The sequence below is a fragment of the Zhongshania sp. genome (genome assembly GCF_041623545.1).
Taxonomy (GTDB): Bacteria; Pseudomonadota; Gammaproteobacteria; order Pseudomonadales; family Spongiibacteraceae; genus Spongiibacter.
On sequence record NZ_JBFJWS010000002.1, the window covers coordinates 1 to 57,671 of the forward strand.

At 49.7% G+C, this 57,671-nt stretch carries 49 protein-coding genes (1 of these 49 running past the window's edge); 5 read left to right on the top strand and 44 right to left on the bottom strand.

Features of this window, described 5'->3' with window-relative positions; all coding sequences use genetic code 11:
* Positions 1 to 703, top strand: a 703-nt coding sequence (locus ABYT30_RS00720) for an amidohydrolase family protein (RefSeq protein WP_373083484.1), incomplete at its 5' end; no start/stop codon positions are given.
* A 525-nt stretch (positions 704 to 1,228) separates the two neighbouring features.
* Here ABYT30_RS00720 and ABYT30_RS00725 read toward each other — a convergent pair.
* The 25 genes from ABYT30_RS00725 to ABYT30_RS00845 all read right to left on the bottom strand — a co-directional run bounded on the left by ABYT30_RS00725 (position 1,229) and on the right by ABYT30_RS00845 (position 30,455).
* The gene (locus ABYT30_RS00725; RefSeq protein ID WP_373083485.1) at positions 1,229 to 2,224 is read right to left on the bottom strand and encodes a cyclase family protein; all 996 of its coding nucleotides are present in this window, start codon (positions 2,222 to 2,224) and stop codon (positions 1,229 to 1,231) included.
* A gap of 41 nt (positions 2,225 to 2,265) precedes the next feature.
* Positions 2,266 to 3,489: an alpha-hydroxy acid oxidase gene (locus tag ABYT30_RS00730; RefSeq protein ID WP_373083486.1), complete on the bottom strand. Its 1,224-nt coding sequence runs from the start codon at positions 3,487 to 3,489 to the stop codon at positions 2,266 to 2,268.
* Positions 3,490 to 3,500: 11 nt separating this feature from the next.
* Positions 3,501 to 4,694, bottom strand: coding sequence for a cytochrome P450 (locus ABYT30_RS00735; protein WP_373083487.1), 1,194 nt, complete (start codon positions 4,692 to 4,694; stop codon positions 3,501 to 3,503).
* A 944-nt stretch (positions 4,695 to 5,638) separates the two neighbouring features.
* Positions 5,639 to 6,556 carry an alpha/beta hydrolase gene (locus ABYT30_RS00740; RefSeq protein WP_373094865.1) on the bottom strand — a complete coding sequence of 306 codons (918 nt, stop codon included), beginning with the start codon at positions 6,554 to 6,556 and terminating at the stop codon, positions 5,639 to 5,641.
* A 63-nt stretch (positions 6,557 to 6,619) separates the two neighbouring features.
* Positions 6,620 to 7,468 (bottom strand): ThuA domain-containing protein, encoded by an 849-nt coding sequence (locus ABYT30_RS00745; protein WP_373094868.1) that lies wholly within the window; start codon positions 7,466 to 7,468, stop codon positions 6,620 to 6,622.
* Positions 7,465 to 7,620, bottom strand: a complete 156-nt coding sequence (locus ABYT30_RS00750) for a ThuA domain-containing protein (protein ID WP_373094871.1) — start codon at positions 7,618 to 7,620, stop codon at positions 7,465 to 7,467. The genes ABYT30_RS00745 and ABYT30_RS00750 overlap by 4 nt, the downstream gene beginning before the upstream one ends.
* Before the next feature lie 142 nt (positions 7,621 to 7,762).
* On the bottom strand, positions 7,763 to 8,521 hold the full coding sequence (locus ABYT30_RS00755; RefSeq protein WP_373094874.1) for an SDR family NAD(P)-dependent oxidoreductase: 759 nt from the start codon (positions 8,519 to 8,521) through the stop codon (positions 7,763 to 7,765).
* Positions 8,522 to 8,596: 75 nt separating this feature from the next.
* Complete coding sequence (locus tag ABYT30_RS00760) at positions 8,597 to 9,616, bottom strand: PHB depolymerase family esterase (RefSeq protein ID WP_373080848.1); 1,020 nt, start codon at positions 9,614 to 9,616, stop codon at positions 8,597 to 8,599.
* Between the two features lie 81 nt (positions 9,617 to 9,697).
* The gene (locus ABYT30_RS00765) at positions 9,698 to 11,512 is read right to left on the bottom strand and encodes a flavin-containing monooxygenase (RefSeq protein ID WP_373080846.1); all 1,815 of its coding nucleotides are present in this window, start codon (positions 11,510 to 11,512) and stop codon (positions 9,698 to 9,700) included.
* 275 nt (positions 11,513 to 11,787) lie between these two features.
* On the bottom strand, positions 11,788 to 14,154 hold the full coding sequence (locus ABYT30_RS00770) for a TonB-dependent receptor (protein ID WP_373080844.1): 2,367 nt from the start codon (positions 14,152 to 14,154) through the stop codon (positions 11,788 to 11,790).
* 152 nt (positions 14,155 to 14,306) lie between these two features.
* A complete protein-coding gene (locus ABYT30_RS00775; RefSeq protein WP_373094877.1) occupies positions 14,307 to 15,227 on the bottom strand; it encodes an oxidoreductase in 921 nt (306 codons plus the stop codon).
* A 52-nt stretch (positions 15,228 to 15,279) separates the two neighbouring features.
* Positions 15,280 to 16,380: an alpha/beta hydrolase gene (locus ABYT30_RS00780; RefSeq protein WP_373080841.1), complete on the bottom strand. Its 1,101-nt coding sequence runs from the start codon at positions 16,378 to 16,380 to the stop codon at positions 15,280 to 15,282.
* Between the two features lie 104 nt (positions 16,381 to 16,484).
* The gene (locus tag ABYT30_RS00785; protein ID WP_373080839.1) at positions 16,485 to 18,842 is read right to left on the bottom strand and encodes a TonB-dependent receptor; all 2,358 of its coding nucleotides are present in this window, start codon (positions 18,840 to 18,842) and stop codon (positions 16,485 to 16,487) included.
* Between the two features lie 127 nt (positions 18,843 to 18,969).
* Positions 18,970 to 19,746: an HpcH/HpaI aldolase/citrate lyase family protein gene (locus tag ABYT30_RS00790; protein ID WP_373080837.1), complete on the bottom strand. Its 777-nt coding sequence runs from the start codon at positions 19,744 to 19,746 to the stop codon at positions 18,970 to 18,972.
* Positions 19,747 to 19,908: 162 nt separating this feature from the next.
* On the bottom strand, positions 19,909 to 20,811 hold the full coding sequence (locus ABYT30_RS00795; protein ID WP_373080835.1) for an SMP-30/gluconolactonase/LRE family protein: 903 nt from the start codon (positions 20,809 to 20,811) through the stop codon (positions 19,909 to 19,911).
* A gap of 96 nt (positions 20,812 to 20,907) precedes the next feature.
* On the bottom strand, positions 20,908 to 21,801 hold the full coding sequence (locus ABYT30_RS00800; RefSeq protein WP_373080833.1) for an LLM class F420-dependent oxidoreductase: 894 nt from the start codon (positions 21,799 to 21,801) through the stop codon (positions 20,908 to 20,910).
* 54 nt (positions 21,802 to 21,855) lie between these two features.
* Complete coding sequence (locus tag ABYT30_RS00805; RefSeq protein ID WP_373080832.1) at positions 21,856 to 22,635, bottom strand: phytanoyl-CoA dioxygenase family protein; 780 nt, start codon at positions 22,633 to 22,635, stop codon at positions 21,856 to 21,858.
* 56 nt (positions 22,636 to 22,691) lie between these two features.
* A complete protein-coding gene (locus ABYT30_RS00810) occupies positions 22,692 to 23,207 on the bottom strand; it encodes a cupin domain-containing protein (protein ID WP_373080830.1) in 516 nt (171 codons plus the stop codon).
* Between the two features lie 92 nt (positions 23,208 to 23,299).
* Positions 23,300 to 23,542: a biotin/lipoyl-containing protein gene (locus ABYT30_RS00815; protein ID WP_373080829.1), complete on the bottom strand. Its 243-nt coding sequence runs from the start codon at positions 23,540 to 23,542 to the stop codon at positions 23,300 to 23,302.
* Positions 23,542 to 24,546, bottom strand: a complete 1,005-nt coding sequence (locus ABYT30_RS00820; protein WP_373080827.1) for an alpha-ketoacid dehydrogenase subunit beta — start codon at positions 24,544 to 24,546, stop codon at positions 23,542 to 23,544. Before ABYT30_RS00820 ends, ABYT30_RS00815 begins: the two co-directional genes overlap by 1 nt.
* Positions 24,547 to 24,558: 12 nt before the next feature.
* On the bottom strand, positions 24,559 to 25,554 hold the full coding sequence (locus ABYT30_RS00825; RefSeq protein ID WP_373080826.1) for a thiamine pyrophosphate-dependent dehydrogenase E1 component subunit alpha: 996 nt from the start codon (positions 25,552 to 25,554) through the stop codon (positions 24,559 to 24,561).
* Positions 25,555 to 25,646: 92 nt separating this feature from the next.
* Positions 25,647 to 25,931, bottom strand: coding sequence for an antibiotic biosynthesis monooxygenase (locus ABYT30_RS00830; RefSeq protein WP_373080824.1), 285 nt, complete (start codon positions 25,929 to 25,931; stop codon positions 25,647 to 25,649).
* Between the two features lie 369 nt (positions 25,932 to 26,300).
* Entirely contained in the window at positions 26,301 to 26,975 is a 675-nt protein-coding gene (locus tag ABYT30_RS00835; protein ID WP_373080823.1) for a TetR/AcrR family transcriptional regulator, read from the bottom strand.
* Between the two features lie 181 nt (positions 26,976 to 27,156).
* Positions 27,157 to 29,514, bottom strand: a complete 2,358-nt coding sequence (locus tag ABYT30_RS00840; RefSeq protein WP_373080821.1) for a TonB-dependent receptor — start codon at positions 29,512 to 29,514, stop codon at positions 27,157 to 27,159.
* A gap of 263 nt (positions 29,515 to 29,777) precedes the next feature.
* Positions 29,778 to 30,455 carry a TetR/AcrR family transcriptional regulator gene (locus ABYT30_RS00845; RefSeq protein WP_373080820.1) on the bottom strand — a complete coding sequence of 226 codons (678 nt, stop codon included), beginning with the start codon at positions 30,453 to 30,455 and terminating at the stop codon, positions 29,778 to 29,780.
* Between the two features lie 428 nt (positions 30,456 to 30,883).
* On the opposite strand from ABYT30_RS00845, the gene ABYT30_RS00850 reads away from it, so the two are divergent.
* Positions 30,884 to 32,368, top strand: a complete 1,485-nt coding sequence (locus ABYT30_RS00850; RefSeq protein ID WP_373094880.1) for an LVIVD repeat-containing protein — start codon at positions 30,884 to 30,886, stop codon at positions 32,366 to 32,368.
* 137 nt (positions 32,369 to 32,505) lie between these two features.
* Here the strand turns inward: ABYT30_RS00850 and ABYT30_RS00855 are convergent, their stop codons facing one another.
* The 8 genes from ABYT30_RS00855 to ABYT30_RS00890 all read right to left on the bottom strand — a co-directional run bounded on the left by ABYT30_RS00855 (position 32,506) and on the right by ABYT30_RS00890 (position 39,737).
* Positions 32,506 to 33,165 carry a DUF305 domain-containing protein gene (locus tag ABYT30_RS00855; protein WP_373094883.1) on the bottom strand — a complete coding sequence of 220 codons (660 nt, stop codon included), beginning with the start codon at positions 33,163 to 33,165 and terminating at the stop codon, positions 32,506 to 32,508.
* Positions 33,166 to 33,184: 19 nt separating this feature from the next.
* Positions 33,185 to 33,841 (bottom strand): cytochrome b/b6 domain-containing protein, encoded by a 657-nt coding sequence (locus ABYT30_RS00860; RefSeq protein WP_373078204.1) that lies wholly within the window; start codon positions 33,839 to 33,841, stop codon positions 33,185 to 33,187.
* A complete protein-coding gene (locus tag ABYT30_RS00865) occupies positions 33,838 to 34,305 on the bottom strand; it encodes a cytochrome c (RefSeq protein WP_373078202.1) in 468 nt (155 codons plus the stop codon). Before ABYT30_RS00865 ends, ABYT30_RS00860 begins: the two co-directional genes overlap by 4 nt.
* A gap of 69 nt (positions 34,306 to 34,374) precedes the next feature.
* Positions 34,375 to 34,677: a high-potential iron-sulfur protein gene (locus ABYT30_RS00870; protein WP_373094884.1), complete on the bottom strand. Its 303-nt coding sequence runs from the start codon at positions 34,675 to 34,677 to the stop codon at positions 34,375 to 34,377.
* Positions 34,678 to 34,713: 36 nt separating this feature from the next.
* Positions 34,714 to 35,928, bottom strand: coding sequence for a hypothetical protein (locus ABYT30_RS00875; protein WP_373078198.1), 1,215 nt, complete (start codon positions 35,926 to 35,928; stop codon positions 34,714 to 34,716).
* Entirely contained in the window at positions 35,925 to 36,707 is a 783-nt protein-coding gene (locus tag ABYT30_RS00880) for a hypothetical protein (RefSeq protein WP_373078196.1), read from the bottom strand. The genes ABYT30_RS00875 and ABYT30_RS00880 overlap by 4 nt, the downstream gene beginning before the upstream one ends.
* 10 nt (positions 36,708 to 36,717) lie before the next feature.
* On the bottom strand, positions 36,718 to 38,061 hold the full coding sequence (locus ABYT30_RS00885; RefSeq protein WP_373078193.1) for a DUF1552 domain-containing protein: 1,344 nt from the start codon (positions 38,059 to 38,061) through the stop codon (positions 36,718 to 36,720).
* Positions 38,058 to 39,737 (bottom strand): DUF1592 domain-containing protein, encoded by a 1,680-nt coding sequence (locus tag ABYT30_RS00890; protein WP_373078192.1) that lies wholly within the window; start codon positions 39,735 to 39,737, stop codon positions 38,058 to 38,060. The genes ABYT30_RS00885 and ABYT30_RS00890 overlap by 4 nt, the downstream gene beginning before the upstream one ends.
* Before the next feature lie 183 nt (positions 39,738 to 39,920).
* Between ABYT30_RS00890 and ABYT30_RS00895 the strand changes: the two genes are divergently transcribed.
* A complete protein-coding gene (locus ABYT30_RS00895; RefSeq protein ID WP_373078191.1) occupies positions 39,921 to 40,805 on the top strand; it encodes a LysR family transcriptional regulator in 885 nt (294 codons plus the stop codon).
* A gap of 153 nt (positions 40,806 to 40,958) precedes the next feature.
* Here ABYT30_RS00895 and ABYT30_RS00900 read toward each other — a convergent pair whose 3' ends face one another.
* The 8 genes from ABYT30_RS00900 to ABYT30_RS00935 all read right to left on the bottom strand — a co-directional run bounded on the left by ABYT30_RS00900 (position 40,959) and on the right by ABYT30_RS00935 (position 52,231).
* Entirely contained in the window at positions 40,959 to 42,482 is a 1,524-nt protein-coding gene (locus ABYT30_RS00900; protein WP_373078188.1) for a malonyl-CoA synthase, read from the bottom strand.
* Between the two features lie 74 nt (positions 42,483 to 42,556).
* The gene (madM, locus tag ABYT30_RS00905; RefSeq protein ID WP_373078187.1) at positions 42,557 to 43,324 is read right to left on the bottom strand and encodes a malonate transporter subunit MadM; all 768 of its coding nucleotides are present in this window, start codon (positions 43,322 to 43,324) and stop codon (positions 42,557 to 42,559) included.
* Complete coding sequence (gene madL, locus ABYT30_RS00910; protein ID WP_373078185.1) at positions 43,324 to 43,707, bottom strand: malonate transporter subunit MadL; 384 nt, start codon at positions 43,705 to 43,707, stop codon at positions 43,324 to 43,326. Before madL ends, madM begins: the two co-directional genes overlap by 1 nt.
* 369 nt (positions 43,708 to 44,076) lie before the next feature.
* Positions 44,077 to 45,231: a hypothetical protein gene (locus tag ABYT30_RS00915; protein WP_373078183.1), complete on the bottom strand. Its 1,155-nt coding sequence runs from the start codon at positions 45,229 to 45,231 to the stop codon at positions 44,077 to 44,079.
* A 52-nt stretch (positions 45,232 to 45,283) separates the two neighbouring features.
* A complete protein-coding gene (locus ABYT30_RS00920) occupies positions 45,284 to 46,270 on the bottom strand; it encodes a phosphotransferase family protein (protein ID WP_373078181.1) in 987 nt (328 codons plus the stop codon).
* A gap of 257 nt (positions 46,271 to 46,527) precedes the next feature.
* Positions 46,528 to 46,953 carry a hypothetical protein gene (locus tag ABYT30_RS00925; protein ID WP_373078178.1) on the bottom strand — a complete coding sequence of 142 codons (426 nt, stop codon included), beginning with the start codon at positions 46,951 to 46,953 and terminating at the stop codon, positions 46,528 to 46,530.
* A gap of 373 nt (positions 46,954 to 47,326) precedes the next feature.
* Positions 47,327 to 49,714: a TonB-dependent receptor gene (locus tag ABYT30_RS00930; protein ID WP_373078176.1), complete on the bottom strand. Its 2,388-nt coding sequence runs from the start codon at positions 49,712 to 49,714 to the stop codon at positions 47,327 to 47,329.
* 129 nt (positions 49,715 to 49,843) lie between these two features.
* Positions 49,844 to 52,231 carry a TonB-dependent receptor gene (locus ABYT30_RS00935; protein WP_373094887.1) on the bottom strand — a complete coding sequence of 796 codons (2,388 nt, stop codon included), beginning with the start codon at positions 52,229 to 52,231 and terminating at the stop codon, positions 49,844 to 49,846.
* A 495-nt stretch (positions 52,232 to 52,726) separates the two neighbouring features.
* Between ABYT30_RS00935 and ABYT30_RS00940 the strand changes: the two genes are divergently transcribed.
* Both ABYT30_RS00940 and ABYT30_RS00945 read left to right on the top strand, forming a co-directional pair.
* Positions 52,727 to 53,341 carry a TetR/AcrR family transcriptional regulator gene (locus ABYT30_RS00940; RefSeq protein WP_373078172.1) on the top strand — a complete coding sequence of 205 codons (615 nt, stop codon included), beginning with the start codon at positions 52,727 to 52,729 and terminating at the stop codon, positions 53,339 to 53,341.
* A gap of 26 nt (positions 53,342 to 53,367) precedes the next feature.
* Positions 53,368 to 54,309, top strand: coding sequence for an alpha/beta hydrolase (locus tag ABYT30_RS00945; RefSeq protein ID WP_373078171.1), 942 nt, complete (start codon positions 53,368 to 53,370; stop codon positions 54,307 to 54,309).
* Between the two features lie 113 nt (positions 54,310 to 54,422).
* On the opposite strand, the gene ABYT30_RS00950 is transcribed toward ABYT30_RS00945, so the two are convergent.
* The 3 genes in view from ABYT30_RS00950 to ABYT30_RS00960 are tightly spaced (at most 35 nt apart) and all read right to left on the bottom strand, a layout consistent with a single transcriptional unit that may run on beyond the window.
* Positions 54,423 to 55,286: a ThuA domain-containing protein gene (locus tag ABYT30_RS00950; RefSeq protein ID WP_373078168.1), complete on the bottom strand. Its 864-nt coding sequence runs from the start codon at positions 55,284 to 55,286 to the stop codon at positions 54,423 to 54,425.
* A 12-nt stretch (positions 55,287 to 55,298) separates the two neighbouring features.
* The gene (locus ABYT30_RS00955) at positions 55,299 to 57,011 is read right to left on the bottom strand and encodes an FAD-dependent oxidoreductase (protein WP_373078166.1); all 1,713 of its coding nucleotides are present in this window, start codon (positions 57,009 to 57,011) and stop codon (positions 55,299 to 55,301) included.
* Between the two features lie 35 nt (positions 57,012 to 57,046).
* Positions 57,047 to 57,671: the 3' portion of a gluconate 2-dehydrogenase subunit 3 family protein gene (locus ABYT30_RS00960; RefSeq protein WP_373078164.1), read on the bottom strand. The gene runs 2 nt beyond the window's last position; 625 of the gene's 627 nt are visible here — the last part of the coding sequence; the start codon is cut by the window's right edge — 1 of its three bases falls inside, at position 57,671; the stop codon is at positions 57,047 to 57,049.

The window sequence follows — 57,671 nt, forward strand, 5'->3', positions numbered from 1 at the left end:
AGCAGAATTCCGCGCGGCTGTTTTGGCCGACGGCCCCGACATGTCTATGTCATTAACCGGACTGATGAACAAATTCGAGCAAATGTTCGTCATGACGGATCCACCAAACTACGAACCTGAGCCCAGCGACAGCATTGCAGCAAGAGCGAAAGCCATGGGTATTTCACCCCAGGAATTAATCTACGACACCATGCTGGAGCAAAACGGCACGCAATTACTGTACTTGCCAATCGGCGGTTATTCCGAAGGCAATCTCAATGCGTTACACGAAATGCTCACCCATTCGCGCACCACTGCGTCACTGTCAGACGCCGGCGCCCACTGCCCGAGCATCTGCGACGCCAGCTTTACCACCTTCATGTTCACCCACTGGGTGAAAGGCCGCACCAAAGGCGCTCGCATGCAATTGGAAGAAGTGGTGCGCAAGCAGACCAGCGAACCTGCCGAGCTTTATAACTTGCAGGATCGTGGCGTCATTGCCGTAGGGAAAAAAGCCGATATCAATGTCATTGATTTCGATGCGCTTTACCTGCACACCCCTTACCTCGTGAAGGATCTTCCCGCCGGCGGTAAGCGGATGCTGCAAAAGGCAGACGGTTTCCGCTACACCATTGTGAGCGGTGAAGTGATCGTAAAAAATGGCGAGATGACTGAGGCAATGCCAGGTAGGCTGATTCGAGGACCGCAACTAGCCGCGGCATAAATAGGTATAGAACGCAGTAGCTACACACCAATATGTGGCTACTGCACTCGAAGAGAGTATGTAATCAGAACATTCAAAGCTCGCCATTTCCGTTCGAGCCACCGGTACCTCGTCGATAACAACGGATACACTGGCCTCTAATGCCGGGCCGTTAACAAACGAGCCAACACCGCGAATATTCAATTACGTATGTGAGGACTGACCCGTCTCAATGTATTTTAGCAACGGCACTAGTTTAGTGAGATCTTCGATATTACCAATTTGGTAGTTCTCAAGCTGATCGCCGGAGAATGCAGAAATCACCATGGGCACATCTTGTAGATTTTGTTCACGCTTATTTGCCGTTACGATAACATTTTATTTCGGCGCTCAGGCCTGCGCTTGCTTGTTGCAGCGGCACAAGCCCAGCCAACAAGCTTATCGGAAGTAAAACTTCTTATTTTTATACATATCAAGCCTCAATTTTAAACATGCCAGTTACGGTTTACTTCACCAGAAAATAACCTTGTGATTGATGCGCAATCTTCATACCGTCGCGATCGGCGCCGCCGGAGAGCCAACTGCACCAGGCAAATTCAATGGTGGCGCAGTCAATAAAAAAGCCGAGCGCTGGTGCTGGGCTAGCCACAAAGCAAGTTCGCCAAACCACCACAACTCCCCCAAGTGAATCCCCAGTTTTACCAAGCAATGCTCGTGTAGTGGCATTAATGCTTTATCACTACAACGTTGAACACCATCAATTTTTTCGACCATGGGATTGTCTGCACAAATTGCGGCGACGCCGCTGTCATCAATCCACTGTAATAATTTTGGGTCTGTGCCATCCAAGCCAGGACAGGCTGACATTCGCGCCGGATCCACACCTTCGCCGTCGCGTAATAACAGGTCTGCGTAGCCGGTGTAGATACACAGAAAATCGCCAGTCTCAACGACCACGCCTTGCTCATCCATCGCCTGCTGCAAGGCCTCGTAATTTACCAGCCCATGGGAGCCGCACCCCGCCCGGCGAATATCGACCAGCACTCCGCGCCCCTGCACGCAGCTAGCCGCGAGGTTTTCAATACCCAAGGCCATTGCCTGCGGTGCCACACCATCGGCCGGCTGCACAAAGTCAACATCAGCGCGAAAACCGTTGTAAAAGATATGCTCCGCTTCGCCGTCTTGATCAGCGTCAAAGCGAATACCGTAGTGACTGAGGCCATCCCATTGGGTGGAGTACTGCAAATCCATGGTGACGCGATCATCGTTGACTACGTCAATTGCACCGTCCACTGTCCAATCGTACATGGTGCGACCATCGCGAGCGGTGGTCGGCGACAGCACTGGGGCATGGCGGCCGGGAAAGATACCGCCCTTAGGGTAATCAAGGGGCAGACTCAGCAAAAATACCTGACCTTCGACGGCCTCAGCCAATGCGCGGCGGCGACGCCGAGGGTTTATCAAGTTCATCCGGCCTATTTGATCGTTCTCACCAAATTCTCCCCATTTCGCGCCCTGAGGTTGGCACAGCCATTTAGGCATAAACACGGCTCCTGTTTTACTCGCGGTTTAGCTTGGATACTTCATTCTGTGTGGCTGAGATCAATTAACCAGGACTTATCCAGGTCCTGCACATCAGTACAGCCCATTAAAATAAGTGTACGACGTATTTCGCTGGCAAAAACATCCAGCACCCCAGCGACTCCTTCTTCACCCCCACCGGCCAATCCATAGAGGTAGGGCCTGCCGATAAATACACCTTTAGCGCCAAGACACAGCGCAGTTATAACGTCGCTGCCGCGGCGCACACCACCATCTAAATACACTTCAGCGCGATCACCAATGCGCGCTGCGATGGCTGGCAGGGCGTCAATACTTGCCAAGCAACGATCAAGCTGGCGGCCGCCGTGATTTGACACCAGCACGCCGTCGGCACCGATGTCATCCACGGCGCGCGCAGCATCCTCTGGGTCAAGTATACCTTTGACGTAAAACTTTCCCGGCCACTGCTCACGCATCCACGCCAGATCGTCCCAAGTCAGATCCGACTGCATATATCTGGCTTGGGCATCAGCCGACGCTATAGCATCATCGGCGCCGCCCATGAGTACTTTTCGAATACGCTCTGGGGTGTTGACGGGACTATTGGCATCGCGCTCCAAATAATGCACCGCCGCTATCCGTCGATACCTCAACAAGCCGTATAACCAACGTGGGTGGCACAGCATATTTAATAGCCGTGCAGGCGTCAGCGTACGCGGCTGCCCCATACCATTAGCGCGTTCACTTTCGCGATTGCCCAATGTCGGCACATCGACGGTGACAAATAAGGCGGTATAGCCGGCGGCGCGAGCGCGCGCCATTAAGGCCGCTACTTTCGCGCGATCACCAAAGGGGTATAACTGGAACCAGTGATTGTTTCGAGTCGCCTCAGCCACCTCTTCCAAACTGTAGCTCGCCGCCGTACTTAGCACTGCCCGAATACCGGCATTTTCCGCGGCGCGACTAGCGGCAACATCGGCCTGCCAATGACAAAAACCCGCTGCCCCGGTTGGCGCCAAGGCCAGCGGCAAGGCAAGGTGCTCGCCAGCGATGTTTGCGGCCAGCTTTGGCTGACTGACGCCTCGCAAGCTGCGCTGGCGCAGTCGCCAGCGCGTAAAGCCACGCAGATTCTCGTCGATAGTTATATGGTCATCAGCGCCACCCTCAAGATAGTGCCATGCCATATCTGGCAAACGCTTGCGGGCTAGTGTTCGCCACGCCGCCACACTTAATGGCGGCGTTTTCTCTCGCAATCTAAATTGCATTTTTCGTCCTGCTATACGCGGGCAATAGTAACGGGCGCCGGTCCCCGCAAGGGTAGCGAACTGTAGTGATATGCTGCGCTAATTTCATAATCGGGGATAACATCAAACAGGGCATTTACCACCATTTCGGCTTCCAACCTCGCGAGGTTTGCACCCAAGCAATTATGCATCCCTACTCCGAAGCCAAGATTGGGGGAGGCAATGCGATGCAAATCAAATTCATCTGGGTTTTGGTAGCGGGCTGCATCGCGATTTCCAGACGCCAATACGCAGCTCACGTCATCACCATCACCAAGCTCCACCCCCGCCACCACAATCGCGCCACCGCGCACCTTTCTCGGCAGGGTGCCAACAACCCCCTGCCAGCGCATCACCTCTTCATTTGCGCCGCGGATCAAGGAGCGGTCAGCCGTTATTTCACGGCGCGCGTCGGTATACTGTCCATACGTTAAAAAGATATGGTCCAACCATTTGGCGGTAGTCTCATTGCCCGCAAATAGCAGTTGACGTAAATTCTGAACGATCTGCTGGTCGGGAAATTTTTTAGTTGCAGCCTCCCGCGCGATCAAACTAATTAAATCAGATCCCGGGCTTTGGCGACGTTGCTTGAGAAGCTCAAGCATATAGTCCGCTAGCGCGGTTTTAGCCTGCTCACGATTTTCAATAATCTGCTGTTTACTCGCTTCATCAACATAGGAAGTACTGCCCCCAGCCAAAGCGTCGCTCCATTGCACAATATCGGCTAGCCGCTCTCTGGGCACCCCCATCATTAAAGCAATAACCATGGTTGGCAAAGGGCGACACAGGGCCAAGGAAATATTTACCGCCTCGCCAGAATGAAATTTCTCGGCGACTGGCTTAATCAGTTCAGCAATAATTTCCGCTACATCACCTCGGAGACTGGCCATCGCCTGCGGCCGGAAAGATTCTGCCCACACCCCGCGAAAATCATTGTGACGCGCGCGATCGTCCATAGCGATAAAAGCATCAGCGCCAAATAAGTCTTCAACCACGGTACCTTCCACTGTGAAGCGGTCAGAATTAAGGGCTACCTTTCTAATGTCACGGTCAGTGGTGATCAGCCAGCGCTGATAGCCCTTATGCCACACCACCGGCCCTTGCTCCCGCAGGGCTTTCAGTGCCGGCCACGGGTTATCCGCAAACTCCTCGCCGATAATATTAATATTCGTTACTGGTGCATTCATTTCTCTATTCAAGACGTTTCCCCGTAATTAGAAACACATCGAATTGCTAGCGGTGGCAATTTAATCACAACAAAATTGAATAGCAGTTTGGCACTCACTACCCATTAGCGAAAACTGAAAGCACATCCCCTCTTCTCTACGCCAATTAGACTTTCACTGTCATTGCCTAACAGACTTAAAGATTGACGAGTTTTTTATTGATTTAAAAAATAACAATATCTGCACTGTAACTCAGCCATAATAAAATAACAATTAGTCAGCTATTGTGAGGAAGAACGTCAAAAACAGGCCGACACTTAACTATTTTTCACAGCGAATTTACTATTACCCATAATACGAGCAAGGCGATCAACGCACCCCAGAAATAAACGAACCCAGCATAACCCACAAAAATTCTTATACGCATTATTTGAATTTGAGAATAGGCCGCTACTCAAAACAGGGCGATTACGCCAAATATTTGCTACGGTCCCCATGCGCCCTCCCCACCATTTATTGCTCGGCTATTAAGGTTTGCTCATAGCAACTTTGTATACATGTAAACATCACTACGACTTTGACGATATTTCATCCAGTTTTATACTAGGTATCGATGGTGACGGCTTCTGCGCCGACGACCGACACCCCCTTTTCGCGCTGATTATCGAGTGCTGAATCAATAAAAGTCGCGTGTGGACCAGGCCCTAGGTCTTACAGCCGCGTCTTTATCCCTAGGGACTCGATATAGAGGTAATTCATGAGCAAGACTAAATTCAGTTTGTCGAAGTGGAGCCGCTAGCCGGCAAAGAGTGCCTAGCGCACTTTAAAAAAGCGTAAAGACCGGCGGGTTTGCGCGGGCCATTCAGCATTATGAAATATATGACCACAACCATTAAATAAGCAGTGGGATACTCAGAGTAGGCTCAGCGAAACCACATAAAAAGCGCTATCTTGCTGAGCAAACGCTAAAGCTTGTTTAACCATGCTAAGAACAAGTCGGGCCATGCCTTAGCATAGTGCTCTTTTCTCGCTAAGCCCGTGCCGTGGCTCCCCTCAGGGAAAATATGTAGTTCATGATCAATTCCCTGCGCCTGTAAAGCATTGGCATAGAGCCGCGCATTTTGCCATTTAACAATATTGTCCGTTTTAGGCGCCCATATAAACGCCGGCGGGGTATTCGACCCAACCTGCAGTTCAGGGCTGGTTTCAGCTAATAATGCACTGTTTGGTTCAGCGCCCAGTAAAGCTAAACGTGAGATGTCATGTGTATAGGTGTCTTGCATACTAATAACGGGGTACGCCAGCGCGGTAAAATCTGGACGGGTACTCGGCGTAAAGTTTGTTGAGCTAATTGCGGCTAAGTGCCCTCCGGCCGAGAAACCCATGACGCCAACTTGGCTGGGATCAATATTAAATTTCTCGGCGTTTTTTCGTAGATAACTTATGGCTTGCTGAAAATCGAGCATCGGCGCGGGGTATTGCAGCAAACGGTAGTTTAAAACAAAGCCAGCAATACCGTTGTCATTAAGCCATTTTGCGACGTCAACGCCCTCATGGCCTTCGGCCCTGCCGATGTAAGCTCCGCCCGGCAGAATAATAACCGCCTTAGACGGCGCACCGACCTCAACCGGGTATGCGAGTAAATACGGCCCTTTCTCGATCAGCTCGTTGCCACCCATTGCCTTTAAGGCTTTCAAATACCTGGGCATGTCCGCCTCATTACCAGGCGCAGCGGGCAAATAATGCATACGGGCGGTATAATCTTCCCCGCGATCCGGCTCCGATTTTTTCAATAAAACCGTCGCCGCAATGGCAATCAAAAGAATTAAAGCGACTGCGGTGGCCAATATAATCTTTAATAACTTTATTATTCGATTAAACATTTATTCCACTACTCATATATTCAGGCGCTAAAAACATGACGACACCATCGAAAAAAGTATCGATCACTCAAACTTGCCCACCCACTTGATGGCTTGCTTAAGAAGGATTTTAAACTCTGGAGTTTCGAAGCTCTCGGCGCTATGCCCCATCGCGGTATAGACCACACGCCCTTCTTTTACATTATGCGCCCACACCATACTGTGCTCCTCAGGCATAGTGTATTTACCGGGCTCATAGCTGGCTTCATCGACAACGACCAATACATCAGATCCGTTGTGACGGGGGGATTTTTCGAAAGCGTAAAACTCTTCATAATGCGCCCACACTTTAGGCAGACCAGCAGACACCGGATGCTCAGTGTTAATGGTATGCATCTCACCTACTTGCATGTGCGGGGACATGGTATGACCGGTCCATTTAGCTTTAATCACCGTGGTGTTATACCAATCCCAAGATTTATAAAAACCGTCGCCAGCAGCGTGAATACCGATAAAGCCCCCACCGTTTTCGATATAGCTGCGCAGCGCTGTTTCTTGACCTTTGGTCAGAACTTCACCGCTGGCATTCATCCATATGACCACATCAAACTTAGCAAGCTGCTCCTTATTATGCACCGCGCCGTTTTCAGTCTGAAAATAACCCCAGCCTTCCGTGTCTGCAAAACTGCGAAGTAATTTTTGCGCTGCGGGAATTGCTTCTTTGTGCCTAAAACCATTGGTCTTTGAAAACACTAATATCGCTGGTTGCGGTAGTGAAACTGGCATTTCTGGCGCTACTTCATCGAGACTACCATCGGTAAAGAGGCCAGGCTGGTCATAAAATAAAAATGCGACCGGCAATATCACAATTAGGGCGAGGATTACCGCGGCAATGCGGAGTATTTTTTTCCAGCTAAACTTCGGCTTATTCATTTCACCAACTCCCCTGCCCACAGCACTGCGGCTTCACTTAGGTTTTGAAATTCTGCAATATCATAGGTCGCTGCTTGATGACCAATTGCTGCATAAAATACGCGACCTTCACCCAGCTTATGCCGCCACGCCATGGGGTGTTCGCCCGCCATAGAGGTGCTGCCGGGCAAATAGAAATCTGCATTTACTTTATCTGTAACGCGGCATTAGCTGTGCGTTTGATGCTTCTAGGCATAAAGCGCAGCCCTACTCATCAACAGCATTCAATGCCATTGGGCTACTAGATATTCCTATTCAACCAGCAAGCCTATGCGCAGCATCCAGTCTAATAACCTCTCCATTCAACATCGGATTGCTGATGATACTTAGCACCAACTGAGCAAACTCTTTTGGCATACCGAGTCGATTGGGAAACGGCACCTGCTGGCCTAGCTGGTCTTGCCCCTGCTCAGACAACATGCCGATCATTGGGGTACGAAACATTCCGGGAGCAATGGCCATTACCCGTATTTGGTGTGGCGCCAAATCCCGCGCTGCGGGCAAGGTCAGTCCCACTACACCCGCCTTTGACGCCGCGTAAGCGGATTGCCCCACCTGGCCGTCATAGGCCGCAATAGATGCGGTATTGATAATGACACCGCGCTCTTCACCGATTAGGCTAGCTTTAGAAAGTCTGGCGGCAAAGCAGGCCTGAACCAATGCCGTGCCGATAAGATTAATTCCTATGATCTTGCGCAGTAGCTCTGCGGAATGCGACTCGCCCTTGTCATCCACTATTTTCGCAACTGGGGCGATACCTGCACAGTTCACCAAAATACGCGCCACACCGTGCACGGATTCTGCCGCTGTTATCGCGCTGTCGATACTGGCCTCGCAGCACACATCGACCTCGTGAAACACGCCACGGATTGCCGCGGCGACTTGTAAACCCGCCTCAACATTAGCATCCAAAATGGCAACCTTGCAGCCCTGCTCTGCAAGGTGTTCCGCCGTCGCGCGGCCTAGACCCGACGCCCCGCCGGTGACAATCGCTGAAACGCCGTTAACGTCCATGGTAGTCCTCATTTTTTATCACCGACTAGGAGTTAGTAACTCCCTTTTGTGATTAGCATAGCCCGTTATTTTTTATTAAGGATCTACACGCTCAATAGCCACGGACTTACGCTCCGCCTCTACTGCCTGAAAGAAATCCCACACTTCCGCCACACCGTCCAAATCACCGGCATTCCCGCCCATAAACAATTCAATGATTTTGTTATGCAACTTTGAAGGCATCACGTGGCCCGAACCCTGCATTGTATATAGACGCACCAGTACACCCTCTTCTGATGACCAAGCTTGCACTGAAATACTGGTATTTGGATTACCGTCAAGTTCGGGAACAGTCTGGATGAAGGGAGCGCTATTTACACCGGCTAATTTTACCCAATATTCCACCGACTCCTGCGCTGACAGCACCCTGCCGCGGCTAACATTCCCAGCTAAATCCACCACACCACCGTTAAAGGGGTTAATCGGATCTTCGGTGCCATTAAAAATAGCCACGGAAACCGGCTGATTGCTGCGCTGGCAGTCGAAACTTTCGGCTACCGGTATATTGGCCGCCATCGGCGCTATCGCGGCAAATTCATTAGGCAATTCAAAAGCCAGTCGATACGCCATATGACCACCATTAGATAAACCCGTCGCATATACCCGCTGCCGAGAAATGGCGTAACGCTCGGCAAAATAAGCAATCATTGCTTTAAAGAAAGCAGGGTCATCAATGTTTTTTGTGTTGGCAGTGTAATTTGCACCACCGCGGCAATCATTCCAGTGATTTTCATAGCCGCTTGGGTAGACAACGATAAAGCCTTCCTTATCGGCCAGGGTCTCATAGCCGTAGGCGGTCCCCACGCGCATATGTTCAGCCTTACTCATAGAGCCATGCAGAACAAAAATCAGCGCCGCATTCGGTTTTACATTTTCAGGAATATAGTAAATAAAGTCTCTATCTAGCCCATCTACCGGTAGTTGTGCGGACTTAAGTTCACCGTTAGTATCGGGCTGCGCGGGCGTATCTAAATAAATAAAGTAAAAGTACAGACCCGCAACAATGAGTAGCAAAGTCATAAGCAGATATAGAAACCATTTTAATATTTTTTTCATGTTTTCCTGTCGATTAACAAATGTAATTTTCTTGCGAAAAGTAGCCGCCCAGAGTGAAAAGACCAAACTACCGCGTTCATTTTATTCCTTGCTGGTGATTTCCATTCCCGGGAACTCGCCAGAATCTCGCCAATCGGCAAGTATTTGATGAAAGACATATGAGGGCCGCCCATAGCTACTATTTTGACTACGGCCGGGGGCTATCTTACCTTCATTGTTGATATAACTCGGCGTACATTGCTGCTGAAATTTGATATTGCTACCAGAAAGTTCGATCACTTCCTGTACCCAAGCCTCTTCAGCTTCTGCTGTCACTTCGATAGATCGCAAATCTCTTTTTAAGGCTTCGCTGACCATATATGCAGCGTGCTCGCCATTCTGTGCCAGCGCGTGAGTAAAGTTAGCGCCGCCCTGCTGCTGTAAGCCATTCCCTACCAGATAAAAATTGGGGAAATTACTAACAGTCATACCGTGCAGTGAACGGAAGCCATTTTTCCATTTTTCGCGCAGTGTGACGCCCTTGCTACCATAAACATCGTAGCCCACGAGGTCGAACCAAGAAGATGCATTATCGAAACCGGTGGCAAAAACAACACAGTCGAGCTGATACTCTTTATCGCCAACCACAACGCCAGATTCGGTGAAGCGGGCAACGCCCTGACCGCCAGTATCGACCAGCGTCACATTGTCCCGATTGAAAGTCGGCAAAAAGTCATTATGAAAGCATGGACGCTTGCAGAAGCTCCGGTACCAAGGCTTTAAGGCTTCAGCGGTGACCGGATCCTCAACAGACTCCTCAACACGTAAGCGAATATTCTCCATGCGAATATGGTCGGCGACTTCCTGTTTTAACGCCATTTCCTCTTCCGGCAAATCACTACTGACCTTTTCCTTGACGATCAATCCTTGCTGGTTTTTAAAGATTTCGGTCCAGCTATCATTCACCAGATCCTTTTCTACCGGCGCGCCCTGCACGACCGCAGTAAAGTTTTCCACCCGCTCTTTATGCCAACCCGGCGCGAGGCTTTTAAACCACTGCGGATCAGTAGGCTTGTCATCTCTGATCGCAACTGACGACGGAGTTCGCTGAAAAACATAGAGCTGCTTTGCGTCCTGGCCCAGATGGGGAACGATCTGAACAGCACTGGCACCGGTACCAATAATGCCGACCCGCTTATCCTTAAGTCCCGTCAGGCCACCATCCGGTCCGCCACCGGTATAACGATAGTCCCAGCGGCTGCTGTGAAAGGTATGGCCTTTATAATCCAATATTCCCGGCAAGCCCGGCAATTTCGGCCGCATAAAATGGCCACTGGTCGATATAACATGCCGAGCGTGAATCACGTCGCCACGGTTGGTTTTCACCAGCCAGTGCGCATTGCTTTCATCCCAGCGCAACTCGGAAACTGCGGTTTGAAATAGCGCGCCCTCATATAGATCAAACTTACGAGCGATGCTTTTGGCGTATTCAAAGATTTCTGCGCCGCTGGCAAATCTGCGCGGCGGCATATAGCCCATCTCTTCAAGCAATGGTAAATAGGTATAGGCCTCGATATCGCAAGCCACACCAGGATAGCGGTTATAGTACCAAACCCCGCCAAAGTCACCGGCACGTTCGATATAGCGGAGGCTTTTAATGCCAGCTTTACGCAAATTGGCACCGGTCAGCAAGCCGCCAAAGCCGCCACCAACAACCAGTACATCAATAGCATCGTTTATTGGCGCACGCTCAAAGCCGGGCTCAACCCAAGGATCATCCAGATAGAAGGAAAATTCGCCTTCAATTTTTTGATATTGCCCTGAGCCCTCGGGACGCAATCGCTTATCGCGCTCGATCTTATATTTTTCTCGGAGCGCGTCTAAATCAAAATTCAATTCGGTTAAAATTTCAGACATGAGTTTAACTCATTTGAAGTGGGTATAATTTTAGTCCGCGATTTATGTAAACGATAGGGCCGAATCTTTTATTAAATGCCCCAGAAATTTATAGCTCACACCCCTGAAACGCAGACTTACTGCCCCATCTAGTATCATTGAAGCTAGCGTAACGAGCAAACCTGAAAATAGACCTTCGGCTCCCTCGCCTAATATATGAGCTTAAACCCTGCAAAACTTGGCCCACCGGCGCTCTACCCTAAGCTCGGTCGAGCGCAATAGTCAAAAATGGCTTGTTAGAAGTTAACCTCAACACTTGTTCCGTATATTCTCGGTGGCAGGTTGCTTAGCAGGGATATTGTGCCCGGACGGTTTACGATCATCGGCGCTTGAGCGGCAAAAAAGATATCGTTGTTATTTTCAATGTTCTCGACGAAGGCCGTGACCTTCCAGCGCAGCCCAGAGCTTTCCCAAATTAGGCGCGCCGAACTATTGGTGTAGGCGTCAACTTCGTCGAGTGGATTACCACGACCCCGCCGGTTCTGGGAGGCGCTATAATTTGTGGTGAATTGCGGTGTAAGTGATCCAAACTCATCTAAATTAAAGGTGTATCGGGCCGTCAATGCCGCTGTATATTCGGGCGCGGACGGTAATCGATCACCGGAAAAATCTTGAGGATTATCGTCATTACACGCAGGCGCTGTTTCTACATCACCCTCAGCGGCATCTTTACCACAGAATTCATCGTAGCGTGCGTCGAGCCAACCGAGACTGGCCTGCATATTAAATTCGGGGGTCGGTGACCACTGAAGTTCCGCGTCGACCCCCTTAATAGTTGCCGCGCCAGCGTTGTCGACGATAACGCCGCCGGGTTTGATCTGCGCTACTTGCAAGTCGACGTAGTCATACAAAAAAGCCGCCAGATTCAAAATCATGGTTCCATCTAGTAAGTCCACCTTCCAACCAATTTCATAGGCATCGATAAATTCAGAATCAATCGGCCGATTCTCTGACGGTGACGGCGCATTGGTTATAACTTGCGCGCGGCCCGGTTTATAGGAAGTGGCCACCTTAAAATACGCCATATCACTTTCATTATAGAACCAGCGACCTGCCAGCTCACCGGTGGTGACATCAAACTCCGCAGGCGCAGAGGAAGGCGGCGTGTCCAACAGCGGTACCGGTGCAATAGGCACAAAATTAACAGCGATCAAGTCTGCGTAAAAATTTTGATCGCGCTCATCCGTTTCATCATGGTTCTGGCGGATACCAGCGGTGAGTTCGATATTTGGGCCGTCGAACAACTTCGCAATATCGAAATCCAGCTTTAGGAATACCGCTTCGCTCTTGACCGGGCGAGAAAGCCCTACTCGCCCACTATCCATATCACCGTAAAAACCGTTACCGCCGGGCGCAGTTACCGGCAATGGTAACGAGGGGGCACCGAATTGTTCCGGTGTAAAAAACACCCTAGCGTAAGCCTTTAGATCCTCTAGCTCGGTCTGGCGATACCAGAACATGCCGAATAGCCAGTCGAACCCATCCCGATTTTCTGAAGCAAAGCGTAATTCAGCATTGCGCCGGGTAACGGATATATTATTGTATCCCTCGGTGATCGGTTCCTCAGTACCATCAAGGTCAAAGCTGCCGAAAGACTCGCTGCGATGTTCGCCACCAATGAGCACAACATCGACACGGCCTAGTATTGGGAGCTCGGGAATTGACCACGTCAGATCGCCATCAACGCGGGTAAATTCATCGTGAGGCTCACCCAGACGCTGATCGCGGTTGGCGCGAACCTTGGTGATATCCAAAGGCAGGGCTTCTGCCCCCGCCATTTCAATCTCACCACTCAGGCGAGTCGCAAGCGACGGACTACCAACGATATTGTAAGTGTTTGTTCCACCGGGAGGTGTAGCGCTGTATTTGATAGCCCGCAGTGATCCATGCAGAGAATCAGTTATTTGACTGGTGAGGTACATGCGGTAAAAGTAATCATCGCGGAAGCCTGGATCTTCGGCAGCCGGTAATAAAATATCATCAAGCGTGCCGTCACCACGGCGTTTTATGGCGGCGAAACGCCCCAGAAGTCGGTCGTCGCCTGCGCCTAAAAAGGGAATATTGAGATAGGCTTGGAAAAATTGCTCTTCCAATCCAGATAGCCGAATGTCGCCGCCAGTACTAAATTCAGACTCGGGTTGGCGCCATTTAATATTGATTGCACCTGAGGTCGCATTACGACCAAAAGCCGTACCGGAGGGGCCGCGAACAACTTCAATCGCGCCAATATCGTAAAATGGCGCGCCACGTACATCAAGAAACACACCATTGACGTGAAAAGCAACTGGCGATGATCCGGCATTTTTTCCGATACCCCGAATCGCGATTTTCTCTTCATCTACCGCAACCATGCTCGGGATCATAGCGGCCAAATCTTGAAAAGACTGAATATTATTTTCTTGAATAGCTGAGCCACTCAGGGCCGATACCGACCCAGCAATGTCCTGTACGGATTCTGTTCGCTTTGTGGCCGTAACTAAAACTTCTTCGATTCTATGCTTCTTTTTTTCGCCTTGCTCAGGCAAATCAGCACCAACGCTGTTGCTGGCACCGGAGATAATGAGCAATGACAGCATTGCTTTACTTATATATTTGGCATTCATCGAATCGATCCCAGTACAAAAAATCCGCCACAAAATAAATAACATACCGTTAGTTTATTTATTATGATCAAGCAAAATGAATAAACTGTCAAGGAGATAACCCGACTCAGAAATTAAGGCTTGAATAGGCTCTTTTCGGCTAACGAATTCTGTTAGCCAGGTCGTAATTCATAGTTCACACCAGTAAGACGCTCAGACTCCTCCCACAATTGCGCCGCAATGGCCTCATCGAGGGCTCTCGGTGCGGGTGCCACGCGTCCAGCCTTGCCACTCATTTGCTTAAATCCAGTAGGCCCATAGTAGCCCCCCCCCTCAACATCGGCTTCGCATGCGGCGTAGACCAGAGGCAGAGCGCCCTCCGCAGCAGTCTGCCCAAACCAGCGGTTGAAGGTGTTGTAAGCAAATAATTCGAAGCGGTCCATCAGCTTGCGGCGATTTTCCTGTTTCCAGCCGCTCGCGATGGGTGTTGTTGCAACACCTGGGTGCGCACTCACGCTTATCAATTTACTGCCCGCCGCCAGTGCACGTCGATTCAACTCCAAGGCAAACATCAGACAAGCGAGTTTGGTACCCGCGTAGGCGCGTGACGAGGCATAGTTCTGCTCGAACTGGAGGTCATCAAAATCTATTTCACCGCCGCTGTGGGACATACTTGAGACATTCACCACCCGGGGATTTGCGCTGCGCAATAATGCCGGTAGGAGCTGCCCAGTCAAAGCAAAATGACCGAGATGGCAAATACCAAACATCAGCTCAAAGCCGTCGCTGGTCGTGGCGCGTTCCATCGGCGGCAGTAAACCTGCATTATTGATCAGAACGTCTAAGGGCTTAGCCTCAGACAGCTCACGGTCTACAAAAGCGCGAATGCGCTGTTGATCTGCTAAGTCTAGGGCGCGAAATTCAGCGCTACCGCCAGCAGCAATGATTCGCTCAACAACGGCATTACCGCCCGCCTCATTGCGATCGGCAACAATAACGTAATCCCCTTGCGCAGCTAATTGCAACGCCGCCTCTAATCCAATACCACTCGCCGCACCCGTTATCATCACGCGGCGATTAGTTGTCTTACTCATCGGAGGTACCTCAAATTATGCTTCAAAAACTGGAGTGAAGTGCTACTCCGATCTATTTTAAATTTTTCTTAAAAAAGGAAACCGTGGCATCGTAGGCATCTCTGGCTTCCGGAAAATCAGCAATATACTGATAGCAGTGCCCCATACCTTCGGCTACGATCAATCTCGAATCCACGCCAGCTTTGATCAACTGAGAATTAGTAAACACCGCAGGACTTAGGTCAGCGGCGCGGGTCCCAGTTGTCACCAAAGTTGGTGGAAATTTCGCTAAGACATCGAGGTGCAATGCCGGTGATACTACTGGGCCGTCTACGTCAGCACCCTTGAAATAGCCACGGGACAAATCTACTTGTTCTTCACCCTCATTCGCTGGCGGTGGAAATGAGCCGTCGATATACGCTGCAATATACGAAGAGTCGCCCTTAGCAAAACGAAGTGCACCGGCGCCAAATATACCAATGCCACCCGGTGAAGGCAGGCCACTGCTGGCGATCATCGCCGCAGCTTGTCCGGTCAAAGCACCGCCAGCCGAACAACCATAGATACCGATATTTTTCGCTTCGTAGGTTTTCATTAACTCGCGATACACCGCGAGGGCATCCTCTGCACCAGCAGGATGGCTCGCTTCGGGTGCCATGCGATAGTTAACAGACACAACTTTATAAGCGCCGAGTACTGAAATAGGTGCCGACTCCAATATTGAACAGGAATCCCAACACACGGAAAAAGCCCCGCCGTGCAAATTAATGAGAACCCGATCAGGGTCTGCGACAAGCCCAGTTGGCGAAAATATCCGCGCAGGAACACCCGCAACTGTAGTTTCTTCGATATCCACGGGGTATTTCTGCTTCATTTTGGATACAAAGGGCGCGAGGGCTTTATCTATTCCTGCACGCGATTCTTCGATGCTTTGATCAGGATTCGGCGCTGATGCTGACCCGAGGGCTCTAAGTTTCAATAAGCTCACCGCCTCTTCACTCATATAAGTTGATGGTGGCAGTTTGAAACTAGGCACAGTGACCACACCATCTAAAGCAAAGGTCGGCGTTGCATAGGGCAGATCCGGCGTCGACATGCGGCTTACCAGATAGCCCCCTACAAATGCGATTAGGGTGACCGCAATTACGGCGATAGCAAGACTAAATCGCTTCATAATATTTTCCTTAGTTACTTTTAAAAGGCGTGCTCAGATCAGTTATTTAGCAGTGTCGCTTCGCTGTGGGCATTGGGTGACTGCCCACAACTCACTATCAAAATTTACCACTCATAGCCAAAGCTAATGCCAAAGGTACGGTCAGCATCGCGTGAAATAAAGTGCGCAATATCGTCACGATACCCGGCTGGACTTAGCTGCGATTTAGCGATAACCCAGAACTCGTCTAGCAGGTTTTTGACATAGAATACCGCTTCAAAGCGATTATCCAAGCCGCGCCAACCCAAGTTCAAATCGAGTACTGTATAGCTATCAACAACGCCAAATGGGTTGCGATTACTTGGCTTGGTTTCGCTCTGCCATCTACCACCCAATTGCGCGAAGCCATTGCCATTAAAGAAAGGAGTATCGTAGCGCGCAACGAGCGACACGCTTTTTTCCGGCGCCTTGCCAAGTGGCTCGCCAGCGACATCTTGCTGATCACACTTGCCGTCGTCGTTTAAATCTTCACCGCCCCGTTCACCCGGCTGTTGGCCCGGGAAACAACTGGTGGTGTATTCATTAAATTGCGTAGGGTTGTATAACAGCGATCCAAACACCGTCACAGATTCCAGCGGCTTCGCTTGAATATCGACTTCTAAACCCGCCGTTTGCAATTCACCGGCACTCTCTACCCTATTTTTATAGGTCGGGACGCCGCCCTCTACTACCAGTTCTGATATCTGGCTTTGGAAATTTTTAAACACGGTTTTAAAGATCGCTGCGTTCAACTGCAGACTATTATCGAATAGACGAGTTTTGATCCCAGCCTCTGTATTGAAGGATGTTTCGGGTTCAATCGGATTATCGATCGACTCTTGCAAATCGGTCGCGTATAAATCGAATGCTCTGCCGCGATAGCCTGTCGACACTGTCGCGTATACCTTAATATCATCTGACCAGTCATGAGATAGCGAGACGGTACCGATAACAGCCTCATCAATTACCGACGTGGGAGCTACCGTTAAATCTGTTTCTGAAAGTGGAACGCCTGTACCGTCCTGGGTCACTGATCCAACTAAATGGCTTGCTACGGTAACTTCCTCATTGATATAACGGGAGCCACCGGTCAATTGCCACGCTTCTGAAATATGCCACGTAAGCTGTCCGTAAACTCCGAGGTTTTCTGTGCCGACATCAGAATCTTGTGTGGCTTGTTGATTAAAACTTTCGCCAGGCACAAAACCTAAAAACTCTAAATCCGGTAAAGGAATAAATCCCGGGGCTGTTCCGGCAACAACCAACTCTGCAGGGATATCAGTTACAACGCCATAGAGATAATCCTCAACGTCATTATCAAACCACAGAACGCCGGCAGTATAGTCAATAGCCCCACCGCCCATTGAGGTGATTCTGAATTCTTGGGTAAAGCTCGAGATGTTACGCACACCGTCGCTATTGTTGACATCGAGCCGGTCACCCGTCAGATTGGGAATACCCAATCGATATGAATTTTCAAAATCCCGATACCCCGTTACCGATGTAAATAGGTGATCGCCCCGCTCCCAATTGATAATCAAGCCCAAACCACTATTAATCAATATGGACTCATTGGTGCCAAAGGTTTCTGCTTTATTATTTTCCTCGTGGAAATCGACACGGCTTTTCGATGCCGATTCCTCATTCATTGAGGCAAAAGTCACCGGCGACGCTTCGCCATCAAAATTTTGATGATCAATGGTTAATTTCGCTGTTAGCGTTTCTGTAGCATCCCATACAACTTTAAGGCGCCCACCATAACTGTCATTTTTCGGGACAATTTCCTCAAAAGACACGTCTTCATACGGACCTTCCTCTTGACGGACAAAGCCGCTGAAGCGCACGCCGACGTTATCACTTACTGGCCCGCTAGCACTAAAATCAACTTTGCTGTTATAGCCGGGTAGTTCGCCGGGGTCTTCATACAGCGCGTTAATGCGCGCTTCGAACTGATCCGCTGGGTCACGGGAGATAACGTGAACAAGCCCCGCAGTGGAGTTTTTGCCAAAAAGTGTGCCCTGAGGGCCGCGAAGTACTTCGATACGCTCAACGTCTGAATATTCAAAACTCGCCATTTCCGTTCTTGCAACGGGAACCTCATCCACCACCACAGAGACACCCGCTTCCATAGCGGGACCACTAACGAAGGAACCTACCCCGCGAATATTTAATGAGGCATGCGAGGGCTGGTCTGTCTCTATGTATTTTAGCGAGGGTACCAGCTTGGTAAGATCCTCTATATTGCCAATTTGGTAGTTTTCGAGCTGATCACCGGAGAATGCGGATATCGCCATCGGCACATCTTGCAGATTTTGCTCACGCTTATTGGCCGTAACGACCACTTCCTCGATTTGCCCGCGCCCCTGAGCAATGACCTGCTGGACCGGTGTTGTACCGAGTACCGCCAGGGTAAGGGGTAATACGACGCCTTTTTTCCTATTCATGGGGAGTCCTCGTCAAATTATTATCATTTATTTTCAAACATGTATTACTGGAATATTTTATACATTCTAAAACTCGCGTCACCGCGATAGGCAACGCCTCCGCGCTACGGCGGGTTTGGTTAGCACATCACTTACTACCACAGCTAAACTGATCAACAACCTCTCGGCAAGCCGCCAGCTCTGCCTTGGCCGCGTTCATCAAGAACAGCGTTGCTGCGCCAATGGGTATAAAGCGAATACCGCGAGCAAGTAATTCTTTGGCGTCGGCGGCATCTACGGCTGCGTTACCCGCAATTTTGCCGTGCCGCTCACACGCGGCAACCAGTTGTTCCATGGCCTTTATAATCGGCGGTGACGGCAAGGCCGAAAATATTTGCTCCCTAGGCAAGCCCATGCTTACTGCTAGGTCCGCACCACCCATTAGCACACAATCCACCCCCGGCGTAGCGGCGATGGCGTCGAGGTTTTTTAAGCCCTCAACTGTTTCGATCATGACCACACAAAACGGGTCGTGGTCGAGGGGATTGCCGCCCATCACGTTGCGCGCCTGACCAATAGAGCGCGTTCCATGGGGCGGGTAACGCATTGCATCGGCGATAACCTTGGCCTGCTCTGGTGTCGACACCATCGGCGCGATGACGCCGACCGCGCCAATATCCAAGGCCCTACCGATCTCGGCTGGGTCGTGACCACCAACGCGAACCAGTGCTGGCGTGCCACCGAGCTGCAGTGATTGAAGAATTGATAACAGACCGTCCCAGCTCGCGGTGCCGTGCTGTAGATCGACGATGACCCAATCAAAGCCCACCGCACCATAACGCTCGGCAATCAAGTTACAGCGTATGCCGTACCAGCTTCCCAGTGTTGCAGCGCCATCTTGGAGTGCAGTCCGTATAGAGTTCATATAAAACCTTTTAATTTATACCTTATTATTTGAACATCTTAAAAAATGCAACAATCGAATATCATTGCATTTAGACTAAGTATGCCTGAATGTTACAATTACTCAAATTAAACTCATGTCGCTCTGTACCCATCCGCTTTTGGCTAGTGAGCGATCAATGCCTCAAACCGCCATTGGCGTGTCTTCTAGCCCCTTAAATTGCGTTTTCAAGGCATAGACCGGGCCATTAAGTTCAAAACCGGGGGGCGTGGCGTTCCCAACACGCATTTGTGTGGTGGTTATAAACAAAGTGTCGAGTTCTGGCCCACCGAATACCGCTTTTGTTGGGCTGGAGAACGGCAAGTTGAGCACATAATCCAAAGTGCCGTCTGGCAGATAGCGATGTAGCGCGCTACCATACATTACGGAAAGCCAATAACCACCCTCTGCATCGACGGTTGCACCATCGAGAAAACCCACTTCGGGAGGCATGGTCAAAAAGTCTCGCCGACCAGACAGCGTGCCGCTGGCCGGATCCAGATCGTAGGTAAATATTTGTCGGGACGGTGAATCGGCCGCGTAAATCCTTTTGCCATCCGGGCTGAATGCCAATCCGTTAGCGATATTTATTTTTGTAATTTCAGGGATAAATTTATCGCCATCGAGACGCAAATAGGCAGCGCCTTGCGGATTGCGATTTTCGGGCGTGAAATCGTGATCGTAGGCACCAACCCAAAGCCGGCCCTGTCGATCAGTGGCGCACTCATGTAGCTTTACATGGGGCGGCAGCGGCGAGGCAGCACGCAAGCTCAGCTCGCCCGATGCAAGGTCGATATCGTATAGACCAGAGCCGAGAAACACGACCGCACCGCCACCCCGTTTAAGCGCAACGCCGCCAATCCGCTCTGGCATCGGCCACACCTTGTGCGCATTTGTTTCTGGCGACCAGCGATGCAACTCCGCTTCCTTCTCACAATTAATCCAGTACAGGGATTGTTCGGCGACCGACCACACCGGCGTTTCGCCAAGGTAATTGCTAACCGGCACTGCGCGGAAGTCACTGATTGAAGTGTTCTGTGTTTTCACTGTGGATCCTTTAATAGTTAATTCATCGCCATTTGGCACTAATATTTAGCACTACTATTTGTCGCTATGAATTCTCATCGCCTAGCCATTTTTCACTTACAGTTCCAGCGCCGCCAAACCTTCGAGCTGTTCCAAATAATGCGCCGTAGAATGCGCAGTGAAGTTCAAAGTAGTCTTCGTCGCCCCCGCTGCAAACAGATCGCGAATCGTCTTGGCTGCATGTTCTGGCTCAGCGATCGGGTCGATACGATTAGGCGGCGGCAAGATCATTTGCAGCGGACGTTCCCGCTCATGCCAGCTCGGTAATTCACGCGCCTTAGCAATCATCGCCCCCATTTCTTCCGCGGTCAGGCCGAAGGGCATCCAACCGTCACCCAGCTCTACCGCGCGACGAAGTGAACGCGGTGTGCGCCCGCCGATAAACAGTGGAACGTCGCGCCGAAGCGCGCAGGGATCAATCGTCAACCCCGAAAAATCATAATAAGGACCGTGATACTCGGGTTCCCGCTGACCAAGACAAGCCTTCAACGCACGTAAGGCATCGTCTGCACGGGCGCCGCGCTCGACGAACTCAGCACCGCCAATACCCAGAAGGTCGAACTCCTCTTTAAGCGTGCCCACCCCAAGGCCGAGATTAAGACGTCCGCCACTCACGGTATCGAGGGTGCCATAACGCTTGGCAATTTCCAGCGGATGGTGGTAACCAAGTACCAAAACAGCCGTCGTAAATTCGATATTCGTTGTTATTGCCGAAAAATAGCCAAAGGTAGCCAATGGGTCGTAATAGCGAACACCCCTTCGTTGAGCCTCTTGGCTAGGCACGCCAATATGTTCAGCGCAGGCAATGTGATCGTAGCCAAGCCGGTCTGCCGCGCTAACAATACTGGCAATTTCTTTAAACGTGACACTGCTTGCCCAGCCACCGTCGAGCGCAGGCGAAAGCGACAAACCTGGACCGTTTATACCAATCTTTGAAATATCGAGTGACATTTTTTATTCCTTTTTCAATTGCGATGGACTTATATAATCCATCGCAGGCAACCACTATTGCTTAGCGCGCAAGCGGGTAAACTCACCGCCCATACGAGTATTACCAGGTAAGCCAAGACCAAATAAGCGACGCCCTTCCTCGTCGAGACTTGCTTTCGTTTCTGGCGACAGCGCCGCTTCCCAATTGAACTGCGTCCGAATAAAATCTAGATTGTAGTAAGCAAAGGCGAGACGTCGCTCTCGGTCGACACTGACATTAGCACCGGAGGTGTGCCACAGGCGCCCCTCCATAATTACTAGCGAGCCCGCCGGCGCTTCGAAAGCTTGCAAATGCTTATCGATATCCTGTGGTACCTCTGCAAACGTGCGGTACCGGTGGCTTTTCGGTATGAAACGGGTGGCACCATTTTCTTCGTCAACATCGTCAAGACACCAAATCACATTGATCGACCACGGCGCTAACCAAGGTTCAGGAACCAATAGAGCTTGATCGGAATGTGTAGTCATCGGCTTTGAACCCGGCAAGGCGTTGTTAGCAGTAAAATTAGAGATGATAAAATTTTCGCCCAGTACCGCCTCCACAAATTCAAGCGCCGCTGGATGACGAAGCAATTCAATAAATATCGGATCCTTTTCTGGTAAATTGTAAACTCGAACATTCGCGGCATTCGGATCTAATCTTGCGTCAAAGGTATCGCCGCCCGTCGCACGTATTTCCGCAACCGACTTATCAAACGCCTTCTGAGCACGTTTGAGTTCGTCTGAAGACAGCACATTCGGTGCAACGCAATAACCCTCGTCCTTTAATTGACAACGCTGCTGCTCAGTAAGCATGATGACCTCTAAATTTTAAAATATTACTTTTCAAGACGATTGATTTACGCATTACTTCACTGATCACTCAAGAGTGGCGAAACCGCATTTTTCCAATCTTCTTGGTTGTTTTTGCAGGTTTCGATTGCCTTTGGCCAGAAGTTAGCGCCCGACAGACATTTAAAATTAAAGGCCTGCGCGTGACGAAACTCCAGCACTTCTACGCCGTTCTCGCCAACTGGAACATAAATATAGGGAACATTGGCCGGAACAAAAAATCCGTCGCCCTTCTTTAAAATTTCAGTGCCGAGCTGCAATGCGCCAGAGATAATGACGTACAAACAATCAGAATCGTGGGTGTGCCGAGTCAGCGGGTAATTTTTCTTGAGCCAAGCGTGGGTCAGACTGAAACCCGGTAAATTAAAAAGTACGTGGGCTTCATCGCCTTCCTTTAGACCGTGCGCGACTGCTTCATTTACAAACGGCCGCACGTCTGAAGGGAAATCGACAGACATAATTTCCGAATCGAGAAGGGTGTTCGCATCCTGCGCACGAAAAATTTGGAATTTGGCTTCACTCTTAGTTTCTATCATGTTAATTCTCTCGTTTCGTTTACGTTCAGCACACAGTTAAATATAAAGCGCCAAGGCAGCATATTCACTGCTAGCGTCCTAGCCATTCGGCGCTACTCAGTTTCTATCGTCGCAATGTGACTACGAACATCAGCAGTCTCACCTTCTGGCACAACAATCTCGACCAGCCTGCCACTTTCTGGCGACGGAACTTCTACTGTCGACTTTGCCGCTTCAACGATAACAAGTATTTCACCCGCCTCGACCTTGTCGCCGACGGCTTTTAGCCATTCGGTTATTTCGCCGTCTTGCATGCCCATGCCGTACTGGGGAAGTACTACTTTGATCTTAGCCATTAACGTTCTCCTGAAGATGAGGCCAATGATGTATCACAAACCAGCCTGCGCGCGGCGGCAACAATTCGATCGACCGACGGGTAAAGTGGCTTTTCTATTAAGGGACTAAAGGGCAGATGGGTGTCTGCCGTGTTCACGCGTAGCACTGGTCCGCGCAAAGCGTCAAAGGCATGTTCAACAATAATTGCAGCAATCTCACTGCCGGCACTGCAGGTCTGGTGGGCAGGATCAACCGTGATTGCCCGACCGGTTTTACGCACTGACTGCAGAATAAGTTCCCGGTCGAGAGGTACAAGTGTGCGAGGATCGATAACTTCGAGGGAGATACCCTCGCTTTCTAGACGCTTTGCCGCTTTAAGCGCAAGGGGTACGCCTCCAGCGATAGCGACCACGGTAATGTCGGTGCCTTCGCGCTTAATTTCCCCTTTGCCAAGCGGAATAAAAAAATCAGGGTCCTCAGGAAGTTCCGCCTTACTCGTCCAGCAGGTGCTGTCTTCAAAGCAAAGGACTGGATCGTCGTCGCGAATAGCCGCCTTGAGCAGGCCCTTTGCATCTCGAGCATCTGAGGGCACAATAATTTTTAAACCCGGCACATTCATAAACATCGAATAGGGCCGATCACTGTGCTGGGCTGCATTGGAATTACCGTAGAACAGGCAGCTTCTAATCACTAAGGGCAGGCGCGCTTGGCCGCCATAGATATAGCGTGATTTGGCGATAATACTCATTATTTGATCCATCGCCGGATACAGGAAGGAAGCGATTGTGGCATCGACGATCGGCCGCATCCCAACCATAGCCGCGCCCGCTGCGGCGCCGATAAAACCATTCTCGGAAATCGGTGTATCGCGAACCCGCTCTTCACCAAAGAGATCGACAAATCCGGTGGTTGTACCATAGACATTGCAAATAATGTCTTCGCCCATGATAAAAACACGGGAATCGCGCTGCATCTCTTCCATTTGCGCTTGGCGGATAGCTTCGAGGTAACTGGTTCTAGCCATGAGACTCGCTCCTTATTGGCTTAAAAAATCTGGGATGGGGAGCCGTTCAGAGAACACATCATCGAATGCCTCAAGCTGATCTGGGTAATCGCTGTCGCGCGCAAACTGGAGTGCATCTGCCACTGCCACCTTAGCCTCGTGATCAATGCGGTCTAAAACGTCAGCGGCTACGCCACTATCGATTAATTGCTTTCGATAAAGGGTAATGGGGTCACGCTTACGCCACTCATCGACTTCTTCACCGCGATCTAATAGCACCCGCCCCATATTCACTGCGTGATCTGCGTATCGATAGGTTTTCATTTCAAGAAAAGTGGGGCCGCCGCCGCCCCGCGCCAGCTCCACAGCTGCAGCAACAGCAGCTTCAACGGCATCCACATCTTGGCCGTCGACAACAAACGAGGGAATACCATAGGCTTTCCCTCGATCAGCAATATTCGCAAGCGGCACCACAGCGCTGGCCGGTGTAGAGACAGCGTAGCCATTGTTCTCGCAAACAAATATGGCAGGTAGCTTCCAAATGGCAGCGAGGTTTAAGCCTTCATGAAATGCACCTTCATTAGTCGCGCCATCACCAAAAAAGCACAGTGTTACGCGGTCATTACCCTGAAGCTTAGAACCGAGCGCGGCGCCCGCGGCGACAGGTATACCAGAGCCGACAATACTGGTTTCGCCTAAACTGCCTATCGAGAAATCGGCCAGATGCATAGACCCGCCTTTGCCTTTGCAGACACCGGTCACTTTGCCCAAAAGCTCCGCCATCAACGGACGTAAAGTCGCGCCTTTGGCTATTGGATGACCATGGCTGCGGTGATTGCCAACCATGTAGTCATCGTCGCGCAAGGCCATACAAGCGCCAACCCCTGTTGCCTCTTGCCCTGTGTAAGTGTGCAAAGATCCAGGGATTTCGCCTGCGGCATGAATCGCTTCTGCAGTCGCTTCAAACTCGCGAATGCGGAGCATTCTCCGGTATTTCTCGAGATTGCGTTCCTTAGTTTGTTCAGTCATTTTTTTCCTCGCTCTCTGAGAAAATAATCTCGCCATACACGCCGAGCCTCAGCTTATTGCCCGGACCGCAGCATCCCAAATACCCAGGGTATTTAGCCAATGTCGAAATGCTGCATATCGACGCTCTCTACAAAGGCCCCAATCAGTTCAATGAACGCTGCATAGCCTGGCGTTTTGGTAAAGCTTATGTGCGCTTCGACGGAATCCCACTCAAGCACCAGAATGAATTTGCTTGGACTTTCGACTCCCCGACCCACTTTGACTGAATGACAGCCAGCCGCAGCTGCCAGCAGTGCGGAGCCCCTGCTTTTCATCGCGCCAGCAAAAGCGCCCTCGGAGCCTTCTTTCAGCGATATTTCAGCGCGCTCTATTATCATTTTCATCTCCAGCGGTGAAGCTAACCGCTCTATTCATTGAGCCTGACGGCCTCACTATAATTAACAGACCATTAGTTTGTTTTTTTGCTTATAATGCATTCACCCAGCCACTCTGTCAAGCGGGCTGCTTGAGCGGTAAAAATCAATATATCAAGCTGTAATGTACTTTTCGGCCGCAGTTAATTTGTTAGAAATGAGTTTACAGTGATGCTCTATTAAAGAATGCCCCCTGCGCCACGACGCCACACAGCGTTACCTAAGATCAAAGGAGAGGCGCGCAGGATCAACATAGTTGGCAAGCTTGGGCCGTGCGGTGTAGACGATTAATGTGTACGACAACGCCATGAAAGCGTCTCGTATACTTTGCGGTTAGGCCGTGATTTTGAGGCCATCAATTAAGGCAATAAGCGCGACATTGAATTGCTCTTGGGCTTCAGCACGGTCTTGGGCATGAGCAATCGCCAGCGACGCGTCGTGGAGCGCGCCCATGACGAGGGTCGCCAAAGGTCCGGCAGGCTGTTTGGCAATAATATTGCGATCCATCAGCATCTCAAAAGTTTCGACAAAGCCATCTAGTAGGTATTCGGAAAGAATTGCGCGCCAACGCTGCCAACCAAGAACTGCGGGGCCGTCAATCAAAAGTATGCGCTGACACTCCTCATTAGACGTAACCATTTTAAGGTGTGCATCAACGGCGACAATAAGCTGCCGCCAAGGATCTCCCGAAAACGGAGCTGCTGCATTCGCACCAACCTCGTGAAGCTCAGCTGACACAAGGCGAAATACCGCTTCGAATAGTTCTGTTTTACCCGCAAAATGATGGTAGAGCGCGCCGCGTGTTGTAGACGTTTCCGCTAACAGATCACTGATTCCGGTTTGATTGAAACCCGCGCCGGCAAAAAGTTTACGAGCACCTGCCAACAAGCGATTCTGAGTAACTATAGCCCTCGCCTGAACGGTCTTAGAATCTTTAATAACAACGTCTCTTTTATTGCTTGCGACAACCCTTAAGGCGTCCACACTACTGGCTCCTGCTTTTTTCACTTGTCGCACTACCTCACACTCTTGAGCACGCCACGCCCTCGGACTAAGCGTTATATTCATTCGCAATTCTAACCGGCCACAAAGTAATCCCGTTTCTGCATCAGCGTAGAAACTGGCCTTTGAAAACTACCGCGCCACTTGCTAATGCCGCACCCATCAACAAAGAAAAAAGTACCTATCCCTACCACTCATAACCCAGACTTACACCAAACGTTCGATTCGCATCCCGTGGAAAGAAATGCGCCACATCTTCACGACTATTGGTGGCGGTCAGCCCTGTTTTAGAGACAACATAGAATTCGTCGAAAATATTCTTGACGTAAAACACCGCTTCAAAGCGATTGTCGAATCCGCGCCAACCTAGGTTTAAATCAAATACGGAATAGGCATCAATAGTTAAATTCGGGTGACGGTTATTTGGTTCAGTTTCACTTTGCCATCTGCCCCCCAATTGCGCGAACCCCATACCGCCATAAAACGGCGTATCGTAGCGCGCAACGACGGCAACACTGTGTTCCGGCGCGCCGCCCAAGGGCTCGCCAGTGACATCTTGTTGGTCGCAAGCGCCATCGTCATTCAGGTCTTCGCCGCCATCTTCTCCGGGTTGCTGGCCGGGAAAGCAGCTCGTTGTGTATTCATTGAACTCGGTGGGGTTATACAAAATCGAACCAAACAATGTGAGCGCTTCTAAGGGCCTCGCCTGAAAGTCAACTTCTACCCCTCGGGTTTCCAGTTCGCCAGCGCTTTCAATCCGATTTTTGTAGGTAGGCACGCCACCAGATACCTCAAGCCGTGATATCTGGCTCTGGAAATTACTAAATACGGTTCGGAATACCGTCATATTCAGCTCTAGGCTATTGTCGAACAAGCGTGATTTGATACCGAACTCGGTATTAAACGACGTCTCCGGCTCGACCGGGTTGGCAACCGCCTCTTCTAATTCCGTGGCGTTTAGATCAAAGGCTCTACCGCGATACCCTGTTGACACAGTCGTGTACAGGGTAATGTCATCAGACCAATCGTGCGATAAAGACATAGCACCGATCACCGCCTCATCAATCACCGAGGTAGGCGCAATCATCACATCGCTTTCAGAAACCGGCGCGCCGGTCGTATCCTGTTGAATCGCCTGCTTTTTCCGGGTTGACACGGTGACTTTTTCATCAATATAGCGCGCGCCACCGGTCAGGTGCCAAGCGTCGGAAATATTCCAGGTAAGCTGGCCATAGACGCCGAGATTTTCAGTTCCGATATTCGAATTTTGGTCTGCAACTTGATCTAATCCTTCGCCGGGAACTGCGCCCAGACCCTCTAGGTCAACCAGTAGCGGCACGCCGGGCGCTGTTCCAGTAATGATCACTTCGGTGGGGATATCGGTAACCGCGCCAAATTCCCGATCGTCTATTTCATTGTCAAACCACAAAATGCCTGCGCTATAGTCGATGGTGCGCGCGCCAGTAGAAGTAATACGAAATTCCTGAGTAAAGGTGTCGATATCTCTCACGCCGTTAAGGTCAACACTGAGCCTTTCGCCAGTGAATTTTGGAATCCCCAATCGGTTACGGTTTTTAAAATCGCGATAGCCGGTGACCGAGGTAAGCAAAAGATCGCCTATATCCCAGTTTACGATGAGCCCCATACCGCTGTTTATCAATACAGATTTATTATTACCGAAGGTTTCGGTTCTGTTGTTTTCATCGTGGAATCGAACACTACTTTTGGATTGTTTTTCCTCGGTAGCGGAGGAAAAAGTAACCGGTGACGATTGTCCGTCAAAATCCTGATGTTCAAGGGTAAGCCGGACGGAAACGGCGTCGGAAGCATCCCAAACCAGTTTTAAACGCCCGCCTAGACTAGTGTTTACTGGCAGTACCTCGTCATCAAAAGCGGCGTCGACATAGGGTCCGGCTTCCTTTCGGTAGAAGCCACTAAAACGCACCCCGATATCCTCGGTTACGGGGCCGCTGGCATTGAAGCTCACCTTGCCGTTATAGCCAGGGAGGTCGCTTGGATTTTCGTAGTTTGCAGCAAGCGATGCTTCAAATTCAGGCGAAGGATCGCGGGAGATGACGTGGATCAAGCCGGCCGTAGCGTTTTTACCAAAGAGCGTACCCTGTGGGCCGCGAAGTACCTCGATGCGTTCAACATCTGAATATTCAAAGCTGGTCATCTCCGTTCTGGCGATCGGCACTTCGTCGACCACCACCGCTACCCCAGCCTCAAGAGCAGGGCTGGAAACGAAGGAGCCAACACCGCGAATACTCAAGGATGCGTGGGAAGGCTGATCCGCTTCGACGTATTTTAACGATGGCACCAGCTTGGTGAGGTCTTCAATATTGCCGATTTGATAGTTTTCCAGCTGCTCACCAGAAAATGCTGAAATTGCCATGGGCACATCTTGCAGGTTCTGCTCGCGCTTATTAGCGGTAACGATCACCTCTTCGATCTGTCCGCGCCCCTGAGCTATGGACTGCTGGAACGGCGAAATACCGAGTACAACCAGACTAAGGGGCAGAATAACGCCATTTTTATTATTCATCAGGAAACCTACTTTAAATATTTTTATTAGATTATTAGCAATGTACTTAAAACGTTTTTTATAAAATCTGGCGTCGCTAGGAAAACGGGCTTACTCAGCGAGTAATTGACCCACAACCAATGCAACACACATACCCATTTACAAAAGAGACCAACAGTTGGTTTTTTTAAGAATGGCTATCTTCAGACAAAATGTCAAGTGTATAGGCTATGGCAAACCGATATTATCTGGCGTTCCCTAGTAAACCCAAGGCGCGGCTAGTCCTAAACCCTAAGCCCCTCAATCAGGGAAATAAGCGCCGCCTTAAATTGCACTTGGGCCTCAACATGGTCTTCGGCATGCGCAATCGCCAATGACGCATCATGGAGTGCTCCCATGACCAGCGTTGCCAATGGCCCTGCGGGCTGCTCAGCGATAATTTTACGAGCCATTAACATCTCAAACGTCACGACAAAGCCGTCCAATAAGTATTCAGACAGAATTTCGCGCCAGCGCTGCCAGCCCAGTACTGCAGGTCCGTCGATCAGCAGAATGCGCTGACACTCCTCATTTGAAGTGACCATTTTAAGGTGTGCGTCAATGGCAACAAGTAGCTGTTTCCAAGGATCGCCAGAAAAAGGTGCCGCAGCCTTGGCACCAATATCGTGCAGGTCGGCCGCAACAAGACGAAACACCGCTTCAAATAGCTCAGTCTTGCCCGCGAAATGATGGTACAGCGCCCCGCGTGTAGTGGCCGTTTCTAGCAATAAATCACTGATGCCGGTTTGATTAAAACCTGAGCGGGCAAACAGCGTGCGCGCCCCTGCTAAAAGGCGATTCTGAGTAATAACTGCCCTAGCCTGAACAGCTTTTGGGTCTTTAACAGCGGTATTTTTTTTGCCCTTCGCGGTGCGACTTGACGCTTCTGCACGTATGGATCCTAATTTAATCTCTTGCCCCACTAGCTCACACCCTTATATACATTTAAACGCTGAATTAACCTCAGCAGTATATCTTTGCTGCACCCGGTCGTCGAAATTAGTTTGCAGCTACCCGAATTTATGCGTACGGAGCCACCGAGACGGCCTCGGCCATCGCGCCAGTTGATGGCACAATGGATCTATTGAAAATACAAATGGATTTGGGTACTAATCCACGACACATTGAATCTGCTTAATTAGTTTTTAAACTTGAATTTTTCCTCATACGGCATAGATTGATTTCAAATATAGTATTGGACTTGTCGAATTGCGATGCATACTGTCTCTAGTATAAGAATATCTATCGCAAACCTATCCTAGATTACAGCGCCGATTGCCAAGGAGAAAATATGGGAATAATAATAAAGACTTACAAACCTTATAGGCTTAAATCTGATTGGTTTCAACGCATGGAATTTAAGCCGTACCTAAAAACGGTTTCAGCCTTAGTACTTTGCAATATATTTTTGACTGGCTGTGGCGGCAGTTCAGCCACGAATGATCAAAGGACCATAAATGTTGAGCCCGATGCGACCTACACCTCGCAAGTTGTTCAGCCCTACTCCGTTGCAACGTCGACATCCGTGCCAAGAGCAATTTGTGGTGCCGGATCCGAGCCAGAAACTGGTCTCCAGGGCCAATTGCCGTCGGAAGATTACGACAGCGGTCGTGCAGCTCGCGGTTATACCTGTAATACAGAGTTGATCAGTCAATTAAACTACGAGTATATGGGAAGCTCAGGAAGCTTCAACGTAATGCGTTACGTCGATACAAAAGGCCACGAATGCGCGTATTTTGATACTTCTAATTTATCCCCCATAAATTTGTTCGGTGATACCGCAGGCGTCGCTGTAGTCGATATGTCTGATCTTGCTAATCCGGTGTTAGTAGACAGCCTAAAAACTCCTGCGATGTTGTCGCCGCACGAGTCACTAATACTTAATGAGAAACGGGGGCTGCTAATCGCTGTATTGGGCAACCCAGCGACCTACCCAGGGATCATCGACATATATGACCTAAGCGAAGATTGTCGAGAACCAAAACTCAGATCTAGCCAACTCATTGCCGGTGTATTAGGTCACGAAAGTGGCATCTCCCCCGACGGCAACACCTTCTATACGGCATCCGCACTGGCACCCACAGTGTCCGCTGTTGACATCAAGAACCCTGACGAGCCCAAATTCCTAAGTGTTTTTCCACTAAATGGTCACGGAATTTCCATTAGTGATGATGGCAATACTGCTTATGTTACAAGTCTTGGCATAGTGCCATACGGTCCCCCGCCAGAACTGACGGGCAAGGGTGTTGAAATTTTCGATGTTTCCGAAGTGCAAGCACGATTAGCGAATCCGATGATGCACCGTATTTCTAATATAGTCTGGGACGGTAACGGTGCACCTCAATACGCTGCACCCTTTCGCAACAGAGGGCGCTGGTATCTATTTGAGACAGACGAATTTGGCGCAGCGTCATCGCCAGGCCCTGGGTCGGCCCGGATAATTGATGTGACCGACAACACAGCACCCGAAATAATTGCTGATGTACGCTTAGAAGTACATCAGGAAGAGCACCTCACGGCGATTGAAAATGACCCTGACGCCGCTAGCACCCCGGGTTACTCCGCTCATTATTGCGATGTCGAGCGCAAGGAAAGCCCGACAATTGCAGCATGTAGTATGGGAATCTCCGGTTTACGCGTATTTGACATTCGCAACCCGTATCGGCCTCGTGAAATTGCCTACTTCAATCCACCAAGCGATTTACGTGAGAATCGAGAAACAATATCTACAATCTCTAGGCCAATTTTTGTTCGCGAGCGCAAAGAAATTTGGTATGCGGATTCTGCCAATTTTTACGTTGTAAGACTTACTAATAACGCTTGGCCAGAGCAATAATTAAGCTATTGAGGACTGTACCCCCTACCATGTTGATTAAGCTAACCTCTATATTCAGCTTGATCAACATAGTTAGCACCTCAATCAACGGGGGCATTCAAGACACTTCTTACCCTAAGTTTTAATATTCAAAATTACTATTTTGTGATCGCATTCAATGCCCTACGCATCATCATAAGCTCTTTCGTTTGTTCAATAATCATCCTTTGGGCGAGATTCCGGACGACTGGAAGCCTAGCAAACTCAGCGGCAAATTTTGCCATTGGAATTCCGCCTTCATGGTGTCGCAACATCAATTCTAGGAAACGAGCGTCCCGTGCGTCTCGATCCATCTTCCGCAGCTCCTCAAGCTCCGAATTCTTCACTAATCCGGGCATACCTAGCTCAGAGTCACGACAGTCTAATAAATATTGCTGAAGTTCCTCGCTTGGCAGTTTAGGCGCCAGTAGCATCCAATTCATGTCCATTGTAGCGGGATAAGTTTCCACCCCCCACAATTGTAACCAACCGCGCATTGTCCCGATTTCTATCAGCTGCGCGGTGGATATTGAAAGCGCAAAATTACGCAGCTTAGATGGTCGCTTATCTGTAACCACACGATCATCAAGCAATAATTGGGAAAGCAATACTGCTTGATCGTGATGGACACTCATGTATTGCGCAAACCCTATATCGATAGGACTAGCAGTCAAAGTATCACTATTTCTATTGGTATTAGCGAAGGGACTAAAATAACAAAATGCGAAGCCAGCACAAATAATAAGCATCGGTATGATTAATAATCGTTTAGCCACCATATAATCTAGGACCAATAATTTAGAGTTGAAATCCTGCCGCGACCCACCACGCCACGAAAACCGCGACAATAGTCACACACCCAATACGCCACCATGACGCAAACGTAATTGGCTGAGCGTCATTTGAAATGCCTGATCCGGTAATCATTGATCGAATTAAATTAGAGCGTTTGTAGACCAGATAGAAAAGCACTGCCGCGATGTGTACCACAATCAATACCTGCAGGACGATAAAGCTGGTTTCATGCCAGTTCGCAAATTGGCGGGCTAGATCAAAATCGACGCGATAAGACAGTGGCCCAGACTCCAATCCATCAACATCGACTGCGAACAAACCGCTCACTAGCTGGCTTAGCAGAGCAAAAAGTAGAACCAGGCTACTCCAGCCTCCGAGGGGGTTATGCCCAGTGAATTGACTACGCTCCCGCGTCAATAAGCTAGGCAGGTAGCCCAAAACCTCTCCCGGCGCCCGAACAAAGTGGGTAAAGCGCGCTGTCGTCGACCCTACAAACCCCCATAAGAGCCGAAATATAAGCAGGCCAAGAACCGCATAGCCACTCATCAGATGCCAATCCATATGGTCATCGTGGGTCCACCAGGAAAACGGGATTAACACTACCAAGGCCCAGTGCACGAGCCGTGTTGGTGCATCCCAAATTTTTCGTACTTGGTTCATTCGTCGAACCGGAATTTGTCGTGACAGCCTTTGCACTCACGGCCTAAAGACTTAAGTTGTGCCCGTGTTTTTTTCATGTCTTTTTGTTTCGCTACCAACACTAACTTATCGGCTTGTTCTATGGCTTTGGTATAGCGACTTTCAAACTCCGCCTTATTCTTCCAAATACTTTCCAGCGCCTTGGTTTCTATTCCCGCCTCGGGACCGCTGCCCTCTGGAAACATGGGTTGGACTTCGCGAAGCCCTGACGCAATCCGCTTTACCGAACTTTTTATCACAAAATTCATCGGCGCAGACTTGCGCGTCTCGTCACGAATGGCTTTCACTGCTGTACCAATTTCCCGGTACAAGGCCTGCCGTTGTTCAATAATTTCGGTATATTCAGCGCTTTGGCATATAGCGGCAATGGGGATAAACGCAAGGAATACGCCGAGCAAAAGTCGTTTATGTTTAACTAATCCCATGGTGAAAATCCGATATAGTTATTTTCTGTTAATGTAAATTTTGGAATACCAGTGCCGTAAAGCCTAAACTTAGGCCTTCGCCACCCAAGAATCACACAGGCTTTCAGCGGCCACGCCACCACCGCTGAACATCATGCAAGTGCCGCACGACGCGGTTTGAGTTGCCTTAAAAAAAGCACAGCCACCGCAGCTTTTCTGTGAGTCAGTTGACACCGCAATAAAGTTAAGTGATTTACGTAGATTGCGGTCACTCATTGGTAGCTTTGCCATATCAAAGCAGCTTTCTGCCAGAGCCGTGTTGCCCAAAACAATACCGGCACCACCGACGAGTAAATTCACAAAGGATCGCCGTGTGCATTTAGCCTCAAGCATAATTTACCCTCATTCTTACAAGTTTGCTTTTCTGCGTCACTGCGCGGCAGCTGATTCTAGCGTTTTAGCTCGCTGCGAAAACGTCGGAATCGGTGTGAGATCTGGGCGAACAATAAAAGCCGGAACCGCTTCAATACGAAACGCGGTGGACAATGTACTGCATTTACCCGTCACCGGATCGCGATCGCCATCAGCGTAGGTGTGCACCGCGTAATACATCGCGTGACAGTCTAAGCCGGTGAATAACTCGCCCTCGGCGTCAGCGCTTGACGGCGCAATATACTGATTCTGGGATATATAGCCGCCAAGAAAGCCCGTAGCAGTTCCATCTTCAAGCAATTTAAGCTCTAAGCGCGGCCGCTCGATTTTAAACGCGGGCCGACGGTTAGTCATAATATCGGGAACAAACAAGTCGGCGATGACGTCAGTTTCCAAAACCCCATTAACAATCCGCCCTGCAAATTGCCGATGTAAATGCGGGTCTATTTTGGGCGACAGACTCGCGCCGGCCATCACTTCACCACTGGGATTTTTCACCATGTTTTCGTTGCCAGCGTAAATATCAACACGGACACTTGAATCATTTTTGACGTTATCCACGTCGCTAATTTCAATTAGCATCGACCACATACCATTGCGCATTGCCTGGGTAAAATAAGGTACCAGCGTCCCTTTCTCCCGCAAGCCGTTCACACAAGCCAGCACCCGGCCAAGTTGATTGTCGATGCCCTTCCGGCCTTGGGAGTCGGTGTACTGCTTATGTGGGCACGTGTAATCGGTGATTGCGGAATCCTTGGTTTTGCCATCGAGATCAAGGCCGTCATTTCGATCCCCCGCCAGTGTATACATTTGCGGGTCTGGCGCTGAAAGCGGCTCGGCACAAACGTTCTCGCCATTGGGGCCGCGCTCTATCATTCTGCGGAATAACTCTTTGCGATTTTCTGCTTGCAGTAAACGCTGTTGCTCAGCGGGCGGCTTGGTCGCCAAGAACTCCTTGGTCGAGGTGATCGGCCAAACACCCTTAGGACACGCGGTTTCACCTTGCTCCATGGCATAGTAAAAATAGGTAACGACGAAGCCGAGTTTCTTGCCTTCGGCCGCGGTCCTTTTAAGGCCCGCAGCGGCTACATCTGTACTCGCCGCCGTCGCAAATATAGCTGTGCTTGCCACGGTAGTCAGGGACGCTACCAACAAAAACTTACGCACCGAAAGAAGTAAAAAATCGCTCATTGCGACTATTATCGTTTTCATTGTTCGATCACCTTGCTAGCGCCACTATTACCAACGGTCAAACTTCCAATGGCGGCTGCGGGCGAGCTTTCAACCCGCACGATCTGCCAGACGCCTCCGGCATTGGCGCCACGCATATCCTGTGCCCCAGTATCACCGCTATAAGTGTAAACAAGCCGTCCGCTATAGGCCCACTGGCGGATGCCATCGGGTCGGTCTACCGGTGTCCAGTCACCTAGCTTGGTCGCCAGCGCCGCTGCACGTACCGGCGGCCATACTTCGAGACATTCGGCATTACAGGCCGGCATCTCACCATCTTCCGCAAAGGTATACAGGGTCTGGCCACGGTAGTCCGTCAGTACAAAACCAACACTTCGGCGCTTAACCGCAACCGCAGGCGGCGCAGTCAATTTTGGCGCAATGCCCTCGTACACCAGGGCGTGCCAAACCCCGCCACTGCCTCCGCCATTAGCAACCCCAGGGCTTGAATCCCCCGTAAAATGGTAAACTGGGCGGCCCTTATAACTCCATTGCCAGCGCAAATCGCGGCGCAGTACCGGTTTCCAGTCACCAACCGCAACATCATCTGCTGCCGCCGCCAATGGCGGCCATACGTCCAAGCAAGTATCGACACAATCATCGCCACCCATATTGCCTAAATCACCGTCGTAGACGTAGAGCGTGCGCCCGCTATCTCCGGCGACAAACTGTTCCGGCTGTTCACCCTGCACCGTAATAAACTGCGGCCATAATCCGGCGCTAACCAAAACGGCTGTTGCTACTGCTATTGAAATTCCCATATAAACGCCCTTAAGCCAAAACGTCGCTAATAGACTGACTCACTTCTAGGGAGCCCTTGCCGAACGAGCCCGCGCGTACATTCATTGCGTGCATAGCGGTAAGTGCCGTTTTGGTTACCGGAGCGCCCTCCTCACGGATGTGCAGCCCGGTCTTGAATCGACCACCCGCACGCCCCGCGATAATCACCGGCAACTCATCGAGGGAATGCATTTTTGCAAAGGAAGTATCTGAGTGTGCGTAGACCAAGGTATTGTCGAGTAAAGTACTATCGCCCTCCTTGGCCGCCGCAAGCTGCTTCATCAAATAAGCAAAACCCTCCAGACTTTTTTGCGCGAACCACGTCGACTCGGGTTGATAACCGAGATTGGCATCCACCGCCTCTTGGTGGGTCAATATATGATGGGTATCGGCTGAACCGGGCTTTCGCAGCGTAGAAGCAGAGGGCGAAAACACCATATTAAAGACTTTAGTCTGGTGGCAAAGCAGCGCCATCACGGTAAGGTCGACCATTAACTTATGACTTTCGGTGACCACTTCGATGTCGGTACTGGGCCTTGACTCTGCCGGGGCACCGCTCGGTACTGTGCAGGCAAGCGCTGGCGCCGGTTCCTTCAACTGCAGCGCGAGCTGATTTTCCATCTCCCTCACCGAGGTAAAATAAGCATCTAGCTTTTGGCGATCTGCGGCGCCAACTTGGCGCATTAGTGCAGCGCGCTCGTCGCCAAACGCTGACAACACACTGTGCCTAAGTATGATATCTGGGCCGGGCTCAAATGTTGCCGAGTTTGGATCGCGAAACCCAGGACCGAACAACCGCGTATAAAGGCTCAAAGGCGTGAGTTCAGGTACCGCAACGGCGCCCGCACCCGCCGAACTATAGCTATCGGTGTGGCCGCCGGTAGCTGCCATATCGAGACTGCGAAACCGAACACCACCGCCCACCGCGCGGGCGATTAAGGCGTCAAAAGACGGGTCTGGCAGATCTTCTTTATTGGTCGGCGCGTAGCCGGTGCGTAACGACCATACGGCTGAGATATGCGGCTCATTTGCCCGGCCATCAAGCGGTGCCGTGTAACCAGAAAACAGTGAGAAGTGTTGTCGATAAGCGGCCAGCACCTCTAGTTCCGGCGTCATTTCCCAGTTTGCGCCGGTCGATTCCGGCACCCAGCGATCGGGATTCATACCGCACCCCCAGTGCCAAGTACCAAACCGCACTGGAATTTCCAAACCGGTATCGGCAAAGGCTTTGCCATTATCGTTTAGCAATATATCCAATAACGGCATACTCAAGCTAACCGCTGCGCCCTTAAACGTCGAACGAAGTAGACGACGCCGAGTAATATCACGAGTCATGACTTGTCCCCTTGTTGTATAGCCACTTGATCAGCACTGATCTCTACCGGTGGCGGCGAATAAAATTCGCGGCTAAGTGCGATCGTGCGAAGGAGCTTAGTTAAATTAAAGCCGCGCTCTGCATACTGCTCGTAAATGGCGTCAATTCGCTCGGAATCCTGTTGCTCAGGCGCGCGACCGGCACCGTAACTGTATAGGCGATTGATAAGACATGACGCAGCGGCGCCATCTTTGGCAAGTGTTGCACCAAGACCCGCGGCACCAATAAAGCTTTGATTGTGCAAACTACCGCTTAAATCAATTTCCGCACCGTTCTCGGTCATTCGCATCCCGGCAGCGCCGTCGAAACTTTCCAAGGGCAGACCGAGGGGATCCATTAGCTTGTGGCAGGCCACACACATTGGCTCGGTATTATGCGCAGTCAGCCGCTGGCGCGCTGTGGCGAAATTCGGATCAGAGACATTTTGTACCAAGGCGAAATCAACATTTGGTGGCGGTGCCGGAACCGATTGACACAGAATCAGCTCGCGCAAAGCCTTGCCCCGTAAAGTCGGTGAACTACGGCCGGGATGAGAATGCGCCATTAGGAACGCTGGTTGCGCTAAAATTCCCGCACGGGGATCGCCGGCCGCTAACTCACGCGCTTCCCAGCCACTGGGCGAGGTTACCGGTTCGCTATAGAGAAAACCGAGGGCGCGCGAGAAAAAAGTGTGCCTCGTCGTAAACACAGCGCGGTAATCTTGATCGCGACGCAATAAGGTGTCTACGATCGTGCGCAGTGTCTGCTCGCGCGCGTCACTAGCCAGCTTGGCGCTATACCGTGGGTAAATAGTGGGATCTTTTTGCAGTGCTAGTAAATCGTCCAAAGCCAGCATATCGTTGAAAAATGCCCGCACGCCTTTCTCATAACGCGGTGACGCCAATAAGCGATCTATCTCACGATGCAAGCCATTATCTGTGCGTAAACTGCCATTCTCAGCGGCGCTGAGTAATGCCTCATCCGGCGGCGCATTCCAAATTAGAAAACTAATACGCGAAGCCGTCGAGTAATCATCAAGTCGGTAGCCATCGCCCTGCCAGGTCGCACGCTCAACTCGGAATAAAAAGGGCGCGGTTTCCAACATCGCGCTAAGCGACAAAGAGAGTCCCCAGTAAAAATCTTTACCGACTTTAGCACCCTTGCGCGCAATGCCAACAAAGCGTTCTAACTCAGCCTCATTCAAGGCGCGACGATACAGAAAGCGACCCGCACGGGAAAAAAAAGTACGCGCGCAACGATCATCCGCTGCTTGGGTATTTACAGGTTTACAGCCGATTAGCAGTTCGCGATGTGCAAGGTCCGTTACCTGTTCAGCAATCTGGCGCGCTGCAGCATCATATTGTTCGAACCCTGAGGCGCTAACTGAGGCTTGCGCTGTGCCAATCGCGATTAACCCTTCTCTGCGGGGATCTGGCTCTAAGCGCGCGGAGATTTCGATATCGTCACCAAAAATATCGGCGATGGTTTGACGATATTGTTCTTGCGTCAGGCGCCTTAAGGAAACGATATCATCATGACCAGTACTTGCCATCGCCGCTTGGTTGCCAAGAAAAACTACAACAACTAACAGCAAATAGGCAAACCAAGCTCGCGGTGTAGTGGCGCTTTTGCACTCAAGTATTTTGAACGTAGCCATTCGGACCTCCTCACCAGCGCCAAGCCCCTATAGAGGCCGCGACTGTTATTTTTATTGATGCAGAGTATGATTCCAGTATTCGCAAGTCCAATGCTAAATTTACCCATATCTATGTCATAGATGTATAGATGGAAAATAAAGCGACATATCGAAGCCAAATACCATTCAGAATGGAATACCGCCATGATCGAAATCACATTACTAGAGCATTTTATCGCCGTCGCTAACGCCAGTAGCTTTACCCGCGCGGCAGTGCAACTGCATATTAGTCAGCCGGTACTCAGTAGGTCGATAAAACGCCTTGAAGAAAAAGTAGGCACGGCGCTGCTAGAGCGGACGAGTCGCAAGGTAGCCTTGACCGCCGCCGGGGAGGCCTTTCTTTCCGAAGCTTATTTTATTATTGAACGTTTAAAAATTGCCGCCAACGACGCGCGCCGCATAGGCAATGGCTTCACCGAAAAATTACGCATACGGGTTTGCCCATCAGTCAACTGGCACGCACAAGAGATTAGCCACGCGATTCGTCGGTTCCAAGGCAAGTGGCCTGACGTTCAGGTAGAAATAAGTCCGTTAATGAGTGTCAATCAAGCGGCCGCACTGCTCGCAGCGGATATTGATATTGGTTTTATTAACTTAGAAGAGGTTGACTGCACTGACCTAGAACACAAACACATTACCTCAGTGGTACCATGCGTGGCTGTTCCAAGCAGTTGGAAACTGCCAAAATCGGGTGTGACCCTATTCGAATTACGCGACCGGCCTTGGATGATTCCAGATCCAAAACTCGCCCCATCCGCGTATGACAAATTTTCTAAGGTCTGCCGCTCTACTGGCTTTGAGCCTCAAATTGCGGTTTTTGCCGAGGATGGTGCCACCGGTGCAATCCAAGTCGCCTGCGGCCTTGGCGCTGCGTTTGTGGAGCAGCCAGTGAATAATCCAACTGTTTTCGAGGGCATGGAGTTCATTCCCTTAAAAGACCTGCCCGATTCATTAATTGTGCATTACGCAATTGCGTGGTCGGCTACCGCACCGTCCTCTCAAATTGGCAACTTCCTATCAGTCTATTGACCAAGTTGGCAAAGCGACGGTTTGGCTGCTAAAAGTCATACTGGCAACGAGCAATTAACAACTTAATTTGCTTCCTCGTAGTATGGCCTCGACCAGTCAAAGACCCCGATTTTAATTCATCAGGGCTCTGCAGCGTTTATGGATCCGAACGAGTTAAGCAAGCAAAGCCTTAAACGTTTCGCGAAGCACATTCTTTTGTACTTTACCCATGGTATTTCTTGGCAACTCATCAAGGAATACGGCTTTTTTAGGCACTTTAAAGTTGGCCACCGACGTTTTCATTGCGCTAATAATAGCCTCTTCGCTTAACTCAGTTGCGCCATCCGCTACAATAACCGCCACGATGGCTTCGCCAAAATCTTTGTGGGGCACACCGATCACCGCAGATTCTTTAACCCCTGGCAAATCATCAATGATCAATTCAAGTTCTTTGGGGTAAACATTTAAACCGCCAGTAATAATTAGGTCTTTGGCCCGGCCGACAATGGATACATAGCCGTCTTCAGAAATAACGCCTTTATCGCCGGTATTAAAAAAACCGTCGGCGGTGAAATCTTCAGCTGTTTTCTCTGGCATTTTCCAATACCCCTTGAAGACATTGGCGCCTTTCACTTGTAAATCACCGATTTCGCCAGGCGCTAATACCTCGCCACTTTCGCCGACGACACGAACGTCAACACCTGGCAGAGCAAAGCCTACTGTCCCCGCTTTTCTTAGACCTGATAAGGGATTAGAAGTATTCATATTGGTTTCGGTCATACCATAGCGTTCTAAAATACGGTGGCCGGTGCGCTGCTCAAATTCATTAAATGTTTCCGCCAATAGCGGCGCCGAACCAGAAACAAACAAGCGAATATTTTTCACTACGGCTTTATCGAATTTATTTGAATCAAGCAAACGTGTGTAGAACGTGGGGACGCCCATCATTACCGTACACTTAGGGAGTAGTTCAATCACCGCATCAGTGTTAAACCCTGGTAGCCAGCGCATACTGGCGCCACTGAGCAATACGCAACCCAAAGCAACGAACAAACCATGCACATGGAAGATCGGTAAAGCGTGCAATAAAACATCATCTTCATTAAATGCCCAGGCCTCATTTAAGGACTGAGCATTGGTTAACAAATTATTATGCGTCAACATTATGCCTTTAGGCACACCGGTGGTGCCCGAGGAATACAGCAGCGCTGCCAAATCATCCTTGTCGCGATGAACTACGGCAAATTCTTCGCCACAGCTTCGCGAGTCGGCAATCAGGCTACCGCTGCCATCGGCGTTCAATGTGAGTAAATTTGCAATGCCATGCTTTTTAAGCAACGGCCCCATTAGCTCAACGCTCTCGCTATCACATACCACAACTGCTGGAGCGGCATTGCTTAAGAAATAATCTAACTCGGAGCTTTGATAACCGGTATTCAGTGGATGAAACACAAAGCCGCCACGTAAACAGGCCAAATACAGGCTCAGCGCCTCCGGCGACTTATGGACCTGCACCGACACGCGATCACCAATCTGCACGCCGAGATTAGACAGGTAGTTAGCAAGACGAGCTGACTCTTTATCAATATCGGCGTAGCTATACTTTATGTTAGCCCCCGTCACCAATAAGGGTTTGGCAGCGTGCGACTTAAATTGTTTTTGAAAGTGGAAGAATAGATTGAAGTTTGAATCTGTCATTGTAAATTCTCTACTAATTCTTTGAATGTGAAACTATTTCATAAGCGCTGCTTTTAAGAAGCACGGTTCCGGCGTCAATCTGGAAACAGCACCCTAACAATCAGGAATAGAACCGAGGGCGCTAACAAACAACCTACCCCAGTATAGAATGTAGCCGTCATAGCTCCGTAGGGAACCAACTTCGGATCAGTAGCAGCAAGCCCACCCGCAACACCACTGGTGGTACCCATTAAACCGCCATAAACCATCGCTGATTGAGGGTTGTTTAAACCAATACTTGAAGCGACAAAGGGTGTTCCCACCATCACCAATACCGATTTCACTAAGCCAGCTGCGACGCTGAGCGCGATAACCTCTGAACTTGCGCCCAAGGCCGTGCCAGTCACAGGCCCAACAATATAGGTAGCGGCACCCGCGCCGATAGTGCTAATGGATACTGCGTCAGTATAACCAAAGCCAACGGCGACCACGGCGCCAACGACAAATGATAAAACTACGCCGAGGATAATCGAAACCACACCGGCTAGGCCTGCATGTTTTATCTCGTCGATATCAGCGCCGTAGGCTGTCGCCACAATAGCGAAATCGCGGAACATGGCACCACCCAAAACCGCAACACCGGCGAACAGCGGGAAGTCGGCAATGCCTTTACTGCCATCTGTTATTAGACCGCTAAAATAGGCAATGACAAGCCCTAAGGTAATTGCTATAGCCGAGCCATGAAGATGGCCACGGGTAAACTTATTAGAAAACCAATAAGAAAACCAAACAAGCACACCAACAAATAAAAATGCCGTGAGAATGCCATTTTTTATTAATACCGCCTCAAGAGAATCTATCATTATGATTTATCTCCCGTGAGGGGTTTCTTGCCATTACCGATTTTTGATAATACCGGCACCATCAAAAAACCAACAACAACCGCTAGCACACCAGCTACCACCGCCATCCAGCCACTCGATAACGCTACCACCATATTTTGCTTGGCCGCCATTGCCACAATAATCGGAATATACATGGCGCTCCAAAACTTGATCCCAGACTCTGACATCGGCGATAAATGGAACTTTTTACTGGATATATTTGACATGATAATAAGAAACATCATGGCAATACCAACCCCGCCAACGTTCGCCTGAACACCGATAGCGATACCTAGCATATCACCTAGATAGCCACCCAAAAGTGTACAGAACGCAAGTAAAGCAACACCGTATACAATCATTTCTTATTAACCTTTATTATTAATATCAAGTGTATTTGAGGGTTGGTAAACTGAAGATATCAACATAAACTATAATTTCTAAGAAAAACCGTTACCAAATTTTTCTTAGAAGGGGGTAGCGCTAAAATTAGATGCGAACAAGTTATCCTTTCTTTACGACCGCTGGTCTTGCGTAATTTATTCGCACTGCACTACAGGGTAATAATACGATCACTTTCATTTAAATGTCGGTAAAAACCTGCCATCAATACCGTAATTTAAATTACAAGCGACCGTATCAGAGCTTCCGCTAAAGCTAATCTCTGTATCAATAAAGCATTTTTAAAGCGAATATCAATTTATCTAGCTTCAGCATAAAACCATTCGCCATTAAACAAAGGTCACAGACGGCCAGTTACCAATAACAATACTCTCAACATCCGCAAAACCGTGGTTGTCACCCTCACGAATACGCAGTGGCCGATCGCGAATTTCCCAGCGGCGATTCCCTGCTAACTTTTCTGGGTCATTCACGTCATCAACACACTCACCGTCGAGAAATTCTTCGCCCATATAAGCGCCGTGAATCTGGCCCTTCCAAGGACCGTACATTGCAGGGTTTAAGCGGAAGCCCATATCACTGTCGATTGCTTCAATTTCAAACACACGCTCGGTTGTGCTGCGACCTTCGCCACGCAATAGACAATATATCTTACCGCCCATGACCGCGTGATCACTTTCACGGTAAGTGATCTCCGGATACAACTGCAGGATTTGCGTTTGCTTACCATTTTCCTCATTGATAAAACCAGTAAACCACTCTAGCCCACGGGGCTCTTTGAATTCGCGGAAATAATAAGCAAGTTCATACTTGCTGCCATCTGGGCGAGTCAGTTGCGACACAAACCAGTTGAATTGGTAATCATTGTCAATTTTGCCAGATTTACTCGGCGGCAAATCTGTAGGGTCGGCACCAACATGCTCCCGCACACCCCAGCTGTGATCGCGGAAACCAAACCACTCATCGGGGTTGACCTCATGACGCACGCCGTCAATTTCAATCCAACCCGACACGGTTCCACTCTGGTGGTAACGCACTACGTCAGAGGTTTTGCGGCCACTATGAATCGCCAGATCGCGACCTTCAAAAAATGCGGGCATGGTGCTAGTCCACACCAAATCGTATTTGATCGGCTGCGCAGAATTTTCAGCAACACTAATCCGAAGCTTTTTATAAGGTTCAATCACTTCGTATTTCAGCGGGCCAACTGCCGTCTCGTCGATACGGGGGTTAAGTACCCGGCTGGCGCGAATAGTACGCTGCTGCGTGCCGCACTGTACGCCGGCAAAGCCATCAATGACATTACGATTGGTGTACTTACCCAAACCAAAACTGGCTTGCAGCTGACCATCTTTACGCGCCAACATAAACCACACTTTTTCAGTCCAGCCGTGGTCAACCTCACCAACCGACGCAAAGGTATTTGCGGTTTGGTGATTAAGGAACTCGTCCGCGCCGATCAAAGGCGAAATTGTTGGAACCATTTTTATAACCCTTTTTAAGTAATGCGCGTCTTTACGTTAACGCAACGACTATTCACCCTTGCTGTGTTTTATCAAGCATGGCATTTGCAATTGAAATATTTTCGCTCACCTTGGCGGCGAACAAACCAAAGCGCTCGTCGTCAGACTCACCGGCGGCAAATTGGTTAGCGGCCGTGACAATCATCGCGCTGAGCCGCGCTATTTGCGCCACCTCATGCCAGGCAACATTAGCGGCTGACCGCCCAGATGCCTTCTCCCATGCCGATATCACTTGATCTCGCGTCCACATACCCGATAGGCGCGTGGGCCGTGTCGGGCCGTGAAATTCACTTTCAAAGAAATACAATAAATAGCCCAGATCAGAAAGTGGCTCGCCGTTATAGGCAAACTCCCAATCCAACACCGCTGAAATGTGGCAATCCAAAAACATCATGTTCGTAATTTTACAGTCGCCGTGTACCACTGAGATATCACCGGAGCGCGGCGCCGGCGTCAGCAGCAACCGGTCAAACAATGCCACTAATTCTGCAGCATTGGCATCAGCGGATATTTTCCGCCAATGATCCATTTCTGCTTCAGGCGAGTGCGGGGCGCCAAGTGAATTGATTGCGGGCACTTTGGCGATACTGCCTACTGCAGAAATCCAATGCTGACAAAGCGTCCCTCTTTGCTCGGCTGCTAATGAGGTGAACCATTCTGGTAGGTCGTAATCGTCGAGCGCCAGGCCCTCGACTTTCTCCATAATGAAAAACGGCGCGCCAAGAAGCTCAGAACCTTCCTCGATGACGTGAATTTTAGGCACCTTCGGTCCACCGCTAACCTTACTTAGCTCATCGTAAATTCGCGCTTGCGTAAGGATACCGTGGGATTCAAACGAGTGCGTGGTAGATGCCAAGCGCAGAATCAAATCCAAGCCCTCAATGACATAAGTCTCGTTTGAATGACCTGCCGTAAGCGGGCGCAACTCCCGAATCTGATTACCATTGGGCAAGAAGGTCGCTAGGCGCTCGCGGAGCATGTCTGTATCACGGTAATTCATATTAATCCGCTAATTCCTTAGTTATAAGTTCTTCGGGAACTGAGTAGCCGGCAAATGAAATAATCCGCCGACACTCTATATTCACTCCGTTTTTTAAATTAGTGCTGGGCGCATGGGCAGTCGCAAACCTATGCTTTTAGCAACAAAAACTGTAGCGCTGTTCAAAGTGACGCGCATTCATAACACTATGCATTACACACACTCTATTGCATTAATTGACAAAGAGTCAAGAATGTTCAGCAACGGCGACGGAGGGATCATTCTGCCGGTATATCTCCAGAAGCACCCATTTTGATAATGGCCTTTTCAATTGAATCCATGCATGTTTGCAGTGCATCAGCTGGATTAATCTCTAAACACCGCGTTTTATCAGTTTCATACACTAGCACATGCCCAGACGGAATAAAGTAGGCTTCGCCGGCCTCAATCACCTCGTCAGGCCAATCAGAGCCGGGAAACTTAGCGCGAATACGGCCTTCAAACAAATAACCATAATGTGGACACGGGCATACCCCGCCCGGCAAACCGCCAAACACATATTGGTGAGTGCAGTCGAGGGGCTGATCTAGCGTGGTTAAACCCACCTCCATATCACCCCACTTCACCGTTTTAAAACCCTCGCGGCCAAGCGCGGGCCAACGGTCGCCAGCGTTTGGAAGATCGTCAAGTTTGCTGCTAGGCATTGCCCCTCTCCTGTTCACCGCCTCAATATTTTCTGCTAAGTATGTAAGCAAGTCTTTTACTGGGCTTTGTGCTTTGCCAATCTATTAAGGTTTCGAATTATCGAATAGCAAGCACAAGGTTTTAGAAAAACAGTAACGCAGGCTAGCGCCAACAATCCCTATAGGGTTTGTGTTAACCCTAGCTTGGTTAATCTGCGAATAATCATATTGAATACAAACAGATAAAGCTCACCACTTTTATACTCAATAAAACCCTATTTAGAATTATTAAAAATAAACTCAAAAATTCCCGATCACTTTCTGCATTTTTTAAGTCGGCCAACGAATATTTCTTGGCCGACTAAATTTCAGGCACTAAGCTATTTACTGTGCGCTACCAACTGTAGCCCGCCGAAATGCCAAACTGCCGATTGGCATCACTAGATATAAAATGGGCGATGTCGCGACGATCATTGACGACACTCAAATTGACCATCGACTGCACAGAAAACTGGTCAAGTAAATTTTTAACGTAGGCCGAAAGCTCTAAGCGATCATCAAGCCCTACCCACCCCAGCCTAAGATCCCAAATGCCGTAGGCTTCTTGAATGGTGAGTGGGTCTTGAGTGGTATTGAACTGCACATCATCTTGCCAGCGGCCAGAAAGCTGGGCATAACCGCTACTCGTATCGCTTAGCGGCACCGAATAGCGGGTAGAAAGCGACAACGACAGTTTAGGAGCATTGGCCAAGGTCTTACCTGAGGCATCTTGCGTATCGCAAGTGCCATTGCCATCGACATCTTCACCGCCAGCCTCACCCGGCTGCTGTCCGGTAAAACATTGTGGGTTAAAATCATTAAATATGGCCTCGTTGTAGAGTAAGGAGGCAGCAACAAATAATGACTCTGTCGGCTGGGCCTGAAGGTCAATTTCTACGCCCTGAGTTTGCAGCTCACCCGCATTTTGCACAGTGAAGCGAATAACCCCACCCGGGTCGGTCGCGCTCGGCGGCACAAATACCTGCGCCTGAAAGTCTGAAAACACGGTTCTGAACAGTGCAATATTCAATTGCAGGGCATTGTCGAAAAACCGCGACTTGCTACCGACTTCAATATTGAACGCTGTTTCGGCATTCACGGGATTAGCAAAGCTTTTTTCGAAATCGCTGGGTGGCGTCTGCACATCTATCGCGCCGCCGCGGTAGCCCGTCGACACGGTGCCATACAGGTTTGAATCCTCCGCGATGTCGAACTGGAGCGACAGAGTGCCAACAAAATCTTCATCCTCGATCGTGGCGGATACCGGTCCAGATATGGTTTCAATCGGCGGCCCACCGACACCGGTGGCTGTCATATCATCCTTATTATAGGCGTAGGCATCCTGCTGTTCCCAAATATGCCTTACCCCCCCAGTGAGATGCAAAACATCAGACATATGCCAGGTAGCCTGGGCGAACGTTCCGAAATTTTGGGTATACGCCGCCGTAATTTTATTTGTATAGATATCCACCGACCCCACGAATGGCGGCAGTCCGAGTAATACCGGTACTAATGGGTCGGCGGGCGAACCGACGAGCGCTAAACTGGCAGCAGGCACATTATCTAAATGACCATAAATATGCTGATCAGTTTTGTTATCAAACCACAAAGTCCCCACAGTCCAGTCCAGCGCCCCCGGCTCTGATGGCGCCAAACGCAGCTCTTGGGTGAATGTTGTAGTCGTACGGAATTCATTGAGGTCAGTGACGTCGACAGTATCACCCTCAAGATCAGGAAGGCTGATTAGATTGCGTAAGCTATAATCACGCCACCCCGTTACCGACGTTAAAACCACCTGGCCTAGCGTCCAATCTGCACTCAGCGTGTAGCCGTCGCTGCGGGTATCGGAACGATCATTGCCGAAAGTTTTAGTGGTGCGATTCTCCGGGCCATAGGGAATTTCAGGACTTTCGGCCGCTTTATCAGGGTTTGCCGAACGAAATGCAATCGGTGTTGTGGCGCCGTGAAGTCTGTTTGTTTCGTAACTTAGCCTTACGACCAAGTCCTCGGATGGCGTCCACATCAGTTTGCCACGCGCGCCCCAAGAATCATTGTTTGGCCCCGTTCTATTGTCATTTAGGGCATCTATATAAAAGCCCTCGGTTCTCTTGACAAAACCTGTTAAACGTCCGCTAAGGGTGTCTGTTAGCGGACCGCTAACCCCGTAATGTGAAGCAACCGAACCACCGGCATAGGTTTCGTAGGTTTCTACACTCCCGTTAACAAAGGCTTCAAACTCAGGCGCAGGGTCACGACTGATGACATGTATTAGACCAGCTGTAGAGTTTTTACCAAATAAGGTGCCCTGCGGTCCACGCAATACTTCTATGCGTTCTAAGTCCGCAAATTCAAAATTTGTCATCTCGGTGCGGGCCAATGGAACATTGTCGATCACCACCGACACATTGGACTCCACCGAAATACCCAATACTGCGGTGCCAACACCCCGCACACGGATAACCGAAGTGGACGGATCAGAAGTTGTACTGAACTGCACCGACGGTACCATCTTGGCGAGATCCTCGACATTGCCAATGCCGTTGTCCTCTAGAAAAGTTCGCGACATAGCGGTAATCGCCATCGGCACATCTTGCACGTTTTGTTCGCGTTTATTGGCCGTAACGATCACCTCTTCTAGCTGGCCAGTGCGTACTTTTTCCTGCGCAAAGGCATTACCCTGGATAGCCAATCCCACGCATAGCGCCAAGCTGGATAACTTGGCTAATGGTTTATGCTTTTCCATCCAATGATCCCTATTCTTATCCCATTAACTTTTTTACTTTCAACACCAAATTGCAGCAAGTAATGCATCCGTGCGTTATCACCACTGCCCTCTAGCCTCGGAGCCAAAAGCTGCTCCATGCTCGCAACATCACCAACTGTAGCCGGCCGAGATGCCAAACTGGCGATCGGCATCATTAGAGATAAAGTGGGCAATATCACGACGATCGTTGACAACACTCAAATTAACCATCGCTTGCGTAGAGAACTGGTCGAACAGGTTCTTCACATAGGCCGAAAGCTCTAAGCGATCATCATGCCCTACCCAACCCATACGCAAATCCCAAATCCCGTAAGCTTCTTGAATGGTCAATGGATCCTGGGTGGTATTCATTTGTACATCATCTTGCCAGCGACCCGAAAGCTGGGCATAGCCCCTACTGGTATCACTTAAGGGCACTTCATAGCGCGTGGACAATGAGAATGATAGTTTCGGTGCGTTGGCCAAGGGCTTACCTGAGGCATCTTGCGTATCGCAAGTTCCGTTGCCGTCAGTGTCTTCACCGCCTGCCTCGCCGACATTCTGGCCAGTAAAACATTGTGGGTGAAAATCATTAAATATGGCTTCGTTATAAAGGAACGAGCCCGCAATAAATAGAGATTCTGTCGGCTGGGCCTGAAGGTCAATTTCTATGCCTTGAGTTTGTAATTCACCCGCATTTTGTACCGTAAAGCGAATGACGCCGCCGATATCTGACGAGCTCGGTGGTACAAATACTTGCGCTTGAAAATCTGAAAACACTGTCCTGAAAAGCGCTATATTCAGCTGTAGCATATTATCAAAAAAGCGTGATTTGCTCCCCACTTCAAAGTTGAGCGCGGTCTCTGCCTTCACGGGGTTCGCAAAGGTTTCTTCGTATTCACTAGGTGGCGTTTGCAAATCAATAGCGCCACCACGGTAGCCCGTCGACACTGTGCCATAAAGATTTGAATCTTCAGCAACATCGAATTGAACCGATAAAGTACCAACAAAATCTTGATCCTTAATCCCACCCGATATCGGCCCGGACACGGTTTCAACAGGAACCGCACTTACGCCAGTAGCGGTCATAATATCTTTATTATAGGCGTAAGCTTCCTGCTCCTCTGATATGTGGCGAACGCCCGCAGTCAGGTGCCAAAGATCAGTAATATGCCAGGTGCCTTGTGCAAAAATCCCAAGATTTTTTGTGTAAGCCGCAGTCGTTTTATCGGTTTCAATATCAACCGAGTCGGCCATAACGGGAGAGGTTAATAATACTGGAACAAGGGGATCAGCTGGCGAACCGACGAGTGCTAAGCTACCTGCGGGAACATTATCAACATGGCCAAAGACATGTTCATCGGTCTTATTATCAAACCACAAAGCACCGATAGTCCAGTCCAGCGCCCCTGGCTCAGATGGCGCGATACGCAGCTCTTGGGTAAATGTCGTGGTATCTCGACGAGTAAAGATATCCCTGACATCTAGACTATCGCCCTCTAAGTCTGGAAGGCTAATATTATTGTTGAGCCCATAGTCGCGCCAGCCGGTGACCGAGGTTAAAACAACCGGCCCCAAGGTCCAATCCGCGCTAAGGGTATAGCCATCACTGCGGTTATTCGAACGGTCTAGGCCAAAGGTTTTGGTGGTGCGATTCTCCGGCCCATAAGGAATCTCTGGCGTCTCAGCCTCTTTATCAGGATTGGCCGAGCGAAAGGTGATCGGCGTTGTGGCGCCATGAGCTCGATTGGTTTCGTAGTTGAGCTTTACAATCAAGTCCTCAGTTGGCGTCCACATTAATTTGGCGCGACCACCCCAAACGTCATTATTTGGGCCTGTTCTATTGTCATTCAGGACATCGATATAAAATCCTTCAGATCTTTTGACAAAACCAGTTACACGCCCGCTGAGCGTATCGGTCAATGGACCACTCACACCCATGTGGGACGTCACCGTACTACCGGGAAAAGTTTCGTAGGTCACTGCATCTATTTTGGTGAAGGCTTCAAATTCTGATGCAGGATCTCGGCTGATCACATGGATTAAGCCCGCCGTGGAGTTTTTGCCAAACAATGTACCCTGTGGCCCACGTAATACCTCAATGCGCTCCAGATCCGCAAACTCGAAATTAGTCATCTCGGTGCGCGCTAAGGGAACATTATCGACCACCACAGACACATTAGATTCTACTGCAATCCCCAATACTGCCGTACCAACACCACGTACGCGAATAACGCTGGTCGAAGGGTCAGATCGCGTTTCAAACTGCACAGACGGCACCATCTTGGCAAGATCTTCGACGCTACCAATGCCATTATCTTCGAGGAATGTCCGTGACATAGCGGTAATCGCCATCGGCACATCTTGCACGTTTTGTTCACGTTTATTGGCCGTCACGATCACTTCTTCGAGCTGGCCGGTGCGCACTTTCTCTTGCGCGTACGCGCTACCCGACGTAGCTAAGCCTACACAGAATGCCAGCGTGGATAATTTGACTAGTGTTTGATTTCTCAGCATATTCTGACCCTTATCAGTATTTTGACGCGAGGAAAAAAGTCCTCACGCATAGGGAAATTCGCCACTTAGAGCATACTCATTGGCACGCATGGGCATATCTAATCTTTACTTGTTATATGTCTTTAATTTTGTCGATTAAATACGCTTCAGACTAGTCATATTTCCCGCCTGGCCCGACCTCGCTAAAACTTAGCAGCTGCCCCAGCTAAACGCCTTTAATCTTTATAAAATTATGTATTGCACCATACTCTATGCATTATTTATTTGACAATAATCTAGCATTAAATATTGACCGTCAAGTTAATTTTGACTACCGTCTAATTTTTGCTGGCGCGGCCACAATCAATTGTTGCTAACCTCGCCACCCTTACCAGCCTATAGAACATCTCAACTGCGAGCATAGAAAACCCAAATAACCGCACACGCACAGGTGGCCAGTCAAACCGCTGGCGGAAAATACATTTAATTCCTTAAACCGATGGATAAACAAGACGCATGGCCACAACCCGCCGCAGAGGAAAAAAAGACTCTAAAACCAGAATTAGGCTAATAGATGAAGCGTTAATATTGCTATCAGAAGACGGCATCAGCGCCCTCTCAGCACGAAATTTAGCGCAGCGCTTAGACCTTAGCTTTCAGATAGTGCATTACTACTTCAAATCAATGGACGACCTACTGATAGCCGTGATTGACCACTGCATGACTGGCTTGCTTACTATTCTGGAGGGTGCGATCGATTCCGATAACCCGCTGGAGACCTTGATTGAGCTCCATAAAGGGCAAGCGGCAGCGGCATTGAGCTTAGAATTTGAGATTTATGCTGGACGTAGACCAGCCCTTCGTGAGCCAATCAAGCGTTATACAGACCTATTTCGGCAGGCCGAGTATGAGGCAGTATCGTGCCATTTAAAGAAACATAATATCGACAAGAACTTACCCCCACTCGCCGTAACGGTAATGCTTACAAGCGCATTCCGTGTCTTGGCGATAGAAAATGCCATAGGGGTCACCATGGGGCATAAAGAAACACTGGCCTGGTTGAGTTCCCTGCTTAGCTTCCCAATTACGCATCCCGCAGAGCTGACGACAAATCCAGCGACAACGTCTTAAATCACTACTTTAAGGAACATAGGAACATGCCAATACTCCCCCCACTCAAACCCATGTTTGATGCAATGAATTCGGCAGATATGGCTGACACAAATCAAACAATTGCAGAACGACGCGTCATGATGGATACCATGGTTGAGCAGAGCTTTACTCAGCTGCAAATACCGCAAGCACCTTTAGCAGAAGAAAGGGACGTTCAAATCCCAGTGGCTGGAGGTGAGATTGCCCTACGTATTTACCGCGCAGCACCAAACGGTAAATCCAAGCCCTGCCATCTTTATTTTCATGGCGGCGGTTTTTGGATGGGCACCCTCGCACAGGGCGACTCGGCTTGCCGAGCCATTGCCCATGGCGCCGATTGCGTGGTGGTTTCGGTTGATTACCGGCTCGCTCCTGAATATAAATTCCCAACTGCGGCGGAAGACGCCTATGCAGCATTATTGTGGGTTACGGAGCACAGCGCCGCACTGAATATTGATGCGAGTAAAATTTCCGTGGGTGGTGGCAGCGCTGGCGGCAATCTCGCCGCCGCTGTCGCACTTATGGCAAGGGATCGCTCAGGCCCGAAAATTGTTTCGCAGCTACTCGAAATTCCCGTAACGGACTTAAGCTCGGACAAGCTACTTGAATTCCCCGAGGAGGATTTAACGGTCGCTTCCGGAAAAACTCAGTACGGCGGCTTGTACTTAAGCACCAGCGTCGACGCCAGCAACCCCTACGCCTCGCCGCTGCTAGCCGACGATCTCAGCAATTTGCCGCCAGCGCTGATCATGACTGCGGAATACGACCCACTGCAGCCTGAAGGTGAGAAATATGCGCAGCGACTACAGCAGGCGGGTGTAGAAGTGGAATACAAATGCTGGGAAGGACAGTTTCATGGCTCGCAAGCCTTGTCTGCGCTGATCCCAGCAGAAGCAGCAGAGTACAGTGCGAAAATTATACAAGTGCTTCGTAAATACCAGAATTAATATCAAACTGTTTGAGAGGAAATACACACCGCCTGCAAAACAGTGGGCGGTTTAGACAAAGTGAAAAGGCGTTCCGAGAGGCTGAAATTAGTCATTAGGACCGCTGATTTTATTTAGTCTCTTCTGCGCCTCGCCCAATTCATCGCCTTGCTGATCAATAATTGGTATTCGGGATTACCGTAGGTCGCCGCCTGATGGCCAATAGCAGAATAAAACACGCGGCCTCGACCTAAGCTATGTCGCCATACTATAGGATGTTCGCCGTCCATGTGATCGTTTATGCCCATCCAATTTTCACCCTTGGTGATATAGGAGCTTTCATCCAGCGCTAACAAAATTTCATAGCCTTTATCACGCGGGTTACTCGCAAAGGCGTACCATTCTTCGTTAGCTATCCGCCATGGACTACTTAAATGGGCGGTAATCGGCGACTCACTATCAGCAATATACACATCTGCATCCTGAAATTGCGGATTCAAGGTATGGCCAATAAATTGAGTACCGATTAGCGTATTTACAAACCAGGCCCAGTCATAGCTAAAATCGCCGCCACTGGCATGTAAACCGACCCAGCCACCACCTTGCTCTAGCCAAATTTTAAGGGCCCTGCGCTGCGCAATAGTTAAAACATCGCCAGAGACATTATTCCAGACCACAAGGTCGAACTGTTTCAGCATGTCCGCATTGTGAGATGCGGCGTTATTAGTAATAAACACATCCCAGCCCTGAGATTTGGCTATGCGCTTTAGCATAGCGTCGGCAGCAGGAATGCCGTCCCTATGAATAAACCCATTAGTTTTATTCAATACCAGCACAGCAGGTCGACTCATAACAGAAAAAACCGGCGTAAGAGTTTCGTAGTCTTTGCGTGGAATTAGACCAGTTTCTTTTAGCTTTAAATAGCCAAAACTGAGCAAACCAAGTGTTACTAACAAGAATCCTAAGCCACCTATTTTTAAATTTCTTTTCCAATTCATGGCAATTAACTCCTAAATTTTCCCTGCGCGCATTTGCTGCACAGCGTAATCACAGGCACGAGCTGTAAAGGCCATGTAAGTAAGCGAAGGATTAACACAGGACGACGAGGCCATAAAAGAGCCGTCAGTAACAAATAAATTAGCGACATCATGGGCTTGATTATGTTTATTAAGGACGGCCTGAGCCGGGTCATCACCCATTCTTGCCGTTCCCATTTCGTGAATACCAGAGCCCGGCACCGACAGTGTCTCGGTGTCACCAAATGGCATTGAATACGCCGCACCTGCGGCCTTCATTATTCGCTCGCCTTGTGTTTTGAGGTCTCTCGCCATCGCCTTTTCATTGTCACCCCAAGTGAAATCGAACACTACCTGGGGAATACCAAAACGATCTTTTTTAGTTTTGCTCAGATACACTCGGTTGCGCTTTTGCGGCAGACATTCACCGAACCCAGCTGCATAAAAAGTCCACGTGGGCGGAATACTGCTAAGTTGCATTTTTAAATCTGCGCCAAAGCCCTTATTGTTATAGCTCTCCATCCAATTACCGCTCATAAGTGCAGTCTGAAAGCCGTATCCGCGAACAAAATTTGCGTCGTCATCCTGTTTTGCGACATTCCGAAAACGCGGTATATACAGTCCTGTGGGTCGATTTCCGTAATAATAGGAACCAGTGTTCTCACTAAAAATACCAGCGGCGCCAATACCCAGAAAATGATCCATTAAATAATTACCCAAAACGCCGCTGCTGTTAGCCAAGCCATTTGGAAATGCCTCGCTAGAAGAATTCATCAGCAGCTGAGTGGTCCCGACCGTAGATGCGCAAAGGAAAAATACTCGAGCGCTGTAGGCGCTACGCTTGCCGGTTTTTGCATCGATCACATGTACTTTGCTAATTTTTCCAGTGTTCGCATCGTATGCAAGACGCTCAACGACGGAATCAGCCTTAAGCGTCAGATTTCCTGTCGCGCGCGCTGCCGGTAAGGTCGAGCTTTGGGAGCTAAAATAGCTGCCAGTAGAACAGCCATTCTCGCAGGGTCCGCAGTAATGGCAGGCGGATCGACCCGGCAGATTCTCTGTGAGAATGGCGGTTCGGGCGTTCGTTAGCGTAAGTTCAGGGGTATTTCTCTTTAACCGCTTAGCAATAGTTTTCTCAATTTCGAACCATTCCATTGGTTTCTGGAATTCGCCATCAGGCAATTGCGGCAAGCCTTCCTTACGACCATTTACTCCAATGAACTTCTCTACGTAACTATACCAGGGTGCGATATCACTGTAGTTAACAGGCCAAGGCGAGCCGTGACCATCCTTGGCATTAGCCAGAAAGTCCTGCTCACTCCAGCGGTAGGTTTGACGACCCCACATTAAGGAGCGCCCGCCCACTGCGCCACCTCGGTGCCAATCGAAGGGCTTTCCCTCCGTCATTGAGTAGGGATTCTCTTTGTCGTTGTTCCAAAACTGGGTATTAGCATTACTAAAGGCATAGAGCTTACTTTGCACTTCGAACTGTTCGGCATCAGTCTTTCGGTCGGGCTTACCATTAAAGGGTAATTTCCAGCTCGGTGCATGTTCACCGAAATAGCCGGTACCGTGCTGTAAATCACGACCACGCTCTAGCACCAAAACTTTAAGGCCTTTTTCCGTTAGCTCTTTTGCCGCCCAGCCGCCAGTGATGCCAGAGCCTACGACAATGGCATCAAAATCATATTCTGTTACTGGAATCATTTTCATTTCCTCTATTTTCCTTGTCGCTGGCAAACTTAACGATAGAAATTAAACGGTGCCCATGTGGCATCTTTTGCAGTACGGCGGTAATTACCGTCGAACTTCATTGGCATAGCGTTATAGCGCAAGACCTGAGTCGCGCCTACCTCAGACGTAAAGAACCCCCAAATGGTCAGCTCTTTGAGCTGACAAATAAACGGCGCGTCACTGATGAAGGCTCTTCGTACATTACCAGCTACATACCACGAGCTATCGGCCGCCTGTGCTTCTAGTGTTTCCAGTACCTGTAGCTGCTGTGCTTTTGACAAGCGTTCATAGGGCTTACCTAATTCTGTTGAAACTCGCGTGTCTAGGTCCCGCAAACCAGCCAGGAAAATGCCACGCTCCTGCTCGTTAAACCAATCTTGCACCATTAATTCAATGAATTGGCTAACATTGGCATCACTGGCGCCCGGTGTGTCAGTGCGGGGTATTATTATATCCGCTGCTGCGGTAATTATTTCGCGCTGCCTCTTACTAAATAGCTTCGCAGGACCTTTAGCGTAATCATCCGCTGTCGCTAAATATTGCATCTGTACTGAGTTCAATCCCAATGCATTAGCAGAGGTCATAACTCCACCCACTAAAATAGCGGCACACTGCATTAATTCTCGTCGATTC

What these genes read in the sequence shown, in the direction of transcription:
- ABYT30_RS00725 (WP_373083485.1), bottom strand. Translation starts at nt 2,224, where the DNA reads ATGCCTAAATGGCTGTGCCAACCTCAGGGCGCGAAATGGGGAGAATTT.
- ABYT30_RS00730 (WP_373083486.1), bottom strand. Translation starts at nt 3,489, where the DNA reads ATGCAATTTAGATTGCGAGAGAAAACGCCGCCATTAAGTGTGGCGGCG.
- ABYT30_RS00735 (WP_373083487.1), bottom strand. Translation starts at nt 4,694, where the DNA reads ATGAATGCACCAGTAACGAATATTAATATTATCGGCGAGGAGTTTGCG.
- ABYT30_RS00740 (WP_373094865.1), bottom strand. Translation starts at nt 6,556, where the DNA reads ATGTTTAATCGAATAATAAAGTTATTAAAGATTATATTGGCCACCGCA.
- ABYT30_RS00745 (WP_373094868.1), bottom strand. Translation starts at nt 7,468, where the DNA reads ATGAATAAGCCGAAGTTTAGCTGGAAAAAAATACTCCGCATTGCCGCG.
- ABYT30_RS00750 (WP_373094871.1), bottom strand. Translation starts at nt 7,620, where the DNA reads ATGGCGGGCGAACACCCCATGGCGTGGCGGCATAAGCTGGGTGAAGGT.
- ABYT30_RS00755 (WP_373094874.1), bottom strand. Translation starts at nt 8,521, where the DNA reads ATGGACGTTAACGGCGTTTCAGCGATTGTCACCGGCGGGGCGTCGGGT.
- ABYT30_RS00760 (WP_373080848.1), bottom strand. Translation starts at nt 9,616, where the DNA reads ATGAAAAAAATATTAAAATGGTTTCTATATCTGCTTATGACTTTGCTA.
- ABYT30_RS00765 (WP_373080846.1), bottom strand. Translation starts at nt 11,512, where the DNA reads ATGTCTGAAATTTTAACCGAATTGAATTTTGATTTAGACGCGCTCCGA.
- ABYT30_RS00770 (WP_373080844.1), bottom strand. Translation starts at nt 14,154, where the DNA reads ATGAATGCCAAATATATAAGTAAAGCAATGCTGTCATTGCTCATTATC.
- ABYT30_RS00775 (WP_373094877.1), bottom strand. Translation starts at nt 15,227, where the DNA reads ATGAGTAAGACAACTAATCGCCGCGTGATGATAACGGGTGCGGCGAGT.
- ABYT30_RS00780 (WP_373080841.1), bottom strand. Translation starts at nt 16,380, where the DNA reads ATGAAGCGATTTAGTCTTGCTATCGCCGTAATTGCGGTCACCCTAATC.
- ABYT30_RS00785 (WP_373080839.1), bottom strand. Translation starts at nt 18,842, where the DNA reads ATGAATAGGAAAAAAGGCGTCGTATTACCCCTTACCCTGGCGGTACTC.
- ABYT30_RS00790 (WP_373080837.1), bottom strand. Translation starts at nt 19,746, where the DNA reads ATGAACTCTATACGGACTGCACTCCAAGATGGCGCTGCAACACTGGGA.
- ABYT30_RS00800 (WP_373080833.1), bottom strand. Translation starts at nt 21,801, where the DNA reads ATGTCACTCGATATTTCAAAGATTGGTATAAACGGTCCAGGTTTGTCG.
- ABYT30_RS00805 (WP_373080832.1), bottom strand. Translation starts at nt 22,635, where the DNA reads ATGCTTACTGAGCAGCAGCGTTGTCAATTAAAGGACGAGGGTTATTGC.
- ABYT30_RS00810 (WP_373080830.1), bottom strand. Translation starts at nt 23,207, where the DNA reads ATGATAGAAACTAAGAGTGAAGCCAAATTCCAAATTTTTCGTGCGCAG.
- ABYT30_RS00815 (WP_373080829.1), bottom strand. Translation starts at nt 23,542, where the DNA reads ATGGCTAAGATCAAAGTAGTACTTCCCCAGTACGGCATGGGCATGCAA.
- ABYT30_RS00820 (WP_373080827.1), bottom strand. Translation starts at nt 24,546, where the DNA reads ATGGCTAGAACCAGTTACCTCGAAGCTATCCGCCAAGCGCAAATGGAA.
- ABYT30_RS00825 (WP_373080826.1), bottom strand. Translation starts at nt 25,554, where the DNA reads ATGACTGAACAAACTAAGGAACGCAATCTCGAGAAATACCGGAGAATG.
- ABYT30_RS00830 (WP_373080824.1), bottom strand. Translation starts at nt 25,931, where the DNA reads ATGATAATAGAGCGCGCTGAAATATCGCTGAAAGAAGGCTCCGAGGGC.
- ABYT30_RS00840 (WP_373080821.1), bottom strand. Translation starts at nt 29,514, where the DNA reads ATGAATAATAAAAATGGCGTTATTCTGCCCCTTAGTCTGGTTGTACTC.
- ABYT30_RS00850 (WP_373094880.1), top strand. Translation starts at nt 30,884, where the DNA reads ATGGAATTTAAGCCGTACCTAAAAACGGTTTCAGCCTTAGTACTTTGC.
- ABYT30_RS00855 (WP_373094883.1), bottom strand. Translation starts at nt 33,165, where the DNA reads ATGGTGGCTAAACGATTATTAATCATACCGATGCTTATTATTTGTGCT.
- ABYT30_RS00860 (WP_373078204.1), bottom strand. Translation starts at nt 33,841, where the DNA reads ATGAACCAAGTACGAAAAATTTGGGATGCACCAACACGGCTCGTGCAC.
- ABYT30_RS00865 (WP_373078202.1), bottom strand. Translation starts at nt 34,305, where the DNA reads ATGGGATTAGTTAAACATAAACGACTTTTGCTCGGCGTATTCCTTGCG.
- ABYT30_RS00870 (WP_373094884.1), bottom strand. Translation starts at nt 34,677, where the DNA reads ATGCTTGAGGCTAAATGCACACGGCGATCCTTTGTGAATTTACTCGTC.
- ABYT30_RS00875 (WP_373078198.1), bottom strand. Translation starts at nt 35,928, where the DNA reads ATGAAAACGATAATAGTCGCAATGAGCGATTTTTTACTTCTTTCGGTG.
- ABYT30_RS00880 (WP_373078196.1), bottom strand. Translation starts at nt 36,707, where the DNA reads ATGGGAATTTCAATAGCAGTAGCAACAGCCGTTTTGGTTAGCGCCGGA.
- ABYT30_RS00885 (WP_373078193.1), bottom strand. Translation starts at nt 38,061, where the DNA reads ATGACTCGTGATATTACTCGGCGTCGTCTACTTCGTTCGACGTTTAAG.
- ABYT30_RS00890 (WP_373078192.1), bottom strand. Translation starts at nt 39,737, where the DNA reads ATGGCTACGTTCAAAATACTTGAGTGCAAAAGCGCCACTACACCGCGA.
- ABYT30_RS00895 (WP_373078191.1), top strand. Translation starts at nt 39,921, where the DNA reads ATGATCGAAATCACATTACTAGAGCATTTTATCGCCGTCGCTAACGCC.
- ABYT30_RS00900 (WP_373078188.1), bottom strand. Translation starts at nt 42,482, where the DNA reads ATGACAGATTCAAACTTCAATCTATTCTTCCACTTTCAAAAACAATTT.
- madM (WP_373078187.1), bottom strand. Translation starts at nt 43,324, where the DNA reads ATGATAGATTCTCTTGAGGCGGTATTAATAAAAAATGGCATTCTCACG.
- madL (WP_373078185.1), bottom strand. Translation starts at nt 43,707, where the DNA reads ATGATTGTATACGGTGTTGCTTTACTTGCGTTCTGTACACTTTTGGGT.
- ABYT30_RS00915 (WP_373078183.1), bottom strand. Translation starts at nt 45,231, where the DNA reads ATGGTTCCAACAATTTCGCCTTTGATCGGCGCGGACGAGTTCCTTAAT.
- ABYT30_RS00920 (WP_373078181.1), bottom strand. Translation starts at nt 46,270, where the DNA reads ATGAATTACCGTGATACAGACATGCTCCGCGAGCGCCTAGCGACCTTC.
- ABYT30_RS00925 (WP_373078178.1), bottom strand. Translation starts at nt 46,953, where the DNA reads ATGCCTAGCAGCAAACTTGACGATCTTCCAAACGCTGGCGACCGTTGG.
- ABYT30_RS00930 (WP_373078176.1), bottom strand. Translation starts at nt 49,714, where the DNA reads ATGGAAAAGCATAAACCATTAGCCAAGTTATCCAGCTTGGCGCTATGC.
- ABYT30_RS00935 (WP_373094887.1), bottom strand. Translation starts at nt 52,231, where the DNA reads ATGCTGAGAAATCAAACACTAGTCAAATTATCCACGCTGGCATTCTGT.
- ABYT30_RS00940 (WP_373078172.1), top strand. Translation starts at nt 52,727, where the DNA reads ATGGCCACAACCCGCCGCAGAGGAAAAAAAGACTCTAAAACCAGAATT.
- ABYT30_RS00945 (WP_373078171.1), top strand. Translation starts at nt 53,368, where the DNA reads ATGCCAATACTCCCCCCACTCAAACCCATGTTTGATGCAATGAATTCG.
- ABYT30_RS00950 (WP_373078168.1), bottom strand. Translation starts at nt 55,286, where the DNA reads ATGAATTGGAAAAGAAATTTAAAAATAGGTGGCTTAGGATTCTTGTTA.
- ABYT30_RS00955 (WP_373078166.1), bottom strand. Translation starts at nt 57,011, where the DNA reads ATGATTCCAGTAACAGAATATGATTTTGATGCCATTGTCGTAGGCTCT.